Origin of the sequence: Streptomyces sp. YIM 98790, assembly GCF_011421595.1 — a bacterium.
Lineage (GTDB): Bacteria > Actinomycetota > Actinomycetes > Streptomycetales > Streptomycetaceae > Streptomyces.
This window is the reverse complement of the sequence record NZ_WTLH01000007.1, coordinates 1-55,741: the sequence shown is the minus strand read 5'-3', so window position 1 is coordinate 55,741 and position 55,741 is coordinate 1. Positions and strand designations below refer to the sequence as shown.

Here is a 55,741-nt window from a genome sequence, read left to right as displayed (position 1 = left end):
CAGCTCCGGCCGCAGCCAGTCCTGCCCGGCGGTGGCGGAATAGCCCTCGTTGAAGATCAGGTAGATGACCTCGAGCACGGAGGCCAGCCGGGCCGGGCGCTCGGCCGGGCCGGGAGTCTCGAACCCGGCATCCGCATCGGCCAGGGCGCGTTTCGCCCGGACGATCCGCTGCGCCACGGTCGGCTCGGGGACCAGGAAGGCCCGGGCGATCTCCCCGGTGGTCAGTCCGCCCAGCAGGCGCAGGGTGAGCGCGGTCCGGGCGGAGGGCGCGAGCACGGGATGGCAGGCGGTGAAGACCAGACGGAGCAGATCGTCCTCGATCCGCTCGCCGGGCAGTTCCCCGTCCTCCGGACCGGGCTGCTGTGCCTCCAGCAGCGGGCCGAGACCGGCGAGTTTGCGGTCCAGCAGGTCGCGGCGGCGCAGCAGGTCGATGGCCCGGCGCTTCCCGACGGTCATCAGCCAGGCGGCGGGGTTGCGCGGGATGCCGTCCCGCGGCCACTGCTCCAGCGCGGCGACCAGCGCATCCTGGGCGAGTTCCTCGGCCAGGCCGATGTCGCGGACGACGCGCGCCAGCCCGGCGGTCACCCGGGCCGACTCGATGCGCCACACCGCGGCCACCGCGGCCCGTGCCTCTTCGGCGGCCCCCGTTCCGGCCGGTTCCGCGCCCTGCTTCTCCCCGGTGTCCATCCGCGACAGTCCTTCCCTCCGGGCCCCGAGCCCGGTGGCAGCATGCCAGAGCCCGGTTCCGGCCCGTGCTCCGCCCTGCCGCACCGGGGTGCGGCTCCGCCACCGGGCCGTGGCCGCACAGCGGGAGCGGGCCGCGACGGTCCCCTGGGCCCCGACTGCCGTCGTGCCCCGGGGCCGGCACGGGCTGCGGCACGGGCTGCGGACCTACGCCCAGGGAAGGCCCCCGGCCGGTGCCCGGGGCCGATGCGGAACGGCCGGCCGCGGGAGGTAATGGGAGCATGGACGAGACGATGACGACTGCCTACCTGGAGCGGATCGGCGCCGCACGGCCGGCCGTGGCCGGGGCCGGGGCGCTGCGGGACCTCCAGCGGCGCCACCTGCGGACCGTGCCCTTCGAGAACCTCTCCATCCACCTCGGTGAGGAGATCGAGCTCAGCGAGAAGGCACTGGTGGAGAAGGTGGTCACCCGGCACCGCGGCGGCTTCTGCTACGAGTTGAACGGCGCCTTCGCCGCCCTGCTGCGGGCCCTCGGCTTCGGTGTGCGGCTGCTGGCCGCCCGGGTCTTCGACAGCGGTGACGAGACCCGGCCCGGCATCCCCTTCGACCACCTTGCGCTGCGGGTGGAGCCGGTGGACGGCTCGGGACCGTGGCTGGCGGACGTCGGCTTCGGCGCGTTCTCCGACGGGCCGGTGCTGCTGGACAGCCGGGAGGAGCAGCGGGACACCGCCGGGGTGTTCCTGCTGCGCGAGGGCCCGCACGGCGACCTGGACGTGTTCAAGAACGGCACGCCGCAGTACCGGCTGGAGACCCGCCCGCGCGAACTGGCGGACTTCGAGGGCGGCTGCTGGTACAACCGGACCTCGCCGTCGAGCCATTTCACCCAGGGGCTGGTGTGCTCCCGGACCACTGCCGACGGCCGGATCACCCTCAGCGGGCGGACCCTGAAACGCACCGTCGGCGAGAAGCACAGCGAGGAGGAACTGCCCCACGAGGCGGCGGTGCTTCAGGCCTATCGCCGCCACTTCGGCATCGTGCTGGACCGGGAACCGGTGCTCGCCCGGACCGGCGGCACCTGAGAGGCCCGGCCCGCCGCACGGCCGGGGGTACGGGCCCGGCCGAACGGCCGCGGAACGGCGGCGCGGCACGGCGACCGGCAGCAGCGCCGACGTCACCGACGCGGCTGTCGCGGGCGTCGCGGGCGAGCCTGTGATGCCCTGACGCCCGCGACGGACCCGGCACCGGGGGCAACGACCCGTCACGCCCTGGCGACGTGCACCGACATGCCGGCGAGCACGCCTCCCATGAGGTAACGCTGGACACGCAGCCACCGCGGCCGGTTCCGGAGAAAGGAGGCGACGGAACCGGCCGTGACAGCGATGACGCCGTTGACCGTGACGGCGATCGCGATCTGGACGAGGCCGAGCAGCAGGCTCTGCCCGGCCACGGAGCCCCGGTCCGGGTCCACGAACTGCGGCAGGACCGAAATGTAGAGGATGGCGATCTTCGGGTTGAGCAGGTTGGTGATCAGCCCCATGGCGAACAGCCTCCGCGGCGGGTCCGGAGGCAGCGGCTGCGGGTCGAAGGCCGAGCGGCCCCCGGGCCGGAGAGTGGTCCAGGCGAGATACGCGAGGTAGGCGGCGCCGGCCAGTTTCACGGCCGTGTAGAGGGCCGGTACGAGAGCGAAGAGAGCGGCGATACCCGCCACGGCCGCGAGGAGATAGACGAAGAACCCGGCCGCGACGCCCAGCAGGGAGAACAGGCCGGCCCGCCGCCCCTGCACCACCGACCGTGACACCAGGTACATCATGTTGGGTCCCGGGGTGAGCACCAGGCCCAGCGCCACGAGAGAGATACCGACGAGTGCCTGTGCGCTGACCATGCTGTGCGCCCCTCCCGCTGTCAGTGATCCAGTCCGCAGGCGGCCCGTGGCCCGTGGCAGGGGCTGTCGGGCGGCAGGTGCTCCATTCTCACAGCACCGGCATCGGCGAAGCACCGGCTTTTCCGGCTGCCCCTGCGACCCGCGGGAGCGGAGCCGGGCCGGGCAGGCCCCCGGCGGGCAGCAGCCGACCGCGTGATGCCCGGCCGTCCGGGGGCGCGGACGGAGTGCTCCGGCGTGTGTTCGCTGTGACGTGCGCCTGCGGATGGCTTCCGTGCCTTCACCGCGGGCGGCCCCGGGGCCGTACGGGAGTCCGGCGCGGAGCGTTCACAGACGACAGTTGCGGGATCTGCGCCAGTGCGCGTCCCGCGCCGGACACCGCACAGAAACGGAATGCACATGGCACACACGGGCAGGCGCCTCCGCTCGGGGGGCCTTCTGACGACCGTCGCAATCGCGGCCGGTCTCGCCCTGACACCCGCCCCGGCCGCGGCGAGCGCGGCCGCCGCCTGGGACTGCCCGCAGGGCTGGATCTGCCTGTACGACCACGCAGGAGGAGTCGGACGGTTCTATGCCGCGACCGACGGGTGCTGGTTCGACAACATCGGCCTGCAGGGCCTGGGCGACCGGGCCACCTCCGTGTACAACCGCACCAGCCACCGGGTGAACCTGGCCAACTGGAACGGCAGCGCGTGGGAGCATCTGGTGCACGCCGATCCCGGTCAGGCGTTCAACCTCCCGGCGTCGGCGGACAACAGGACGGACGCCGTACACGTCATCTGCTGACGATCCGCCGATGCCACCGGCCGTCCTTCCCGGCCACGAACACCATGGCCGGGAGGGACCGCCACCCGTATCGGCCCCTGCCTCCGCCGGCGGGAGCCGGAGCCGCCCGGGGGAGCGCCCAGCGCCCCCGGCATCACCCTGCATGACGACCCGCATACTCGGAGCCGGCAGTCGCTCTCGCCGGTGCCGCGCCGGCGCCCCGGCCCGTGTCCTCAGCAGGGTGAACGGCGCCAGGTCCGCGCATCCCTCATGGCCCCGCCACGGGCACAGGCCGTGTGCCCGCACCTCTCTCCGGGCGCCCGGCCGGACAGCGGTGTGTGCACCGGGCGCCGCTTGGGCACCCGGGACACACCTCCCGGCAGGCCGCCCGGCGCCGGCCGGCCTGCCTCCGGGGTGCGGCGCGGGCGGGGACACCGGCATCGAGGAAGGGACTGTCGGCGATGACTCAGCAGCCACCGAGGGCGGACTCCCGCCCCGTGGTCGGTTCGTACACCACCTACGAGGACGCGCAGCGTGCGGTCGACCTGCTCTCCGACCGGAAGTTCCCGGTCGAGGAGACCGCGATCATCGGTTCCGACCTGCGCATGGTCGAGACCGTCCTGGGGCGGCTCACCCGTGGCCGGGCCACCCTGGCGGGACTGGCGGCGGGCGCCTGGTTCGGTCTGCTGATCGGTCTGCTGCTGTCGATCTTCGCCGCCGACGCGGACGACGTCGCCGTGATCATGTTCAGCGCGCTCCTGTACGGTGCCGCCTTCGGCGCCGTCTTCGGGTTCGCCGGCCACGTCTTCTCCGGTTCGGGGCGGGACTTCACCTCGCGAAGCCAGATCGTGGCCGCCCGCTATGACGTCGTCGCCGGCGAGCCGTGGGCCGAGGAGGCCAGGAACCTGCTCGCCGGGCAGCCTCCGGAGGAACCCTGACGAGGCCGGCACCCGGACTCTTCCGCCGTGCCGGGCAGCTCGGCGAGGGCCGCCCGAACCGGCGGCCACGCGCACGTCGCCGGCACGGCCTTGCGGTGGCCGCCTGCCGCAACGAGTGCCGTCAGGGCACCCGATTGCTACGATCCCGGCGTTGTGAAGCTTCTCGTGAAGACGTTCCTGGTGCTGGCGCTGGTCGGGATATGGGCCGGTCTCCTGCGCTTCTCCTTCTGGAAGTCCCGTGACCTGCGCCGACTGCAACGGGAAGGTGTCCGGGGGGCGGCCACCTGTATCGGGCACAGCTACCCGCGTTCGGGGGTGTGCGCGGTACTCGAGTACTACGACGGGGCCGGGAACCGCCACGTGCTGACCGGCCCGGTGAGGCCCGGGCCGACTCCCGCAATCGGTGAGAAGACAGAGATTGTCTTCGACCCTCGCACCCCACGGATCGCAGCTCTCTGGCCGGTCACCCCGAGGATGGTGCGCAACCGTCTCGCCGGAGGAGTCGCCTCGTCGCTTCTGTTCGCCGCCTGCCTCTATGCCGCGCTCCAGTTCTGAGGCGGGGCCGCGCGAGGGAACCCGCCCGCCGCGCTGCCGCAGACACACGCCGCCGAGGGGGTGGTAGTTCTGCCGCAGGCAGGGCCCGGCCACGCCTGCCGGTGCCGGTGCCGCCCCGGCACCGAGGCGCCGTTCCGCCGCCCGGCACGCCTGGACGCCTGGACGACTGCGGTTCTCCACGAAGCGGGACCCGGTCACGATCCGCCGGTTCGTGCGCGCAAGGAGAATCCGGGCGGAACTCTCGCCCAACAGAACCGCAACGCCGCTCCTGACGTCTGAGCCGTCGACCATACTGCGGCACGGCCGCGGCATCGTGCTCCGGCCCGCCGTTCCCTCCGGGTCGCTTGCGCGAGCCGGAGGCGGCGGGACCGTTCGGGGCGATGTGCAGCGGTTTCGCCGCAAGGCGGACGTCCCGGTGTACGTGCGGGGGCCGTCTGCGTACCTGTCCAGGAACAGACGAAGGAGTGTGAGCGCCGGCATGGTGTTCAAGCGGCTGCTCGGTGCGCTCGGGGTGGGCGGACCCAAGGTGGACACGGTTCTGACCCCGGGGGCGGTCCACCCGGGCGGCACCATAAGCGGCCAGGTCAACATGGTCGGCGGCTCATCGGGCTTCGACATCGAGCACGTCTCCCTGGAGTTCGCCGGCCGGGTGGAGGTCGAGTTCGAGGTCGAGGGCGAGGAGCACGAGGGCCACCGTCTGGTCGGATTCGACAAGGTCGCGGTGAGCGGCCCTTTCCGGCTCGACGAGGAGGAGGAGCGGTCCATACCGTTCCGGATCGCGGTGCCCTGGGAGACGCCGGTCACCGAGATGTACGGGCGCCGGCTCGGCATCGGGCTGGGACTTTGCACCGAACTCGCCGTGGCGGGCGCGGTGGACGCAGGCGACATGGACCCGGTCTCGGTGCTGCCGCTGCCCTCCCAGGAGGGCGTGCTGGCCGCGCTCTCCCAGCTCGGCTTCGTCTTCAAGTCGGCCGACCTGGAGCCGGGCCGGATCAGCGGCACCGGCCAGCAGCTCCCGTTCTACCAGGAGATCGAGCTCACGGCGGCTCCGCAGTACCAGGGTGTGATGAATGATCTCGAGGTCACCTTCCTGGCCAACCCGGGCGGTCTCGAAGTGGTTCTGGAGGCCGACAAGCGCGGCGGGCTGTTCCAGCCGGGCNGGGCTGGGACTTTGCACCGAACTCGCCGTGGCGGGCGCGGTGGACGCAGGCGACATGGACCCGGTCTCGGTGCTGCCGCTGCCCTCCCAGGAGGGCGTGCTGGCCGCGCTCTCCCAGCTCGGCTTCGTCTTCAAGTCGGCCGACCTGGAGCCGGGCCGGATCAGCGGCACCGGCCAGCAGCTCCCGTTCTACCAGGAGATCGAGCTCACGGCGGCTCCGCAGTACCAGGGTGTGATGAATGATCTCGAGGTCACCTTCCTGGCCAACCCGGGCGGTCTCGAAGTGGTTCTGGAGGCCGACAAGCGCGGCGGGCTGTTCCAGCCGGGCGGTGACGTGATCCACCGCTACACCGTGCCGCACGAGGCCCCGGACCAGCGGGACTACGTGTCCGAGGTGGACTCGTGGATCCGTGCCATGGCCGAGGGCCGGCACGGCTTCTGAGCCTTCGCCGGCGCGGCGGCGCACCCGGCCCGCACCGCATCCCGGCCGGGCCCCGGCGGGGCCCGGCCGGGATGCGGTGCGGGCCGCCTTGTGTCCCCGGAGCCGCGGGCGGGACACCGATCTTTTCCCTGACGCCGCCACCGGGCTGCGGCCGCCCGGCCGCCGCCTGTGCCCAGGCGCTGCGCGCCCTGCTGTCCCGCTGAGCCTGTTCTCCGACCGCCGGCGCGGCGGGTCCGGTGCCGGTCCCGTGCGGGTGGGCGGTGCGGGACGGCAGGCGGCGAGGACCCCGCCCGCGCGTCCTGGCGGGGCCGCGGCACCGGATGCGGGCCCGGGTGCAACAGACCGCCGGCGGGGTACTCGCGCCACTGACCAGTCACCCGGCAACCGCAAGAACGGCGACACCAACCTTGCAACCCTCCCTCCTCCTGTGGCAGGCGGACCGTGGACCCGTCGGACCGGCGGCTGCGGCCGGAACAGGAGTGACGAACATGGCCGCCCTCCCGGCCGTCGACGGCGGGACCCGGCGCACCGGGCCGCCCGCGCCGGGGTCCGCGGGCACGCACACCGGCCCGTCCGCGGACGCGCCGCGCCCTCGCACCCGTCACCGGCACCCGCTCCGTCTCGCCGCGCGGCGGCCGCCCGCCTCCCCGCCCCGCATTCCCAGCGCCCCCGTCCGTGACGAAGGCGATACGGACGGGAGCCGCACCGCGCGCCCCGCGCGGGTGCGGAACTCTCAGGGAAGGAACGACCGATGACCCTCACACGCACAGCACGTACCGCCGTGGCCACCGCAGGGTCGTGCGCGCTGGGGCTTGCCCTGGCGCTCCCGGCCTCCGCGGCGGGGCAGCAGCAGGACGAGCAGGCCGAGGTCTCCGTCTTCCACGGCATCCCCGGCCTGACCGTCGATGTGTACGCGGACGGAGAGGAACTCCTCTCGGACTTCGGGCCCGGGACCGTCGCCGAACCGATGACCCTGGAGCCCGGCAGCTACGACGTGGAGGTCTTCGAGGCCGGCGCCGACCCGGACAGCGCCGACCCGGAGCTGCGGAGGACCGTGGAGGTGCCCGCGGGCGGCAACGCCACCCTGGCCGCGCACCTGTCCGCGGAGGGTGACCCCCGGCTGAGCGCCTTCGTCAACGACACCTCCGAGGTCGCCTCGGGCGACGCCCGGCTCACCGTACGCCACCTGGCGGCGGCCCCCGCGGTCGATGTCCGGGCCGGTGGCGACACGCTCGTCGAGGGCCTGGAGAACCCGAACGAGGCCTCCGTCGAGGTGCCGGCCGACACCGTCCAGGCCGAGGTGGTCCTCGCGGAAACCGATGACGTCGTCATAGGTCCCGCGGATCTGCAGCTGGCCGAGGACACCAACACCATCGTCTACGCCTGGGGCAGTGCCGAGGAGGACAGCCTCGCCCTGGCGGTGCAGACGGTGGACACCGCCCGCGCGGAGTACGGCTGAGCCGCCCCCCGGGCCCGGCCGCCCGCCGCCGCACGCGCACGGCGGGCGGCCGCGACCTTGCCCGGACGGGTCAGGAATCCGGGCGGTGCGGGCCGTCCCGGCCGCGGCGCCGCAGGCCGATCTCGTGGGCGGTGAGGCCGATCAGGGTCGCGGCGACCAGCGGGAACACGAACCAGACCATGACGGTGGTGAAGCCGTCCAGTGCGTCGTGCCGGGCCGCGGCCAGCAGCACGTAGGTGAGGTAGGCGGCGTACAGGCCCAGGAAGAGGCCGCCCTCCCAGCGGGCGATGGCGTAGCCGGTGAAGGCGATCGGCAGCAGTGCCACCGCCGCGGCCAGCATCAGCGGGATGTCCAGCGCGGCCGCCGCGGCCGGCACCGGCAGGCCGTCCCAGGAGATCACCGCGGGCAGGCCCAGGACCTGGCCGATGTTGGCGATGTTGCTGCCGACCACGTTGCCCACCGCCATGTCGCGTTCGCCGCGCCGGACGGCGGTGACGGCGACCGCGAGCTCGGGCAGCGAATTGCCGACGGCGACCACGGTCAGGCCGACCACCAGGCTGCTGATCCCCATGGCCGAGGCCGCGTTGACCGCGCCCTCGACCAGCAGCTCCGCCCCGGCCGCCAGCAGCCCCACCCCGGCGGCCACCAGCAGCAGTGATCTCGGGACCGGCGCGGGCGGACGCTCCCCGGCCGCATGGGGGGCGCCCTCCTTCGCCGCCCTGGCCGCTTCCTCCCGGCGGCTGATCACCACTGCCAGCGCCAGGTATCCGGCCATCGCGGCAAGCAGGACGGCCCCCTCCGCCGCGCCGACCCGGCCGTCCAGCGACATCACCAGGAGCGCCGCGGACAGCACCACCATCAGCGGCAGGTCCAGCCGCGTCAGGCGTCGCCGGACCAGCAGCGGCGTGATCAGGGCAGCAGTGCCCAGGATCAGCAGGACGTTGGCGATGTTGCTGCCGACCACGTTGCCCACCGCCAGGCCGGGCTCGTCGCGCAGCACGGCACCGAGGGCGACGGCCAGTTCGGGTGAGGAGGTGGCCACCGAGACCACGGTGAGCCCGACCACGAGTGAGGTGATGCCGATCCGGCGGGCCAGCGCGGAAGCTCCCCGGACCAGCAGTTCGCCACCGGCGATGAGCAGGGCGAGGCCGGCGACGATGCGCCCGGCATCCAGGAGATCCACCCGCCGGAGTGTAGGCCGGACGGCTCCGGCATTCCGGTCACGACGGCCCCGGTCACCCTGGCGAGCCTGTGACCTCCCCGTGAGAGGTGATCCTTCCGCCGGGCCGGGTGCCACGCGCAGACGCCGGCCGGGGCCCGGGACGACGCTCCAGCACGCGCACAGCGTCTGCCGTCCCTGGCCACCCGGAAGCCGCGGACGGTCCTGCCCGCAGAACCGTCCGGCCGCACGCCGCGGTCGCCACGGCCGCCCGCCGGCCACGGCCGTGTGCCACCGGCACACGCGGCCAGTTTGCTCCCTCTCCATTCTCTGACTAAGGTCAGAGAATGGAGAGGGAGCAGGTGGAGCAGGTACGGCGCTTCAACCGGACGGTCGCTGAGCGTGTGGGAGTGCTCCACGATCACTATCTGGGCGGTGCACGCCCCTACGGGCAGGCCCGGCTGCTCTGGGAGATCGGCGACGGGGGCACGCACGACGTCCGCAGCGTACGAGACCGGCTCGGCCTCGATTCCGGCTACGTGAGCCGCCTGTTGCGGGCGCTTGAGCGCGACGGCCTCGTCGTGGTCGAGTCCCATCCCCGCGACCGGAGGGTGCGCACCATACGGCTGACCGAGGCCGGGCGGCACGAGCGCGCCCTCCTCGACGACCGCAGCGACGCGCTCGCCACATCGCTCCTGGCCCCGCTCGGCGCCCGGCAACGTGACCGGCTGACCTCGGCCATGGCCGAGGTCGAACGACTGCTGACCGCCTCGGTGGTCTCCCTGACAGTGCTCGACCCCGACCATCCGGACGCCGCGCACTGCCTGCGGTCCTACACCGCTGAACTGCAGGAGCTGTTCGAGGGCGGCTTCGACCCCGCAAACAGCCTGCTCCCCGACCCGGGGGACCTGCGTGCACCACGCGGGCTGTTCCTTGTCGCCCGGCTGCACGGCGAGCCGGTGGGCTGCGGTGGGGTCAAGCTGCCGACCGGAGCCCCCGCAGAGATCAAACGGCTGTGGGTCTCCCCCCGCCTCCGAGGGCTCGGCCTGGCCAGGCGCCTCCTGTCCGCACTCGAGGAACGCGCCGCGCAGCACGGCAGCGAGCTGGTGCGGCTCGACACCAACAAGGCCCTGGCAGCAGCCACTCGCCTCTACCGCAGCAGCGGGTACACCGAGGTCCCCGCCTTCAACGTCGAGCCCTACGCGCACCACTGGTTCGAAAAGCCGCTGACCCCGAGAACACCGCAGACAACCGCAGAGACGAGAGGGCTCTCGCCTTCTCGGCGCTCTCGCGGGGAGCTCGGCAGGAGCGGGTGACGGGGAACCCGCGGCTCACCTCTGAGCCTCCCCCTGGCTTCGGATACCCGGTGCCGGGCCGGCCCCTCTGCCGGGTGCACCGCCGCCCGGCCGTCTCGGTGAACATGCCGGCGGTCGAAGGGGGAGCCGGCAGGCCCGCCTGCCGACCACGGCAGAACGGGCCGAAGATCCATCCGCATCACCGACCGGGGAGGGTCTGCCGCTCTCCACGGGTGTCTCCGCCGCCGACACCCACCACGGTGGGTCAGACGAGATCCCGCTGCTCAGAGGCATCCCGCCACTCCCCGGCCCTCAGCCGTCCAGTGCGGAATCCTCAACGCACTCCTGCCCGATGACCAAGAGCGGGGAGGCGAACCCCACCGCGCAGTGAAACCTCTGCACGCTGACCGGGCCCTGGATGATGAAGTCCTCAATCGGCCCCTGCACCGTGCTGTCGCAGTTGAACCCGGCGACGTCGGGCAGGTCGGCCCTCACCAGTTCGCACCTGACGACCTGAGGCTGCCGGGCCGCGCCGGCGTCCGCAGTGACCGGGGGCGCGGCGGTGGTCATCGCGGCGGTGACGGCGCCGAGCACCCCCGCAAGAATCCCGGACTTCCTCAGCGTCCCTCGACTCATGTCCTCCTCCTTCGCTGGGCCGGTGCCTCACCGGGAAGGTGTAGCGATGCCGGGCGGGGTGGCGGCCCACGCCATGCGCCGCCAGGCACGAGACCGCGTCCGCCAGGCCGGTGACGCGCAGACCGGTGACTCGCTGCTCCAGTCCAGCAACCACGCCTCAGGGGCGGAAGGAGAGACCGGCAAAGGTCACCCCATCGAGTGTTGAACGGACGAGGTCCCCGCGCCCGCTGTGCGGGGACCGCGGATCATTGCGCCGATGTCCACGGTCACGATCAGGCCGCTGGACCCGTCAGGCGCGGTCAGCCGGACCGGATGAGGAACAGCTGGCCGGCCGAGCCGGTGCATCGTTCTTCGACCGCTTCGGCTTCCTCGGTGGTGCCGTTTCCGGCGATGCCGATGCACCCGCTGCAGGGCGGTGGGTCGCCCGGTGCGGGCGCCGGTTCACCTGGTGCCGACGAGGGCGAGGACGCCGACCGGTAGCAGGAGAATCCACTGCGGGAGCTGCAGTAGCGGCCGTGGCCAGTCGGCGGCCAGCGTGACGACGAGGAACACCACCGCATAGGCGAGGTACTGGGCGGCGATGAACAGCGCGAGCGCCGTGCTCGGCGCGGCTGCGAAGGCGAGGGCCAGCAGGGCGACGGAGCTGAGCACCAGGTCGGCGGTGACCATGTGCCATACGACGTGCAGGGTGCGCCTGGGCTCGGCGGCCACCTCACTGCCCAGAAGCGGGCGGACGACCGACTTCCCCCCGGCGAGTACGTGGATGACCGTGGTGGCCGCCGCGATGCCGCCCGCGGTGAGCAGCCATCCGTTCACCGGGCCTCGATTCCCTTGGCGGCCATCGCGGCGATGCGCCGGGCCAGATCGGGCCGGGGGCGTTCGCCGATGATCCCCAGGTGGAAGAAGACCGCCCCGGCCAGGGTGTCCAGTACGAGGTCGACCGGCAGGTCCGCGCCGGTCTCCCCGCGCTGTGCAGCCCGGTCGAACACCGCGATCAGCCGCTGCTTGGCCGGCTGGAGGAACCGGGAGCGGATTGTCCCGCGCAGTTCCGGTGTGGCGGCGAAGTCGGCGAGCAGCCCGGGCAGGGCCGCCGCGGCCGCCGGCGTGGAGAACTCCTCGACCAGCGACTGGACCACTGCGGCCAGGTCGCCTTCCAGCGTCCCGGTGTCCGGCAGGTCCGCGGTATCGGCCGTGGTGAAGACCGCCTCGTAGACCAGCTCCGGCTTGCCGGACCAGCGGCGGTAGATGGTGTCCTTGCCGACACCCGCTCGTGCGGCGACGGCGCCGATGGACATTGCCGCGTAGCCGCTCTCCACGACCAGTTCGGCAGCGGCCTCGATGATTGCGGCGCCGGACCGCTGATCCCTGGGGCGCCCGCGTCCAGCAGGGGAACGACTCATGCCACCAGTATTACCATACAGGTCGACCCGTATGGAATGAGGGGGGCCGGAGTGCCAAGAAGGTCGAGTCCCCCGTCGTCGACCGCGGCCAGGACCTGCCGCCACAGCAGCACCGCTCGCTCCCGTTCCGGGGTGCGGGGCGCCGCCCTGGGTCCCGGTCGGCGCCGGTGGAGCCGGACCGGTACTGCTGGGCCGGATCGAGCCGGCCGCTCCGGACGCCGGTGCCGTACCCAACGCCTCCCACCCGCTCTGGACCGGCGCCGGCACCATCTCGCCCCTGGCCCACTGGGCGGTCACCATTGCGGGTCCGCACCGTCCCTGACCGTTCCGTTCCCGGCTCCCGTCCACGGCCCGCGCCCGGTCGAGGACTGTGGGCCGTTCGGGTGCGATGCCGCCGGGCCGCCCTCCGCGGCCGGGCGGAGGGCGGGTCATGCGCTCCATGCCGTGGCCGTCCGGATCGGAGAGGTTCGCGCCCCGGCCCGTACCGGAGGGATGTCCGCCCTGCCCGCCGGCCCCTTGCCGGCCGTTCCGCCGCCTCGGGGAGTCAATCCGGACATGTGATGTCCGTTATGCGTAATGTGCCGGGATATATCCGATGTGTCCAGCCAGGGCTGATGGCACGTACCTGCAGCCCAGGGCCGGTGGCACCCCCTGAATCAGGAGGATGACATGGGGCGAATCGCCCGGCGTGAAGTACTCAAGGCAGCTTCCGCCGCGGCAGGCACGGCGGTGCTCGGCACTGCCGGACATGCCGCCGCGGCACCGGTACCACTGCGGCGCTCCACCGCGGCCGACGATTTCCCGCAGCCGCAGGTGCGGCGGTCACGGGACGGCCTGCTGGCCACCCAGCTCGACGTGCGATTCGCCCACAACGACATTCCCGGCGTCGGACCTGTCTGGACAAGGACCTACGACGGAACGATCCCGGGGCCGACCCTGCGGGTCCGGCCCGGAGAACGGCTTGAGATCGCCCAGGTGAACGGGCTGCCGCCCAACGAACTCCGCCCGCCGGCGGACACCAACACGCCTCATCACCTCAACAGTTTCAACCTGCACACCCATGGGCTGCACGTGGACCCGTCGGGGACCGCCGACAACGTGTTCCGGGAGTTCCCTCCCGCCGCCGCGCCCGGCCTGCCCGCCCCGGTCCACCACAGCCGCATCGACATCCCCGATGACCACCCGGCCGGCACGTTCTGGTACCACCCGCATCACCACGGCTCCACCGCGGTGCAGATCCTCGGGGGAATGGCGGGTGTGATCATCATCGAAGGTGATGTTGACCGGGTACCGGAAATCGCCGCCGCGCGCGACGTGACCGTCTGCGTCAGCGAGCTGAAGCTGGCGCACGGACAGGTGCCGGACGTCACCTCGGAGCACGTGCTCCCCCGCACCCCGTCGACCTTCCTGGTCAACGGAAAACTCAATCCGACGATCACCCTGGAATCGGGAGAGGTGCAGCGCTGGCGCCTGGTCAACGCCGGCGGGGTCACGGTGCTGCGGGTCACGCTGGACGACCACCCGCTCCACCGCATCGCCCAGGACGGGATCACCCTGGAGAAGCCCACGGCGGAATCCACCGTGACGCTGCCGATGGGCGGCCGGGCCGACATCCTCGTCAGGGGCGGGAAGCCGGGAACCTACCGGCTCACCTCCGCCGGCGTCCCCCACCCGCTCATGACCGCGGTGGTGACCGAACCCCGGCACGCGCCCATGGGGCTGCCCCAGACCCTGCCGGGCAGGCGGACGGCGCTGCCCGAGCCGGGCGGCCGGCGGCACCTGGACTTCCGCACCTATGACAACGTCTTCACCGGGGCGTTCACCAGCGCCTTCCGCATCCTGGGCACCGGGGAGACGCCCCACGCGGATCCTTCGGCCGGCGTGGGGGACCGCCGGTGGGGGCGGTTCGACCCTCACTTCGTCAACCACACCGTGCGCCTGGGCGATGTGGAGGAGTGGGTCCTCAAGAACTCCTCCCGGCACGACATCCACCCCTTCCACATGCACACCAACCACTTCCTGGTGATGTCGGTCAACGGGCAGCCGCTCCACCCGCCCGTCTGGCGCGACACGGTCGGCATCCGGCAGGGCGGCGAGGTCGTCATCCGGGTACGGTTCCAGGACTTCACCGGCAGGTCGGTGGTGCACTGCCACAACCTCCGGCACGGAGACCAAGGCATGATGCAGGTCATCGAGTACACCCGCTGATTTCCCGCGGGACCGGCGGACCGGCCGCACGCCAACAGCAAAAGCCGATGGCGACGGGACAGGCCCGGCCGAGGAACGGTTGTTGAAAGCCGGCCACCCCGCCCCCCGACGAACCCGGCCCCGGCACCGAGGGCAGGACAAGGTAGGGGAGCTGGCCCGGGAGGGCGCTGCCGTGGACACCTTGGCTCGGGCCGGGGCGCCCGAGGATTTCGTGGCCGGGGCCAGTCCGGCGTAGGAGGCCAGGTGGGTGGCGGGGGGGGGGAGAGAGAACCGGTGCCGTCGCCGACGGTGACCAGCAAGGTGGCGGCGGTCCTGACGCCGACGCCGGGCATCGACGTCAGGACCGGGTGAAGAGGGCAGGTCTCCGGCAGGGCCTCGATCCGGGCTTCCAGGGCCCGGCGCCGTCCGTGGACGGCGGCGAGCGAACGGGCCAGGGACGGGACCACGACATCGAGCGTCCCGGTGCCCGGGACGACGACGGTCTGCAGTGTTCTGTCCTCGTGCTGTGCAGGTTGCTGTGCTGCGGTGCGTACCGGCCCTGTGGTGGCCCTGTGGTGGCCCTGGCGGCCGTGGCCGGTGCCCTGTCCGGCGGGGGCAGTGCTCAGGCGACCTCCGTCGTCGGGGCCGGGAACGGCGCCTGCGACAACACCTGTACGAACGGCAACAGCACACCCGCCGCCACCACGAATGGCAGCGGCCTGCTCAACAGCCTCGTCCTGGCCGTCTGCCCGGCAGCGGACCGGCCCACCAGTGCGGAACCTCGGCCTCCAGGCCGCCGAGGAGATCGAGGACACGCTCGACAGCCTCCCCACCGACGTGCTGGGTGTACAGGCCGACGACAACAATGTGGCGATCCTGGGACTCGTGCAAGTACGGCCCGGTCTCACAGGTTCACCGACAGCCGCGCCGACCCCGGATCCGCCCGAAACGGGGGTCACGTCAGGTGTAGCAGCCCACTGTCTTCCCGTCGGGGCTCCGGAGCGGCCAGTCCATGGCCCCGGCGGTCTCCGGGCCGTAGATGCCGTCCTGGCTGATCTTGTGCCTGACCTGCACCTTGAGCACAGCTTCCCTGGTCTTGGGGCCGTAGATTGCATCCAGGGTGAGTTTCGCCCCGTAGCAGCGGTTCAGCGTGTCCTGGAGGACGAATACCCCGGGGTTTGCATCCCCTGGCCGAAGTGTGCAATCGGCGTTCTTCGATTGGTGCCAGGTGGAGGGGTAGATGTAGTGATTACCGTTCGCGTAGGTGTGCTGCGACCAGTCCGTGCAGCGAGGCAGGGCAGTTGCCGCGGTCGCCTGCGCCGGGCCGGCCAGAGCAAGACCGAGCGACAGCGGAGTCGCCACTAAGGCCCCAATCGTCGCCTGGCGTATTTTCTTCATCATTCTCCTCTGCAAGGACTCCTTGCGCCGGGAATTACTCTAGGAGGATTTCCGAAGATGGGAACCCCGCCCATGCGAACAGAAAGCAAGGGGATCTCAAGGTTTTCCAGAAGTGAACTTGTGCCCAGGCTGGTCAGGCCAGTCCGGGCGCGCGGTGAGGGGCCAGTGACGGTCCCCAGCGCGACCGGCGTTCCGGTGCGCAGCGGGCCTCACCGGCTTGACATGGCTGCCTGGGAATCATGTGGAGGGAGCAGGTCTCCCCTCCGCGGGTAACACAGCCGCCGGAATCCCCGGGCCGCTTCTTGTCCCTCCGGCCGCCGTCCGGTCACGCCGCGGGCCTTGCTTGTTCTGCACCCCGTGGCGGCCACGGCATCCCGGCTCGGTGGGCGGCTGCGGCCGGTGAAACGGGGACCGGCCAGGGGTACCGGCCGCGTCAACGGCAGGCATCCGGCTGCGGCCTCGACGAGTTTCCGGCGCGGCCGGCAGGCGGCGGTCAGTGCCGCGCGGCGGCTGGTCGCGGGAGGCCGATGCGGACGTGGCCGGCTCCGGGCGTGTAGTGGGCGATCGGCTCGGCGGCCGGCCGGGGCAGGCCGGCCGCCGAGGTAACGGTCTCGGCGAGCTCCTCGACCGACGCCGTGCACAGCGGCCACGGCTCGTGCCACACCGGGGTACGCAGCAGCATTCCGCAGCGCCGCGTGTAGACCCGCCACCGGGTGGTCAACCACACGTCGAAGTCCGAGGGGTCGATCGGGTCACCGGGGCGGATACGCAGCTGGTAGAACGGCTCGCCGCCGCGCCGGCTGCCGGCGCAGGCGAGCACCCCGCCGTGCTCCGTGACGCTCAGATCGCCCAGGTGGTAGGGGGCGCCTGTGCTCGCCCTTGCCATCATGCTCACCACGGCGCCGGACGCGTGGACGGACAGGAACCACAGGCCGTCACGCCCGTCCGGACCACGCACGTAGGTGCGCAGGTTCGTCTCCAGGAGCGTGGCCAGCCGCCGTGCCGCCGGCACAGCCGGCATGCCGGCGGGCCGTATGTCCGTCATCACGAACGGCGTCAGGCCGACCCAGGCCCGCCCGTCGTACTCCTCGACCAGCAGCCCGCTCGGGAGCAGCCGTTGGACCGCGGCCGGCTCGAAGGGCCAGTGCACGAACGCCAGCCGGCACCAGCGCATACGCAGGGGTGACAGGCGCACCGCCTCCTGCGGGATCAGCGATGCCATGGCGACCGGGTACCCACGCCGCAGACGCCTACGCGGGCCGGCGGGCCGGCGGGCGTGGCGCGGCACCCGGGTCTTCTACCGGGCCGAGCCCTCGGTGCCGGCCGCGATGAGCCGCATGCTGGCCACCACCGTGTCCTCAGCCACGAGACCACGCTGCCGTGTCACGCACGCCCGGAAGGGCGAGCCCGTGGCCGTGATGCGCGTGCTGGCCGACGTCCAAGCCCGGAAAACGCCCAGGTCGCTGGTGTCGAACATCGCGCTCCCCATGGCTTCGGTGCGGTGTCGGAGCCCTACGCGGGCAGCTGCGTCATGCAGACCTGCCGCCCGTAACCGGCCGCACATGGCGCCACGCCAGGCGGTGACCGGACCTCCCTGGTGCAGGACTGCGAAAAACATGACGGGGTCACTGCAGCAGCGCCAGGTTGTTGTCATCGACCTGTACACCGAGCACGTTCGTGGACAGGTTGTTGAGGGTCTCGTCGACGTCGACGAGGTCGTTGTCGTTGACGACGGTGGTCTCCTCGGTGGCCTGGAAGCCCAGGTTGCCGCACTGGTTGGCCGGTCCGCTGCCGGGAAGGGTCAGGATCAGGCTGTTGAGCAGGCCGGTGCCGTCCGTGGTGGCGGTGGCGGCGGTCGGCGTGCCGCTGCGGTTCACGCACGTGTTGTCCCAGGCCCCGTTGCCGGCGCCGACGATGGAGGTCGCCTGGGCGCCTCCCGCGGCGGACACGGCAACGGCCACGGCCGTCAGGGCCACCGCCGGGGCGGTACGTACATGCAGCACAGCAACCTCCAGAGCAGGCACGGCAACGATCCGCTGTGCTCAACGGGCCCTCCCGCCCGGGGGACACGGCACGGGAGGCATTTTCGGAAAAACCGGCACCTGTCGGTGACGGCGCAGGAGCTGCCGGCGTCCTCGCAGTCCGGTGAGGCGACCGGGCTGGTGGACGCGCTGTTCACGGCGACGTCGGCGGTGTGTGACCGGGCTGGTGGTGGACACCGGCTCGTACTGGAGCGGCTTCGGCCAGGGTGTGATCCTGGGGCTGATCCAGGTGGGCGGTTTCGGGATCATGACGATGGCCTCACTGCTGGCCCTGCTGATCGCAGGCAAGCTGCGGCTGCGGATGCAGCTGACCGCCCAGGCGGAGACCAAGACCCTCGGACTGGGCGACGTGCGCGGTGTCGTCTCCCGGGTGGCCCTGATCTCCCTGGTCATCGAGAGCGTCACCGCCGTGCTGCTGACCGCCCGCTTCCGCCTGGGCTACGGGCAGCCGTTCGGCGACGCGCTGTACTCGGGGTCTTCCACGCCGTCTCCGCCTTCAACAACGCCGGCTTCGGCCTGTACCCCGACAGCCTGGTCCGCTACGCCACCGACCCCTGGATCACTCTCCCGGTGGCCGCGGCGGTGATTCTGGGCGGTATCGGCTTCCCCGTGATCATCGAGATGCTGCGGCACCGCGCCCGCCACCGGCAGCCGGAACTGGTCGCTGCACATCAAGCTCACCGCCACCACCACCGCCGTCCCGCTGGCGGCCGGGACGGCCGCGACGCTGGGACTGGGATGGACCAACCCCGGGACACTGGGGCCGATGGACGTGCCCGGCAAGATTCTCAATGCCTTCTTCCACTCCGCCATGGCCCGCACCGCCGGCTGCAACGCCATCGACATCGCCGCCCTGGGGCACGCCACGCTGCTGGTCACCTGTGTGCTGATGTTCATCGGCGGAGGCAGCGCCGGCACCGCCGGCGGCATCAAGGTCACCACCTTCGCCGTCCTCGGGGCCGCGATCCTCGCCGAGGTGCGCGGCGAGCCGAACTCCGGTGCCTTCCACCGCCGCCTCGCCCCCCACGTGCTGCGCCAGGCCCTGACCGTGGCCCTGCTCGGGGTAGGGCTGGTGACACTGGCCACCATCGCGTTGCTGGCCATGGTCCAGGACCGCTTCGACGTCGTGCTGTTCGAGGCGGTCTCCGCCTTCGGCACCGTGGGCCTGTCCGCCGGGCTGACCACCGAGCTTCCCCCGGCCGGTGAGGTGATCATCATCGTGCTGATGTTCGTCGGCCGCCTCGGTCCCATCACCCTGGTCTCCGCTCTCGCCCTGCGTGAACGCACCCGCCGCTTCCAGCACCCCGAGGAACGCCCCGTCATCGGCTGACCACGGGGACCGGCCGCCCCGCCCGCCGCGTCCTGTCCGCGCACGCCAGGCGTGCTGCGGGTGACGGCGTACCGGAACGCCGGTCGCGCCGGGGGGAGAGCGACGAAACCACCTGCGATGTCGTTGTCCCACCGTGCACAAGTCCAGGGGCCGGGACCGGACCCCGGCCCAGAGCCGGGTCCTCGCCGGGGTGTGGGTCACCCGCTTGGCCTCACGGCGGGCAACTCCTGGTCAGGGCGTTCGTTGGACGTGCCCGATCTGGGGAAGGGAGCAGCCGGTGCGAGGACGGTACGGGACACCCATGACGATCCGGCGCAGCCGCCGGCAGCCGCCCGATCCCCGCAGGCGAGGCCGGTGCCCGGTGTGCCAGGCCGTGCCGGGAATGTGGTGCTTCCGTGCTCCCCGGCGGCGTGTTCACCGCAGCCGATGGAAGAACAACGGCATCGACCCCACCCGTTTCGGCTTCCGCCCGAAGGGGTCCGGCTCCCCGCGCCCGGCGGGCCGCGACGGCCGATCGACGGGGATGGTTGTCCGCGGCCAGGCAGGCGCGCGCAAGAACACACTGGGAGAAGATGATCATGAATGATCGGATCGGACTGGCCGAACTTCTGGCCGCAGCCGAGGACGCGGCGCCGGTGCGGTCCGTGGACATGGTCGCGCAGAATCTGCGGGACCGGTTCGGTGCGCGGTACGTGACCTTCCTGCTGGTCGACATCGTTGGCCGGCAGATGGTGCGGATCAGTGAAGAGGCCGCCACCCAGCAGGGCCGACGTGCCGACCGGATTCCCCTGACCGGAAGCATCTACGACAAGGTCCTGCGTACCCAGAAGCTGGTGCAGGCCGCCGGCAACGGACACGGGCAGCGGGTCGTCGCCCCGGTCACCAACCGGGGCGACACCATCGGCGTACTGGAGCTGTTCCTGCCCCGTCCCACGCAGGAAGTGCTGGAGCAGGTCCAGCAGGCCGCGCACGCGCTGGCGTACATCATCGTCACCGACCGCCGCTTCACCGACCTCTACCACTGGGGTCAGCGCACCACGCCGCTCACCCTGGCCGCGGAGATCCAGCGCCAGCTCCTGCCCTCGGCGCCCTCCTGCGAGGCCCCCCAGTTCACCCTCGCCTGCGCCCTGGTGCCGTCCGACGCCATCGCCGGGGACACCTACGACTACTGCCTCGACCATGACACCGTGCACCTGTCCATCACCGATGCCATGGGGCATGACGTCGACGCCTCCCTCATGGCCACTCTCCTGGTCAACGCCTCCCGCGGCGCCCGCCGCGCCGAGAAGGACCTGGCCGAACAAGCCCGCCGGACCAATCAGGCCCTGCTCGACCACGGCCGCGACACCCACGCCACCGGCCAGCTCGTGCGCATCGCGCTCGACGGGTCCGGCGCACGGCTCGTCAACGCCGGCCACCCATGGCCCCTGCGCCTGCGCGGAGGCACGGTCGGCCGGGTACGCCTGCACGTCGACCTGCCTTTCGGCATCCACGCACCCGGCCCCTACCGGGTTCAGGACCTCGACCTGCTTCCGGGCGACCGTCTGGTGCTCTACACCGACGGCATGCAAGAACGCCAAGCCGAATCCCTCGACCTGCCCGACGTGATCCGCAACACCGCCGGCGCACACCCCCGCGAGGTGGTCCGCACCCTGGCCCAGGCGGTGACCGAAGCCTGCGGCGGACACCTTCGGGACGATGCCACCGTTGTATGTCTGGACTGGCACGGCCCCCGGCCCGCAGGCCGCCACACCCGGGCCGGAACCGGCAGCTGAGCACTGCCGCGCGCCCTGCCGCGCCCTGGTCCGTGTGCCCGTCACGGACCAGGACCTGCACGCCCGCCTGGCCCGCCAGGCAGGCTCCGACCCCGCCGCGCTGCGCAGGCCACAGCGCCGGCCGGTCAGTCCCTGGGCGACACCCGGCAGGCGAGCAGGGCGACGTCGTCGTCGTTGTCGGCGGGGCGGACACGGTGCAGCAGCAGGTCGCACAGCGGATTGAGAGGATGCTGGGCCAGTGCCGCGGCCTGGCGAAGCAGCCGGTTCATCCCTTCGTCGAGGGAACGGGCGGGGGATTCGATCAGCCCGTCGGTGTAGAGCAGCAGCGTCGAGTCCGGCGGCAGCTCGGCGATGGCGTCGGTGCGGGCGGGAGCGAAGCCGGTGCCCAGCAAGATGTCGTGCCCGCCGTTGAGGAAGCGGGCCCGCCCGTTGTGTTCGACCAGCAGCGGTGGGAGGTGGCCGGCGTTGGTCCAGCGCAGCCGCCACGCGCCGTCCGGTGAGCATGCGACGTGGGCCAGGACAACGGTGGCAAGCGGCACCATCCCGATGCGGGTGACCGCCTGGTCCAGCCGGCCCACCACCGCACTCGGGGCTTCGTGCTGCAGCCAGGCGTAGGCACGCAGCATGTTGCAGACCTGCGCCATGCCCCCGGCGGCGTCGAGGTCGTGGCCGACCACGTCGCCGATCACCAGGGCGGTCACCTCTTCGGACGGGACGAAGGCGTCGTACCAGTCCCCGCCGACCTGCGAGGCCTGCGGCGCCGGCACGTACCGTGCGGTCATCTCCAGCCCCGGCACCCTCGGCAGCGTCGGCAGCAGGTGACGCTGCATGGTCTCGGCGACCCGCCGCTGCTGCTGGAAGAGCCACGCGTTGTCCAGCGCCAGCCCGGCCCGGCGGCCGATGTCCTCGATCAGCGTGAGATCGGCCGCGGTGAAGGACCCGGGCCGCTCGGCCAGTCCCAGGGTCAGCGCCCCGACCGCCTCCCGCTGGCTGCGGACCGGGACGACGGCCGCGGAGTGGATGCCCGCGGCCTGGAACAGATCCCGCTGCGCGAGGGCGATGCCCGAGTCGAGAGCCCCCTGGTAGTGCTCGGGGCCCGTGAGCGTCGCGGAGACCCCCCGAAGCGCCAGCGCCAGAGGCATCGAGGATTCCTCCGGCACCGGCGGCATCGGCCCCTCCAGATCCTCCCGGTGCACCAGCGTGCCCTCCCGGTAGTGCACCACCGCCGTGCGCTGCACCCCGCCTTCCTCGGTCAGCAGATCCACCACCACCCAGTCCGCCAGCAGCGGCACCACCAGCCGCACCAGCTGGCCCAGTGCCTCCTGGACATCCAGCGTGGAGGCGAAGACCGTGGTCGTCTCCGACAGCAGGGCCAGACGGTCGAGCTCCGACATCGACGCCGTGGGACTCGCCGACTCCCGACCGGCAGCCTCCGGCAAGGACACCGGATAGAAGTGCACCAGCACCCCCGGCCCAGGCCCCGGCATACGGCAGGGCGTGACCAGCCAGCCCACCTGCATCACGGAGCCGTCCCCGCGCTCGAACCACGCCTGGTCACCCTGCCCCGTCCGGCCGCCCAGAATCGTCCGCCGCAGCTGACACCGGCTGCGCGGCAGCCGCTCACCACAGCTTCCGCGGTGCAGCAGATCATGGGCATCCCGGCCCAGCATGTCCGTCGCGCTGCGGCGCAGCAGCTCCTCCGCCCGCGGGCTCACCTCGGTCATCAGACCCTGGCCGTCCACCACGATGGTCCCGGCGTCCAGAAGATCCTCAAGACCCCGGGATCGCCCCCCGGCCGCGGTCGACCAGCTCCCGGTATTCCCGTCGACGCCAGGAACCACCATGGCCGCGCCTCCCTCGCATCACCTGCTCCCGAACTTCCCGTACCACAGACTCCCTATCAGTAAAATTCCGGCAATCGCCGGTTATCTGACATTCACCACCACCTTTCCGCCTCCTGGACCAGGCCGGGCCGGCTGGGACGAAGCCGGGGCGGACCCGGGCCTGCGGCAGGTGCTCACAAGCGAGAACGGCCCCCCTGCAGCCGAACGCACCCGGTTGCGTCCTCGGCACCTCCGCCGCGCTCGAGCTGCCGGCGGAGGAGAGCCAACGGCTGACCGGACACCGCATCCGGTGGTCCGGACGGGCGGGGCAGCTCATGTCATGACCAGCCACTGCCGTCCGTCGATCAACTCGCGGCACGCGTCCAGGTGCCCGGCGTGGCAGGCGGTCTCCACGATGACGTGCATGACCACCTCTCGCAGGGTTCGCGGACGCCGGCCGTGGAGCGAGTCCGGCGGCCACCACGCCGGTGCGGCATCCGCGGCCGTGGACGAGATGACGGCGTTCGCCAGGTCGATCTGCCGCTGGTAGGTGCCGAGGACGTGGCGGGCCGGCACCTCCGGGCCGACCTGCCAGGCGTCGTCGGCCGCGGCCAGCTCCTCGATTGCGGCTTGCTGGCCCCCGACCACCGCGCGGAACCAGAACCGTTCGACATCCAGCGCGAGATGGTTGATCAGCGTCAGGCAGGTCCAGCCGGACGGCAGCACCGGGCGGCGGAGATGCTCCTCGGCCAAGCCCTCCACGATGCCCTGGACGTGTCTGCGCTGGCCGTTGAGCGCGTCGAGCGCCTCGAGCAGTTCCAAGAGATCTTCCTTCCTCTACAGCGTGTCGGCACGCTCGAGCAGCGCCCTGCGCTCGGCCTCGTTGCCGGTGCGTGCAGCTGCCTGCCGGAACAGGGCGGCGGCATGCCGGCGGTCACCGGCGCGGGCGGTGAGGTCCGCCTCGGCGGCGACGGCCAGCGGGTAGTCGTCGAGGGCACCGCCTGCGCGGGCCTGCGCGAGCAGCGCGAGTCCGGCTGAGGGCCCGTACGCGTACCCGTGCGCCACGGCCCGGTTCAGTCCGATCACCGGGCTCGGCTGGAGCCGGATGAGCTGGTCGTAGCACGTGGCGATCCTGCGCCAGTCGGTGTCGCCGATGGATTCCGCGGTGGCATGGCAGGCGGCGATCTGTGCTTGCAGCGCATAGGGACCCAGGTGCCGCAGGCCGGACAGGATGCCCACGGCCTCGCCGATCGCGGCGTCATCCCAGCGGGACCGGTCCTGCTTGTCCAGGGGGACCGGGCGGCCTTCGGCGTCCCGGCGGGCATCGTGCCGGGAATGCTGCAGAAGAAAGAGGGCGAGCAGCGCCGACGCCTCGGGCTGGCCGGGCATCAGCCGCGTCAGCAGCCGGGCCAGCCGGATCGCCTCCTCGGCGAACGCCGGCTCCCCGTCGCCGCTGTAGCCGTGGGTGAACAACAGGTAGAGCACCGCCAGAACACCCGGCAGCCGTTCCGCCCGGGCCGCACCGCCGGGCACCCGGTAGGGGATGCGGGCCTGCGCGATCTTCGCCTTGGCCCGGGTCAGCCGCCGGGTCATCGTGGACTCGCTGACCAGGAACGACCGGGCGATGTCCGCGGTCGGGACCGCGCAGATCGTGCGCAGTGTCAGCGCCACCCGAGCCTCCAGGGACAGCGCGGGGTGACAACAGGTGAAGATCAGCCGGAGCCGGTCGTCCACGGCCTCCTCCCGCGCCGGTTCCCCGGTGGCCGCGGTCAGCGCCAGCACGGCCAGCTCGCGCAGCTTGCGCCGCTCGACGGAAGCGCGCCGCAGCACATCGACAGCGCGGTTGCGGGCCACCGACATCAGCCAGCCACCGGGGTTCGACGGCACACCGTCGGCGGGCCATCGTGCAAGCGCCGAGGCCAGGGCCTCCTGGGCGCAGTCCTCGGCCAGGGTCCAGTCGCCCGTCACACGGATCAGCGCCGCGACGATACGCGGGTACGCCTCGGTGGCCGCAGCCGCGGCAGCCCGGTCGGCCGCGGCCCGCGCAGCGTCGGTCACTGCTCGAAGTCGGCCAGCGGGCGTATCTCGATACGTCCGCGACGGGCCATCGGGTGGGTGCGGGCGACCTCGATCGCCTCATCGAGGTCTGCGCATTCGAGCAGGTCGAAGCCCACGATCACCTCCCTGGTCTCCGCGAACGGGCCGTCCGAGATCAGCAGCCGGCCATCGCGCACGCGCACCGTGGTCGCCGCCGACTCCGGCGCCAGCACCATCCCCTGCACGCGCCTGCCGGCGGCATCGTTCTCCGCCACCCACACATCGATGTCGGGTTCGTCGCGGGTGTCCGTATCCGGCTCCGGATCGGTGCAGACAAACATCATGTACTTCATCGCCGTGCTCTCCTTCCTGCGACTGCCGTTGCACCCTAGTGACGAACGACAGCCCTCGATCCGGACAACCCCACGGAAACGAGGTGTCTCGCTTGCCGCCGCGGAACGGGCACCGGCGCTGAAGGGCGTGTGATTGACGGCACGCCCGGTGCCGGATTACTGATCTCGGAACCAGGCGAAGGGCACCACGACAGGGAGGAGAACCCATGAAGCTCCGATCAGTGCTGACCGCGTTAGCCGCCGGCGCCGGCATGCTCCTCGTGGCGCCGGGAGCCCAGGCCGCCCCCCTCAGCACGCAAGCCACCGTGTGCAACGGGAACAGCTACTTCGGGCTGGCTGACACCTTCTACTACAAGCCCACACGGGGCTTCGACACCCAGAACACCAGTTGCACGCTCCGCCGTGGCGACCGCGGCGACGGCGTGATGCACCTTCAGTACACGATGTGGAAGTGCTACGGGCAGGACATCGCCCGGGACGGCATCTTCGGCCCGGACACCGAGAACGCGGTGAAGAACGTACAGCGGTTCCACAACCACTTCGGCGCCGGACTCGCCGTCGACGGCATCTACGGCCCACGGACCGGGTCCACGATGACCTGGGAGAAGTACTGGGACGGTACATGGGAGTCCGCTGGGTGCTGGTGATGGCATCTCCGTGACGTACTGCCCCAAAGCCGCCCCGTGACGGCATGTGAGCGTGCACCAGGCCGTCCGACGCGAGTGTCCGCTCGACACCGAGCTGTTCTGGACGGGGCTTCCGCCCAGGACGGCCTCCGGCGATACCGGCCGGAGGCCGCCGACCGGGACGCCCCTCCTTACCGGACAGCGAAGCCCTTGTGACGACAGGGCGCCCGCGGCTCCCGCGAGCAGGTGCCCACCGGCCTCGTCGGCTACCAGGCGGGCGCGGGGACCTCCTGCGCCTGCGTCAGGTCAGGACCACGGGGGCGCCCCCGTCGGCCTTCTGGCGCAGGGCATCGACAGCTTCGCGGAACTCGGTCTGAGTGGAGAGCCCTCCAAGACCGACCGCTCTGCCCCGGCATACCGGGGCAGAGCGGGCTGCGCCACAGCGACCGCCCGCCGGGCCCGCTACCCGCCCAGGCGCTTCAGGTGCGCGGCGGCCTCCTCGGCGCGGCGGCGGGCCCCGGCCACGGCCTCCTCGGCGGCGGTGGCCTGTTCTTCGGCCTGGCGGTGGTGCTGCCCGGCCTGCTGCGCAGCCTTCTCGGCCCGGCGCAGTTGTTCGGCCATCACCTGGGCCCGGCGGTGCGCGGCGTCAGCGTCCTCCCGGGCGCGCTGGGCGTCGGCCCGGGCCCGTCGGTGCTCGTCCTCGCGGGCGCGCAGTCCGGCTGCGGTGTCCTCGGCCGCTTGCCGGGCCGTTTTCCGCTCGGCCGCGCGCTGCTGTTCCTGCTCCCGCCGCTCGGCATCGGCGCGCCGCCGTTCCTCCGCGCGTTGCGCGTCCCGTGCTGCCGGGGCGGCCTCCGGACCGGCGCCGGGCGCCACCAGACCTGCCGTGGGCGGGGGCAGCGGCCGCTGCAGCCGACCGCTCGCCCACTGCCGGGCAGCTCCTTCATCGGCGAGCGCGGCCCGCAGCGTCTGTTCGATCTCCGACTGCGCTCCGGTGCCGATGCGGTGTCCTTCCTGCGCGGCCAGGTCGGCGGCCCGCCGGGCCAGCGCGGCCACGAGCCGGCGCTGCTGCCGCGTGAGTTCCCGGACCTGGTCGCGGTCCGCGCTCGCGAACGCCTCCCGCAGCTGCGCGCCGAGCCGCAGCAGGCCCGCGGTCTCCGCCGGCCGTCTCCTCACGAAGAGGTTGCTGGCCCATGCCGCGATGGTGGGTTTGCGCAGCCGGGCGATGGCCTGGGCCGGCTGCCGGTCACCGGCCCGGCGCGCCCTGGCGGCGAGCTCGTCCCGCACGGCGGTGAACTCTTTGGGGTCCACGTCTCCGTAGAGGCGATCGGCCGCCGCCTCCAGCCGGCCGCCACTGCCGTCTTGCCGGGCCATCTGTGCTATCCGCCGGCCGTCAGCCGGGGGTGCGGCGCGGGTCGCTGCCGTGGGTGTATTCGGTGCGGACCCTCCCGTCGCGGCCGTGCACGATCACCTGGGAGCGCTCGTGCTCCCTGGCCCGGGCGCGGGCGGCGCTGATCGCCTGCCGCTGCGTGCGGCACGCCTCGCCTTCCCGCCCGCCCTCCTGCCGGACTTTCCACCGCTCGTCCGAGGCCGCGTCGTGGTCGGGCAGGACGTGGTAGCGGGTACGGGACTGCTTGCTGCGCGCCATGACGACCTCCTGCACCAAGGGGTGGGCCTTCCTGGCCAGTCTCGTGCCGCACCCGGCTGCCCGCATCCGGGCACCGCCGCCGGGCGGCCGGGTGGGCGGACCGGCGGCCGTCCAGGTGAAGCAGCGCGAGCAGGAAGAACATCATCGGCTGCTGGGCGGCGGCACGGAGGCCGTCGACCTGGTCTTCGCCTTCACCCCGCCCCGTCCCACAACGCCGAAGGCGCCACCCCGGACGGCACCCTGAGCCTCCTGCCGGCGGCTGCGGCCGGGCCGTCTGGTGGTCACCGGCGCGCCCGGCGCGGGAAGGACCGTCCCGGCACTGCACCTGATGCTCCGGCTCCTGGACGTTCGGTCTGCCGGCGAGCCCTACCGAGGCAGTAAGGGGCATACGACGATGCCTGTCTGTGGCAGCAGGACACGCACCCAGCAGCAGGTTTTCACTCCATGGAGTTAACTAGTCGCTGCATGTAGTGGACATGATCGGGGTGGGACTTCGTACGTCACCCGCCCAAGCAGACAGCACCATGACGCTGCCCAGGAAGCTCCGAGCGGCCGCCACAGCCGCAGTCGCCACTCTCGCGGCCGTGCTGCCGGGATCCGCGCTCGCCGTTCTGGCGCGGCTGGACATCCGTGGTGCGCGAGGCGGTCGGCCGCGGGGTGGTGATGAGGCGGGCTCGGATCGTGTCGGTGCCGGTGACGGACTACATCCGCTACGAACACGCCGGCACGCCGGTGAACCTCGCCGGAGAACTGGTGCGCCGGCTGCCGCGCCGCCAGGCATCCGACATCGCCCTGCCTGGGAACGACTTCTGGCTCTTCGACAAGAGCGTGGTGCTGTTCAACCACTTCACCGGCGACGGCGCATGGGACGAGCCGCGCTGGTCCGCCACCCGCGACCCGGCCGTCATCGAACTGTGCGCGAGGGCCTTCGAAGCCGTCTGGGACCGCGCGATCCCCCCCTGAGCACTTCACCCTCTGACCAACCTGCTCCCTCCCCGCCCACTGATGCCCGAGTCCCCGTCCTCCAGCGCCCAGGCTGCCCGCGAAGCCCTGGCGGTGCGGCCGGCGCACCTGCGCAGGGACGCCGGCCTGAGCGGGCGGGAGCTGTCCGAGCGCTGCGGGTGGCACCCGGCGAAGACCACCCGCATCCAAAAAGGCACCAGCGCCCCCTCCGATGCCGACATCCGCGCCTGGTGCGCGGCCTGCGGCGCCGACGGCCAGGCGGAGGACCTTATCGCCACCGCCCGCGCGGTGGACTCCATGTACATGGAGTGGCGCCGCCGCCAGCGCGGCGGGATGCGACGCACCCAGCAGGACTACAACGCCCTGTACGAACGCACCGGGATCTGCCGGGTCTACGCCTCCAACGTGGTGCCCGGCTTTTTCCAGACCCCCGCCTACGCCACCGCCCTGCTGACCGCCATCACCCGCTTCCAGGGCACCCCCGATGACGTCGCCGACGCCGTCGCCGCCCGCCTGACCCGCTCCCGCTTCCTCTACGAGGGCGGGCACCGCTTCGGCGTGCTGCTGGAGGAGACGGTGCTGCGCTACCGGGTCGGCGACACCGCGACGATGCGCGGGCAGCTGCGTCACCTGCATCAGGTCATGGCCCTGCCCTCGGTCTCCCTGGGCATCATCCCTTTCACCGCCGCGCGCACCGTCTGGCCGCTGGAGGCCTGCTACCTCCATGACCAGCAGCGCGCCACCGTCGAGACCCTCACGGCGGAGATCACCATCACCCAGCCCCGCGAGCTGGGCGACTGCCTCAAGGCGTTCTCCGAACTCTCCGCCATGGCCCTGTTCGGCGACCCGGCCCGTGCGCTGATCTGCTCGCCAGAGCTCAGCAGGCACTGCTGAGGTTGGCACGCACCCAGCCGGACTCAAGCAGCAGCATCTGGCTCTCGACCGGCGCTGCGTTCTCGGTGATGAACCGGACGATCGCTCCCTGCTGGGTGGACAGCTTCCCCTGTGCCACAGCAGTACCCCGTGGGCGTCCCCGGCGAGCAGGTGCGTTGTTCTCCATCCGGGGCACCTCCGTACAAGATCATGAGAGCGCGACCCTGCCCGCACACCCGCCAAGGGGATCAGTTTTTCGCCTCTCGGGGCGGAGCGGGCGCACCGCGACCAATCCCGCCGCCCGCGCGTTCGTCTGGGACGTGTGCAAGCGCAACTACTACGACAAGGGCGTGCGGTTGTTCTGGCTCGACGAGGCCGAGCCGGAGTACGAGACCTACAACTACGGCGCCTAGCGCTACCACGCGGGTTCCGCGTTCCAGATGGGCAACATCTACCCGAAGGCGTTCTCCCGCCGCTTCCACGAGGGCATGGTCGCGGCCGGGCAGGAGAACCCGGTCAACCTGGTGTGCTGCGCCTGGGCCTGCAGCCAGCGCTACGGCGCCCTGGTCTGGTCCGGCGACATCGCCTCCTCCTGGGAGGACTTCCGCCGGCAGACCACCGCGGGCCTGCACATGGGCGCCGTCGGCATACCGTGGTGGACCACGGACATCGGCGGCTTCCACGGCGGCGACCCCGACGACCCCGCGTTCCGCGAACTGCTGGTGCGCTGGTTCCAGTACGGCGTCTTCTGCCCGGTCATGCGGCTGCACGGTGACCGGCGACCGGCGTCGGAGGTGAGCCGGGCCGACGGCACCCCCCGCTGCCCGACCGGCGCCGGCAACGAGGTGTGGAGCTTCGGCGACGAGGTGTACGAGATCCTCGCCGGTCACCTCCGGCTGAGGGAGTCCCTCCGCCCCTACCTGCGCGAACTAATGCGGGAGAGCCATGAACTCGGCTCTCCCGTGCTGCGCGCCATGTTCTACGAATTCCCCGACGACCCGCGCTGCTGGTACCTCGCCGACCAGTACATGTTCGGCCCCGACCTGCTCGTGGCGCCCGTGACCCGGCCCGGCGCCGGGGAGAGGACGGTCCACCTCCCCGCAGGCGCGCGGTGGATCGCCCTCCACGACGGCCGTGTGTACGAGGGCGGCCAGGAGGTCCTCCTCGACGCACCGCTGTCGGTCATCCCGGTCCTCGTCCGTGACGGACGCCGCCCCGAACTGATCGGCGCCGTCTGACGCGCCCGGCCGTCACCGCGGTGTCACCGGTCCCCGCCCAGCAGGGCGTTGCACTCCCGCTGCAGACCGACGTCCCCCCACATCGGGTGCTGCGGGGCGGCGTTGGAGCAGACGACGGCACCGCGCACTCCGGCCCGGGCGGCCCCGGCGACGGCCCGGCGGCAGATGGCGGACCCGACCGGGCCTCCCTCGAAACCGCTGTGCAGCGGTGTGTAGCCGACCCAGCCCTCCCCGAAGACGAGCGGGACACCGGTTTCGGCGGCCCAGTCGGCGGCCGCCGCCGTCCACAGGGCGAGGGTGGCCTCCATGGCCGCCCGGTGCAGGGCGTACCGGTCGTAGAGCCAGGCGTCGAAGCGGTCGGGGTCGCACCAGTCGTGGACGTAGACCTCGCGCCGGCCGACGACCGTGGCCTCCAGGCGCCACCGGTCCTCCTCCGGCGGCAGCCACTCCTCCAGCCGCGGCGCGCCGGGGCGCAGCAGTTCCCGCTCGGCCCGCTCCTGCGGGAACGGCCGGGAGGGGTCGCGCAGCGCGTAGGTGTCGAGGAGTTCGTCGAGCACGCCGTAGACGTACGGGTGGAAAACCGCGACGTCGACGTCGCGGGGGACGCCGCGCAGGGAACCGACGGGGACCTCGGCGTAGTTGACGGTCACGGGACGGTCGGGATGGCGCTCGCGGAACCGGGCCAGCCCGCGCTCCAGACGGGGACGGAGCGCCACGACAGGGTCCTCGTCGGCGGCCAGGCCCTCGGTCAGGCGGCCGGCCTGGACCTCGTTGTGCAGTTCGGTGAAGGCGACCCGGTCGTCCAGCCCGCCGTGGCGGGCGAGGAAGTCGATCAGTTCGGCGAGGGCGTCGGCGAGGGCCTCCGCCCGGCGCTCGGGCTCGATGGCCGTGATCGCGTCGAACCAGGAGCGGTCGCCGGCGAAGGACGGTGACTGCTGGTACTCCCAGCTGGAGAGGATGACGAAGCAGTCGTGCCGGCGGGCCGCCTCGAAAAGGGCGAGCAGATGCGCGCGGGCGTCGATCTCCGTCGTGCCGCGCACGTCGTACCAGCGGACCCGCTGACCGTAGTCGCCGCCCAGCGGGCCGAGGCGCAGCCGGGTGGTGTCGACGCCGGTGCCGAACAGCAGCAGGGGCATGGCGCAGATCCGGACGGTGTTGTACCCGCGCTCCACGGCCTCGGCGAAGGCCCGGTCGAGGTCGGCGAAGGGCTCCCCGGGACCGGTGCGGGTGTACCAGGAGAAGTCCCACAGGGAGATGGCGAGGGCGGAGGGAAGGTGGGCGGGCAGCGGCGTGGGCATGGACGAGGACGCCTTCCGTGGTTCCGTGCGGAGAAGGGTGAGGAAGGGAAGCGAAACGGAGCCGCTCAGCTCTTGACCGCGCCGGCGGTCAGCCCTTCGACGAGATGCTTGCGCAGCAGGAAGAAGACGAGCAGGCTCGGGACGGCCGCGAGGACGGCCCCGGCGAGCACCAGGTCGTACGGGCGGCCGGTCGCCCCGAAGAGGGCCTGGATGCCGAGCGGCAGGGTGTAGTCACCGGGTGAGCTGACCACGATATCCCGTCCACGGTGCAGGGGGGCGAGCTTGAGGAGACCGCCACCGAGCGGGCGGACGGTCTCGGAGAGGTCGACGAAGAGGTTCTCGGCGATGCCGTACCCCATCACCCGGGGGTACTGGTCGATGACGATGCCCGCGAGGTCGGGGGTGTTCCCCTCGGCGATCGCCTGCGCCGTCATCCGGGTGACGATGTCGGCCGGGGCGGCGCTGGTGATCCGCATCCGGTAGTCGAAGCGGGACCCCCCCCGCATCAGCGTCCGGTCGCGGACCGCCTCCTCGTACGTGGTGACGTATCCGGGATCGTGCGTCCACAGGGAGACGTCCACCGGCCCCGACGCGACGGGTGCCGCCGAGGACGTCGCGCACGCCGACAGGACGCCGGGCGGCCATTCGGAGGCCCAGTCCAGCCGCACCGCGCAGCAGGGCCCTGCGGCCGGGGTCAGTCATGGCCGGCTCCGTTCGCGGCGCGCACGGTGGCCCGGTGCACGTGGACCAGGCTCACCCGGTCCACGCAGGCCCTCTCCCGGGCCGCCGCGAGACCGTCGCGCACGGAGGCGTCGACGTACACCTCGCTGTCCTCGGCCAGCGGCAGGACGCGGATCTCGACGCCGTGCTCGGCGGCCTCCTCGGCGAACCGGCGCAGGCCGATCTCCCAGTCCGGGCCGTACCAGAAGTGGTCGGCGACCAGCCGGCCGCCGATGTACGCGCGGGCCACGTCGCCGGTGTACGCCACCCGCAGCAGCACCTCGCCCCGACCGGCGAACGCCTCGTGGGGCACGGAGACGTGGTACACGACCGCCGAGTCGAAGTCCTCGTCGCGCGGGGCCGACGCCCGGTCGTGGGAACCGCCCGTCCGCGCGGGCGGAACGGTGGCTTCGGCGCGCACGCAGGTGACCGTGGGTTCCGCCGCGTCGCCGGGGAGGGCGAGCGGCCACCGGGTGAAGGCGCCGTCGGCGGCCGGAGCGCCCAGACCGGTGCCGGTGAGCGAGTCCGGCGCGGGCAGGAAGGCGAGGGACGTGGTGGACGCGGTGGTATGCAGACGGAGTTCGTCGCCGTCGGCCAGGACGAGAGCCTCGCTGAGGACCAGGCGGTCCTCCCCCTGGACGTGGACCCGGTTGACGGTGAGGGCCTGGTGCTCGTCCACGACGAGTACGCGCACGCGGCCGGCGGGTCCGTGGATCGTGAGCAGGGCGTCCGTGCCCGGCTGCGGCACGGACACCAGGGTGCCGTCCGCGTCCGCCCGCACCTTTGCGGGACCCTCCACCCGCAGGCCCGCGGGCAGGGAGAGCGTCACGGGAACGCCGGCGGTGGCGGCCAGCACCGCCGTGGGGACGCCGTCCACCGGGAGCCGGGTCACGGGCTGGGCGGTGGCCCAGTCCAGGGCGATCCCGTGGCCGAGGTCGTGGCCGATCGGCCAGACGAAGTGGGCGCCCGACGGGACGGTCACCGGCCGGTCGGGCAGGGTGACCGTGCGCCCGTCGTCCAGCCGCACCCGGAAGCGGGCGTCGTCGTGGCGGGGCAGGGGCTCGTGCGGCTGGTGGTTGTTGACGAACAGGAAGCCGCGCCGGCCGTCGGAGCGGACCGTCCAGCGCAGGGTGGTGCGGTCGTCCAGTCCGTCGGGCCCGGCCTCGGGCGGCGCCGGTTCCATCCGGGCCAGGTCGGCCCCGCAGTCCCGTAGGAACAGGTGGTGCAGGCGCAGGGCGTGGAAGGAGGGGCGCACCTGCCCGTACTCGCCGAGGGGGGCCTGGAAGTCGTAGGTGACCACCGGGAGGTCGTTGGGGTAGCCGGTGTCGTGCGACTCCTGGTTGGGCCGCTCGTGGTCCAGGCGCTGGGAGGAACCGTGATACAGGTAGTAGCCCTGCCACACCGAGCCGCTGCCGAGCTTGGCCAGCGCCAGCGAGGTGATGTCGGCGGCCGGCACCAGGGGCCTGCGGTGGTAGGCGATGGCCATGCCGCCGCCCAGCTCGCAGGTGGCGTAGGGGTAGCGGCGGTCGTCCGGCCCCGTGCCGGCGGGGGCGTGGGACCTGAGGTCGGCGCCGATGGCGTGGTCGTCGCGGATGGGCGTGAAGAAGTAGTGGCGGCGCATGTGCCGGGCCCAGCCCTCGTGCGCGTCCTCCCAGAACGCCTCCGGGTAGCCGCCGTACAGCGGCAGCAGGACATCGGCGGGGAGGTCGGCCGCGCCCCAGGCGGTGGCGGTCCACAGCGGCGCCCGCAGGCCCGCCTCCTCGGCCGTGCGCCGCAGCGTCGCCAGGTGGGCGGGCTGGTCGTACAGCTCGTTCTCCACCTGCACGGCGACGATCGGGCCGCCCTCGTCGTGGGAGAGCCCTCGCAGTTCCCGCGCGATGCGGGTGTAGTAGGGGCGGACCAGGTCCAGGTAGGCGGGATCGTCGGTGCGCGGTGTGCAGCCGGTGTCCGCCAGCCAGTCGGGGAATCCGCCGTTGCGGCATTCCCCGTGCGCCCAGGGGCCGATCCGCACCACCACGGCCAGTCCCAGTTCCCCGCAGAGTCCGACGAAGCGGCAGACGTCGAGCCCGCCGTCGAACCGCAGGACGCCGCAGTGCTCCTCGTGCTGGTTCCAGAACAGGTAGGTGGCCACGGTGTCGACACCGCCGGCGCGCATCTTCAGCAGCTCCTCGCGCCACTCGGCGGCCGGGTAGCGGCTGAAGTGGAACTCTCCGGTGACCGGTATCCAGGGATCGCCGTCCCGTTGGACGCATCGGCTGTCCACCGACACGGCCCGTGGCGTCCCGGGCGCGCTTCCCATGGGGAGGTGTCCCGTGAGCGGCGGGGACGGTGTGTGGACGTGGGACAAAAGCATGACAGGCGGCTCCCGTGCCAGTGGCTCCTCGAAGTGGGGTTCATCCTCAGTGCCGTTCACAGGGCTGTCAAGATGTATTCATAATTAATGACCAGCGCTATCATGGGCCCGCGTTCGCGCCTGCGGCGCCCCACCCCGCGCGCCCCGAGGCGTGCCCGATGTCAAGGAGATGGCGGCATGGCGGCCTACAGCACCCGGGGCGTGCACGGACAGGTGGTCCAGTCGCTCGGAGCGCGCATCGTGGGCGGCGCCGTGCCCGAGGGGGCGACACTGGACGTGCGGGCGCTGGGGGAGGAGTTCGACGTCAGCCTGACCGTCATGCGCGAGTCGCTGAAGGTCCTGGCCGGCAAGGGGCTCGTCGACGCGCGGNTAGGCAACCCAATAGTTCCGGCTCAATAGGTTGGGAAGTCATCCGGGATGGCCCATTCCTCGCCAGACTCTTCGTATGCTTCGCATCCGTCATGTTCGAATCTGATCGAAGCATCAAACGGGGATCTCTGATTTGCGCACGCCCCGTAATCCAAGCCAAGTTTTCCTGCCAGTGGAACCCAGTATCTGCAGCCTCCGCACTGCTGAAAGTACCACTCTTCAGGATAATCTGGATCCTCAGTTCGCCGGTTCCTGTGCTCGATCCATCGAGCATGAATCTTGTCACGCTCCTCAGGATTCTTGGCGGCGTGCCCGTTCTTCATCAGCCACCTCGCAATATTCTCAGAACTGTATCCACTGATTTTACCCGATGATCGACGTGTATTCCGAGCTCATAGAATCCACCATCCAGTTGTCGTCCCCGGTCCCGAGTAAGAACCTTAGCGCCCAGCTGAGTCGCCAGCCGCAACAGCGGTTCGTCTTTCAATCCCTTCAGCCCCAACTCGCTGATGCTGCGGGCATCATAGCCAGCCGCACGCAGTCTCTCAGCCCATGCGGGCGGCAGATTCTCATCCACAATGATTCTCTCACCGACCCCCGAGAACCCCGACTTCTGTGCCAGAAGCGGGGCACGTTCGTCAGGGAGCGCAAGTACTGGAACCTGCTCGACGCGGACGTCATCCGCTGGCGTGTCGAGGGGGGTGCCGGTGAGGAACTGATGCGCGACCTCGCCGACGTCCGTTCCATCGTCGAGCCCGCGGCCGCCCACCGTGCCGCCCTGCACCGGACGGAGGCCGACCTCGAGGCCCTGGAGGCGGCGCTCGGCCTCATGGGGCGGGCCCGGGCGGACTCGGCCGTCGCCGCCGAGGCCGACGCGGCCTTCCACCGCGCGCTCCTGGCGGCCACCGGCAACGAGATGCTGGCCCGGATGGACATGCTGCTCGAACCGGGCCTGCGGGAGCGCGGCCGCCTCGTCCACGCCCACGCCTCCGTCGGTGACCCCGTGCCCAGCCACCGTGCCGTCCTCGACGCCGTGCGCGACCGCGACCCGGCCCGGGCCGAACTCGCCATGCTCGACCTGCTGGCGAAGGCGGTCGAGGACCTGGATCACGTCACCGGGCGGACGGCCGACCCCGCGGACCGCGAGTCCCCCCACGGGGCCCGCTGACGCGGCGGCGGGGGCGGGGTGTCGCCGGACGGTCGCCGTGGCCGCGCGGCCTGCCCTTTGTGAGCGGTACCTCAGGCGGGCACCTTGGCCCGACTCGATAATTCATATTTAATATCCTCGTGGGGTGGTCATGCTCGCCGACCGCCCCGGACCCGACCCGTCCGCACCGCAGACCTCGGAGCCGCCCATGCCGTCCACGTATCCGCAGCGCTCCGGAACAGCGCCCCGCTTCGACGGACGCGTCGCCGTGGTCACGGGAGCAGCTGGGGGGATCGGCGCCGCGATCGCCCGACGGCTCGCGGCCGAGGGAGCCCGCGTCCTCGTCGCCGACATCGACACCGCGGAAGGGGAACGCACAGCCCGCGCCATCCGGGACGCCGGCCACGAGGCCCTGTTCCACCCGACCGACGTGAGCGACGAGGAGTCCTGGGCCGCGGCGCTGGAGACCGTGCGCGGCGCCTACGGACCCGTCTCGGCCCTCGTCTCCAACGCCTACGCCGTGCGCGTCGCCCCCGCCCACGACACGACGCTCGACCAGTGGAACCAGCAGCTCGGTGTCACGCTCACCGGTGCCTTCCTCGGCTTCCGGGCCTGCCTGGACGACCTGCGCGCCACCCGCGGCTGCGCCGTCCTCATCTCCTCGGTGCACGCGCTGGTCGGACTGCCGGGCCGCCCCGCCTACGCCTCGGCCAAGGCCGGACTCACCGGTCTGGCACGCCAGTTGGCGGTGGAGTACGGGCCCGGCGTACGGGTCAACGCCCTGCTGCCCGGACCCGTGCTCACCCGAGCCTGGGACGGCATCGGCGCGGAGGACCGGCGGCGCAGCGCGGAGCAGACCGTGGCCGGACGGCTCGGCAGTCCCGAAGAGGTGGCCGGGGCCACCGCCTTCCTGCTGAGCGACGACGCCTCCTTCGTCACCGGCGCCTCGCTGGTCGTCGACGGCGGCTGGAGCGCCTACAAGGCCTCGTCCTGAACCGTGCCCGCCCCGCGGGGGACGCCCGTGCCCGGCACCCCGACCGGCCGGCGGTACCCGGCCGCACCAAGGAGAAGCATGAAGATCACCCGTGTCGAGACCTTCGCCGTGCCGCCTCGCTGGCTGCTGTGCCGCGTCGAGACGGACGACGGCGTCGTCGGCTGGGGGGAGCCGGTGGTCGAGGGCCGCGCCGCCACCGTCCGCACCGCCGTGCGCGAACTGTCCGAACTCCTCGTCGGGCGGGACCCGCTGCGGATCGAGGACCATTGGCAGACCATGACCAAGGGGTCGTTCTACCGTGGCGGCCCGGTCCTCTCCAGCGCGGTCGCCGGACTGGACCAGGCGCTCTGGGACATCGCGGGCAAGGTCTACGGCGCGCCGGTGCACCAAATGCTCGGCGGCCCGGTGCGCGACCGCGTACGGGCCTACACCTGGGTCGGCGGGGACGAGCCCGCCCAGATCGCCGAGGCGGTGCGGGAGCAGGTGGAGGCCGGTTTCACCGCGGTGAAGATGAACGCCTCCGGGCGGATGAACCGGCTGGCGACCACCCGGGACATCGACGAGGTCGTCTCCCGGGCGGCCGCCGCTCGCGAGGCACTCGGTGACGACAAGGACTTCGCCGTCGACTTCCACGGCCGGTTCACGGTCGCCAACGCGGCCAAGGTGCTCCCGCATCTCGCCCCGTACAACCCGCTGTTCGTCGAGGAACCCGTACTCCCCGAGTACACCCACCGGCTGCGCGACCTGGTCGGGGTGTCCCCGGTGCCGCTGGCCACCGGGGAACGCCTCTACTCGCGCACCGACGTGCTGCCCGCCCTCACCGCCGGGGTGGCGGTCATCCAGCCCGACCTCTCCCACGCCGGCGGCATCTCCGAGGTCCGCCGGATCGCCGCGCTCGCCGAGACCTTCGACGTGCTCCTCGCGCCGCACTGCCCGCTGGGCCCCGTCTCGCTCGCCGCCAGCCTGCAAGTCGCCTTCAGCACACCGAACTTCCTCATCCAGGAGCAGAGCATAGGCATCCATTACAACGTGGGCGCCGGCCCGCTGGACTACCTGGTCGACACCACGCCGCTGCGCTTCCACGACGGCCACCTGCTGCGGACCTCGGCCCCGGGCCTCGGCGTCGAGGTGGACGAGAAGGCGGTCCGCGCCGCCGACGACACCGTCGCCGACTGGCATAACCCCGTCTGGCGGCACACCGACGGCTCCTTCGCCGAATGGTGACCCCCGCCCGCCCCCGACCCTCCCGGACGTGAACATGAAACCCCCGCACACCGTGCACGCCGACACCGTCCCCGCCGTGCTCCGGCGCACCCGGCTGGCCGCCATCGTGCGCGGCCCGGACGCCGACGCCGCGCTGCGCACGGTCCTGACCCTGCTGGACGAGGGCGTGGCCCTCGTCGAGGTCTCCCTCAACACCGCCGACGCCCTCGGCGTCATCCGCCGCGCCGTCGCCGAGGCGGGCCCCTCGGCCCTCGTTGGGGCGGGCACCGTGCTCACCGAGGACGACGTCGCCCGCGCCCGGGAGGCGGGCGCGAGCTGGATCGTGACCCCCGCGCTCACCGAGTCCGTGGCGGCCTCCGTCCGCGTCGGACTGCCGGTCCTGGCCGGCGCCCTCACCCCGACCGAGGCCGTCGCCGCCCGCCGGGCCGGGGCCGACGCCGTCAAGCTCTTCCCCGCATCAGTCGGCGGCCCGGCCTACCTGAAGGCGCTGCGCGACCCCTTCCCCGACCTGCCCTTCGTGCCGGTCGGCGGCGTCGACCTCACCGGCGCCGAACAGTACCTTTCACATGGCGCGGTCGCGGTCGGCGTCGGCTCGCCCCTGGTGGGCGACGCCGCGCACGGCGGCGACCTGGACGCCCTGCGCGCCCGCGCCCGCCGCTTCGTCGCGCTCTGCGCCCACGACCCACTGCGGGAGGAGGCGTGACCGCCGCCCCGGGGACCGCGCCCGTCGACGTGCTCACGTTCGGCGAGACCATGCTCGCCGTACAACTGCCCGGCCCGCTGGCCGTCGGTGCCGACGCCCGCACCACCGTCGCCGGCGCCGAGTCCAACGTGGCCATCGGCCTGGCCCGGCTGGGCCACCGGGCCGCCTGGGCGGGCCTGGTCGGCGACGACGAGCCCGGCCGCGTGATCCTGCGCATGCTGCGCGGCGAGGGCGTCGGCACCGCCCGTGCCGGCGTCCGCCCCGAGGCGCCCACCGGCGGCATGCTCCGCGAGCGGCGCGTCGCCGACCTGGTGCGCGTCCACTACTGGCGCAGCCACTCGGCCGCCTCGCTGCTCACCCCCGCCGCCCTCGCGCCCGCCCTCGACGACGGCGCCCGCGTCCTGCACCTGACCGGCATCACCTGCGCCCTCGGCCCCGGCCCGCTGGAGGCGGTGCGCGAGGCCGCCGCCCACGCGCACGCCCACGGCTGGACCGTCGCCCTGGACGTCAACCACCGCCAGCGGCTCTGGACCGCCGAGGACGCGGGCAAGGCCCTGCTCCCGCTGCTGGAGCACGTCACCGTCCTGATCGCCTCGGACGACGAACTGCCTGTGGTGACCCACGCCTTCGCCGAACGGCCCGAGGGGGAGGAACGGACCGTCGCCGCGCTGCTGGACGCCGGAGTGCGCGAGGTGGTCGTCAAACGCGGGGGAGAGGGAGCCGCCCTCCACAACCGGAACGGCTCCCGGCACACGGTCCCGGCTCTACGGGTGCCCGTACGGGACACAGTGGGGGCGGGCGACGCGTTCTGCGCCGGATACCTCTCCGGCCTGCTCGACGGACTCCCGCCGGTCGGACGCCTCACCCGCGCCAACACGCTCGGGGCCTTCGCCGTCGCCTCGGACGGCGACTGGGAGGGGCTGCCCCGCCGCGACGAACTGGAGCTGCTCGCCGCCGCCCCGGGAACCACGATCCGCTGACCGTCCGCCCACGACCCCTCGGAGCGCCTCACCATGACCGACCTGACGCCCCTGACCCTGCCGGACCGCCTGGAACTCGGCGAGGGCGTCCGCTGGACCGACGGCGGACTGACTCGTCTGCGTGGACATCCTCACGGGCCGTCTCCTGACACCGGACGAGGACGGCACCGCCCCGCTGCGGACCCTCGCCCGGCTGGACGTCCCCCTGGTCGCGGTCGTCCCGGTCGCCGACCGGCCCGGCACCTGGATCGCGGCGGCTGGCACCGGCGTCTGCCTGCTGGACCCGGGCACGGACCCCGAGTGGCTGGCTGCCCCCGAGCGGGACGCGCCGACCCCCATGCGGATGAACGACGGATGCGCCGACCCGCACGGCCGCTTCTGGGCCGGCAGCATGGCCTACGACGGGACACCGGACGCGGGCTCCCTGTACCGGACCGGCCTGGACGGCGCGGTCACCCGGGTCCTCGAGAGCGTCACGATCCCGAACGGTCCCCAGGTACCCGCGGAGGCGTCTTCCGTCAGAAGATCACCGACGCCGAGCGCCTCCTGGCCGCCGTCCTCTACGAACGCAAGCTCGGTACCCGGCAAGTCCTGGCCGACGCCTTCGGCGTCAGCCTCGGCACCCTCAACAACGCCCTCGCCGACGCCCAACCCGTCCTCCGCGAGGCCGGAATCACCCTGCCGCCCGCCACGACCCGCTTCACCACCGGCGTCGAACTGCCGGCTTCCGTCAGCAGCGACACGCCGACAAGTTGATTCTTTACGGCTCCGCCTGCTGCGCAACTCCTTCCGTTCCGCGGCCCGGCAGGACCGGGAGAAGATGGCCAAGGCGCTCAAGCCCGTCTACACCGCGCCGACCGAGGACGCCGTACTGGAGCGGTTCACCGAGTTCGCCGACGCCTGGGGAGCGAAGTATCCGGTGGTGGTGCGGCTGTGGGAGAACGCCTGGGAGGTGTTTGGTTTCTTTTCTGGGGTTCGGCGGCTGGGTTCCGCCGGATGGTGTGCGTCATCAGCGTGATTGAGGGCGTGGTGGCCCGGGTCCGCCGGGCGGTCAAGGCGGGGGGCTGTTTCTCCAAGTTCTCCAGCGGGCAGGCTGTCCTGGAGTGCGTCTGCATGGCGGTCATGTCCCTGGATTCCGCAGGCGCCGGCTGTGAGCGTGGGCCAGCTGTTGGGAGACCGTGCTGAACGGCTTCGGCATCGTCTTCGGCGGCTGCCTCACCGCAGGCCGGCAGTAGTCCCTTGGCGATCCCGGTGATACCACTTGTTTGTCAGACCTGAGGGTGGCTCCGGCCGGGCGGGGCACGGTGGTGGTCACCGGTGCGGCGTGCTGCGTGTCACCGGCAGGCCTCGGCGTGGTCCACGTGGCGTGTGCGCTGCCGCAGGCAGCGGGCGTCCGCTTTTGCCGCGCCGATCGTGACGTACCTGGCGCTGCCGGGTGCGGTACCTGTGGTGGGCCCTGACGGCGGTGGCGGTGCTGGTGGGGCGGATCCGCGGGGTGGACCGGCCGGGGGGCGGTGACCGTCACAGGGCTCCGGCGTCCCGGGCCGTCCAGACGCTCGGGTAGATCGGCCGGAAGCCGAGCTCCCGGCGGATCCGCTGGTTGGACATGATCCCGAACCACGGGTCGGGGTCCGTGTGCTCGTGGAGCCCGGCGGGCACCTCGACGCCGTTGAGCTGGTACAGCTCGACCGTCGTGACGGGGGCGTCGTCGGCGATGTTGTAGGTCCGGCCGGTGATGCCCGGCGCGTACAGCAGACGCATCAGGCCCTGGGCGACGTCCGCGTGGTGGGCCATCTGCAGGCGCTGGTGCGGCGCCCAACGGGCGGCCCAGTGCAAGGAGTTGGCGAGGTGCGGGTCGCCCTCGCCGTAGACGAAGGGCAGCCGCCCGATACGTACGTCCAGGCCCTGGAGCGCGAGCAGTTCGCGCTCGGCCTCGGCCTTGGACTCGGGGTAGGCGCCCCACATCTCACCGCCCGGCCGGCTCTCGTCCTCCTCGGTCAGCGGGCGGCCCCGTCCGGCGCCGTACACATTGTTCGTGCTGACCTGCACGAACCGCTCCACGCCCAGGGCCTGCGCGGCGCGGCCCAGGGCCACCGCCGCGTCCCGGTTGACGGCCCACGCCTCCTCGTCGGGCACCCCGCGGAAGGAGGCGGCGACATTCACGACGGCGTCCACGCCGGCGAGCGCCTTACCGAGTGTCTCCTCGTTGCGCATGTCTCCTACGGCGACCTGGGCGCCCAGCGCCGCGAAGCGCTCGCCGCGGGCCGCGTCCCGTACCAGGACTCGCACCTGCTCGCCCGGCTGCCGCTGGGCGAGCAGCCTGGGCACGAAGCGGCGTCCGACCTGTCCGGTCGTACCAGTCACCAATGTCAGCATGATGTGCTCCTCACGCACTGTGTCGCCTGCCGTCGGCGACCAGCCTCGGCGGATGCGGCGACGTCCGGGAGGGACCTCTTCATCAGGGGATCGGGAGTCCCTGGATAAAGTCGGCCGGCGTCCCGCACCCTGGAGAGGTGGACCGTGCCGAACTCGCCGACTTCCTGCGCCGTGCCCGCGCCCGCCTGGACCCCTCCGACGTGGGTCTCACGGCCGGAGGGCGGCGCCGTACGCCGGGGCTGCGCCGCGAGGAGGTGGCCCAGCTGGCCGGCATGTCCGTGGACTACTACACGCGGCTGGAACAGTCCCGGGGCCCGCGCCCGTCCCGCCAGATGCTCACCGCGCTGGCACGCGCCCTGCGCCTGACGGAGGACGAACGCGACCACCTGTTCCACCTCACCGGTGAACAGCCCCCGCGCCGGGAGGCGACCGGCACGCACGTGCGCCCGGGCCTGCTCCTGGTGCTGGACCGGCTGCACGACACCCCGGCGATGGTGGCGACCGACTGCGGCGAGATCCTGGCCCAGAACGCACTGTCGCGGGCACTGAGCGGAGACGTCCTCGCCCGCCCGCCCCGAGGACGCAACATGATCCGCCGCTTCTTCCTGGACCCGGCGGCCCGAGACCTGTTCCCACCCGAGGACCGCCCGGAGCGCGCCCGCGAGCAGGTGGCCGGCCTGCGAGCAGTGGCCTCGGCCCGCCCCACGGACCCCGGACCCGCCGCCCTCGTCGCCGAACTACGCGCCGCGAGCGAGGAGTTCGCCCGCCTCTGGGACGAACACGAGGTCGCCGTACGCCGCGCCGCCACGAAACGCTTCCGGCACCCTGCGACCGGCATCCTCGAACTCGACTGCGAGGTCCTCGTCAACTCCGACCACAACCAGCAGCTCGTCATCCACACGGCCCGCCCGGGCACGGAGTCTTACGAGCGCTTGCAGTTGCTGCGGGTGGTGGGCTTGCAGGACCTGACGCCGACGGGCTCCTGACCGCGTGCGCGATTTCTCGTTCGCTCCCTGCCCGCCGCACATCACCCACGATCCCCAGGACCAGGGCGCGCGGATGGGCCGGGGCGCCGCTGACGCCGGTGACGGCCGCGTCGAGGGTGTCGGCGTGCCGCCGCTTCTTCCACCCGCCCCTGGCCCCGGCCCGGTACGGGGCGCCCACCGGCCTGACCACCAGGCCCTCCGCCCCGGCCGCGCCCATCGTGCCGTACCAGGTGCGCGCCAGCTCCCGGCCGGTGGTCCTCGGCACCGCCTGCAGCGGCGGGCCCAGCGGCTCCAGCAGCGCGACCAGCCGCTCACGCCGCCGGCGGCAGGACAGCGGGCGCAGATCCTCCCCCGCTCCGCGAGAAGGCCGAAGGCGGCGTAGGAGGCGGGCAGTACCTCGGCGAGGGCGGCGGCCCGGCCCGGGGGCGGACAGCGCCCGCCGCTGCACCGCCCCGGAACCACAGCGGCCCTCCCGCCAGACCACCACCTCGCCGTCCAGCACCGTCCCCGCCGGCAGCGCCATCGCCGGCCCGGTCAGGTCCGGGAACAGCCCGCCGGCCAGGCGCCCGGAGCGGGTCTGCAACAGCACCCCGCCCGCCGTGCGGAACACCACCATGCGGTGCCCGTCCGGCTTCGGCTCGAACGCCAGGTCCCCGCGCCGGGCCCCGGGGCATCGCGGTCACCGCGGTGGCCACCGCCACCCCCACCGGCGGCACCAGCCCGCCCGCAGCACCACCGGCCTGCCCCACACCCGCGCAACGACCGCCCCACCCACGCCGCAGCGCCCCCTTCAGGTGACCAGCCCGGAGGAACCTTCCCACCCGCCGTAAAACGAACGTCTGATCTAATACGGGGATGGTGACCACCGGCCTCCCCGCCCCCGGACCCCGCCGACCTGGACCGGCTGCGGGCCACCTGGCGCTCCACCTGCCAGCACCTGGCCACCGCCCCGCCCGCCACCACGGCGCTGCGCCGCCGCCTTGTGCTGCTCTCCGCCCGCATCGCCTGCCACCCCCACTGGGCGCCCGGCCGGGCCGCGCTGGGCCCCTGGCGCCGCCCGCCCCGGCGGGCTGCCGGAGGGCCGCGGTGAGGCCGCCGGGAGAGCGGGCGGAGCAGATCCTGCGTGCGCCGGACATCCCGCTCGGTCGGCTCCACCGCGGCGATGCCGCGACCCCGACCGCAAACCCGGCAACGCCGCCTGCGGGGCCGCTGCCGGCAGGGCCCACGCACACCCGGGGCGTGGCCGTGCGGGCTGGAGCCGCTCGGACCGCCTCACCGGCAGGATGGGTACATGGCTGAGAGCAACGCCGACCCGGAGGCGCAGTGGCTGTCCGAGGCCCAGCAGGGCGACGAGGCGGCATTCGAACGGCTGGTGCAGCGCTACCGTGGCGAGCTCCACGCCCACTGCTACCGGATGCTGGGCTCGGTCCAGGACGCCGAGGACGCACTCCAGGAGACGCTGCTGGGGGCATGGCGAGGGCTGTCCGGCTTCGCGGGGCGCAGTTCGCTGCGGGCCTGGCTCTACCGGGTGGCGACCAACGCCTGTCTGCGGCTGTCCTCCCGCAGGCCACGCCGGATGCTGTCGTTCGAGCACGGTCCGGCCTGCTCCGACCCCCACGACCTGGGTGAGCCGGTGGCCGGTCCGGTCTGGCTGGAGCCCTGGCCCGCCGGCCCGGACGGCGATGAGGACCTCGACCCGGCGGCGGCCTGCCTGCGCCGGGAGAGCGTCGAGCTGGCCTTCGTCGCGGCGCTGCAGCACCTGCCGGGCACCCAGCGCGCGGTGCTCATCCTGCGGGAGGTGCTCGGGTTCACCGCCGCCGAGGCCGCAGGCATCCTTGAAACCACACCGGCGTCGGTGAACAGCGCCCTGCAGCGCGCCCGGGCGGCGGTCGCACGGCGGGCGCCGGAGCGCACCCAGCAGGCGGAGCTGGCCGCGCTGGGCCCCGGCGGCTGCCGCGACCTGGTCGACGCGTTCGTGTCGGCCTGGGAACGGGCCGACGTCCCGGCCCTGCTGGAGCTGCTGACCGAGGACGTCCGCTTCACCATGCCGCCGCTGCCCGCATGGTTCGACGGCCGTGCCCACGTGGGACGCTTCTTGGGCGAACGCGTGTTCGCCACGCCGTGGCGGGTGGTGCCCCTGACCGCGAACGAGCAGCCGGCCCTCGCCTGCTACCAGCACGACGGAGAGCGGTACCGGCCGGGTGCGGTGACCGTGCTGAACCTGAGAGGCGGGCGGATCTGCTGGATCGCCGGGTTCGTCGACCCCGCGCTGCACCGCTCCTTCCCGGTCCCCGCGGAGTTTTCTCTGCCCCACCGATGAATCTGGCCTCGCCGGTGTCTCTCAAAGGGATGACAGCCCGAAAACCGATCCTGTGAGGTACACCGTGCGCAAGCTCGTCGTTTCCATGATGATGTCGCTCGACGGCTGCTGTGAGGGCTCCGGCGGGAACAGCATGGCCCTGCCGATGGACGACTTCTTCAACGCCCACAACCTCGAACGGCTCCGCCACGCCGACACCCTGCTGCTGGGCGCGACGACCTACAAGGCCTTCCAGGGGTACTGGCCCGCGGTGGCGGACAACCCGGAGCTCTCTCCGGCCGTCGCCGCCGACCCCCGCGTCGCAGACGTGCACCGGGAAACCGGCCGGCGCAACAACGAGATCCAGAAGGTCGTCGTCTCGGACTCGCTGACCGCGGACGACACCGCTCCCTGGGAGGACACCACGGTGCTCGTGCGCCGCGGCGAGGTGCAACAGGCCGTGGCAGACCTCAAGGACCGGCCCGGGCAGGACATCCTGACCTTCGGCAGCCGGAAGGTCTGGAACGGCCTGCTCGCCGCGGGGCTGGTCGACGAACTGCACCTGATGGTGGGCGCCGCGGTGCTCGGCGGCGGGACCCCGGCCTTCGCCGCCGGGCAGGTTCCGCCGCTGCGGCTGCTGGACACCCGCCGCGGGGACGGCTCGGACAATGTGCTGCTGCGCTACCAGGTCATCCATCCCGGCACGCGACCCCAGGGTGCCCCGGTAGCCGGCTGAAGGCCGCGGAACGGACCCGGGAGCGCGCTGCGGACGGTACCGCGCCCCGGGGCCGTTCACCCGCCCCGCCCGTGGGAGTCAGGTTGGGCACCATCGGCGCGGCCGGTGCCGAGCCGTACCTGCCGCCACTCCTCCGGCCCGCGCCGGCCTGGCCCTCGGTGGGGGACAACAACGACATCGTGGTGCTGGTCTTCATTCAACATGGTGGCCCGCCATATCGAGTTCAGCATTCTGCTGGGCGGGCTTCCCTGCCTCGGATGGTGGATGCGCGTTCGTCGAGTGCGCGCCGGAGGGCGGCGCGCCAGATGTGGCCGGCGGTGGTGACCTGGGCGGCGAGCCGCTGGTATTCCTCCAAGCACCTGGTCCCCCCGCCCGGCGCGCCGCGCCTTCTTCGGCAGCGCTTCCGGACACTGGTCCCGCCAGTCCCGCAGGGCGGTGACAGCTTCGGCGCTGGTGTGCCGGCAGGCGCACCGCACCCTGTCCACCAGCGGGGCGGGCAGCCGCAGCGGGATCTTCTCGGGCCAGGCCCCGTCCTGGCTGCCGGGCCACCGGCCGGGGAGAAGCGCCTCGGCCGGCAGCGGCGGCCAGTCGCCATCCCACCCCCGGTCCGCGAGTTCGGCCCGTACCGCTACGGCCATCAGGATGTCGAGGTTTTCCCCCAGTCCCCCCGCTCGCGCAGTTGCGCGCAGTGCTGCTGCCAGGCGGCCCGCACGGCGGCGGCCCGGCGTCCGGTGAGTCCGTCGGTGCTCCAGCGTTCCTCGGCGGCGAGGGCCTTGGCCCGCTTAGCGGCCTGAGTTCCCCGTCGATACCCACCTTGGTGCCGAACGGGGCGCGGGCGGTGACGGAGATGGTGCCGACGGCGGTGCTCATGCCCGCCATCATGCCCCGCCCTGGCTCACAAGCCGCCTCGCTCCCACGGGGCGGTGCCGACGTGCAGGGGCAAGCACCCCAGCTGGCTGACCCGCATGCTGCTCTCATGCGGTATCCGGTGCCGGTGGTCTCAGGTGGCTGGGCTGGGGCCGGGTGCTGCTGCTCGGAGTTCGGCTTCCCAGGCGGCGATGTCTTCGTCGGTGAGGTTGTCGAACCGGCGGTGGTCTGCGCTTGCTTCTGGGCCTTGGAGCCAGGGGCGGGCGGCGGCGTCGCGTCGGCGGCGTTCTTCGGCTTCCTCGGCGGCCGCGCAGGGGCAGGCGGGCTGCCGGGGCGGTCCGTGGAGGATGCGTGCCCGGGCGGTGAGGAGGGCGTCGGTGATCTCTGGACTGAGGTGGCAGGCTGCGGCGAATCCAACGAGTAGCCGCTCGCTGGGCAGACGCTGGCCGGTCAGGGCGAGACGGAGTGCGCTGCGGGAGAGCTGCCCTTGGGCTTCGGGTGCGGCGGCCAGTACGCGGTAGGTCGGGTTCCCGGCCTCGGTGCGCAGGCGCTGCATGGCTTTGGCGAGTCCGGCTGGTGTGGTGATCCGGCCCGGCACGTATCTAGTGCGGACCCGCAGCGGACGGCCGGTGTCGGCGGCCGCCTTCCACAGCCGCTCGGCTGTCCGTTCATCGGCGTCGGCGGCACGGGCGAAGGCGAGCACGGTGTGCCGGGTGGGCAGTCGGCCGTCCAGGGCGCGGCGCAGTGTGCAGGCGGAGATGGGCAGCCCGCCCGCCCTGGCCGCCCTGCGGGCGAGGGCGTCGAAGGTCATGCGTCCCTTCGCCGCACGCAGCCAGCCCTTCAGCACGGCCAGTGCACAGGGGCCGGCCAGCAGGCGGGAGGGACGGGGGCCAGAGGGCCGGCCGGGCGGGCAGTACCTCATCAGCGGCCGCCGGTGGCGAGAGTGCTGAGCAGGCGGCCCATGCGGCCGGGGATCAGCAGGAGGCAGGCAGCCACGGCGAGCGCGGCCAGGAGGAGCGGGATCGGGCGTTGCAGGACGGTGAGGACGGTCACCGCAGCGATGGCGGCGATGACGACGGCCGCTTCGGCCGCACCGAGGCGGCCCGACACGGCCGGGAGTGGCGAGGCCGGCTCCAAGGGTGAGGGCCGGAGGCGTGGACATGCAGACCTCCATACGGGATGCCGGGTGACGGGCGGTCGGACCATTCGGCGGAAGCCGGGCGTGGTGAGCCGATGGTGACAGCGGCCGGCCTGCTGGGGCCAGCCGCCCGCCCTCGAGCCCGAACCCGACGTCGATGCTCGGCTGCAGGCATGGGAGCAGCTCAGAGCCAGAAGCGAGCATGTTCTGTCCACGCTTCACCCTCCATCCCGGCACAAGCTGACCCGCCTCGGTACCGCCCGTGCCCGGCGGCGCGAGATTCTGCCGTGCCGGTCCCGCGCATTCCTGTGCGGCACCCTCCGCGGCGCGGCGCCAGGCACGGCTGGGCCTCCTCGGCCTGACGGTCGTGCTCCTCGCCTCTGCTGCTGCCCGCCGGGGTGGGGGCGGGTTCGGCTGATCGCAAGGGTGCCCACCACGGCGACCGCCGTCGCTGAACCGCCGGCCGCCGGTTCGTTCCTCATGGCTGCTCCGGCCGGGCCTAGCTGGGGAACCGGCTTCTGCAGCACGCCCAGAACGGGCCGTGCCGCGGGAGGCGGGCTTATTCAGGCCGGGACGGTGTTCTCCCTACCCAGCGCGGCGAGCGGGGCGCGCCCGCCCTTGGGGGTGTGCCCGTGTCGGCGGTGGGCAGGGCGTCGACCGCCCCGGAGCGGTACAGCGGCGCTTCCAGTTCCGGCATCGGGAGGTGCAGGATCACCTGGCCCGGGCTGCTGCCGCTTCGCCGCCAGGGCCGTCGGCGAGGTGAGCGAAGAGCCGGCGCCCGGTCTGGTCTGGCTGTGCGATCTTCCCCTCCCGGCTTCCGCTTCCCGCTTTCGGATGGCGTCGGGCCTCGGTTCGCCGCGAGTCCCGGACCGCCCGGTCCGGGGCTCCCGAAGACAGCGGCGCCAGGGTTCACTCCCAGCGGATGCCGAGGGTGTTCAGCTGCGCTGTCGGCGAGCGTTCGATGTGATCAGGCAGGGCCTGGGTGACCTGGGCTGATCAGTTCGTGCGGGGTGGTGACGGGGCCGCTCTGCGGTGTGAGAGTGTGGATGCCACCCCCTGGTCAGAGGATCGTGACCTGCGGCTTTGTCAGATACAGGGAGTGTTGATCAGGACCGACCGTGTCTTGTGCGCGCTGGTCAGGTCTGCTGAGCGCTGGTACGCCGCCGCTGTGCCGCTGTTGCCCCCGGCGGGTCTCGGGTGGGTGAAGCGGCTTACCCGCGGCACCGGTTGGGGCCAGGATGAGATGCATGGGGCCGGGGCGTGGGTTCGGGTGGGCGTGGGCGGGCGCCACGGTCGTATTGGCTGCCGCGGCGGTGGGGCTGGGGGTGTGGCTGGTCCCGGCGGCCGGTACCGGCGATATCGACCCCGCCGGCGCGTTGGTGACAGTGGCGGGCACGCTGTGGACAGGCCGGATGGCCTACCTTGCGCTGGTCTGGCAGGAGTCGGACACAGCCGGGTGGGCGTACAAGCTGGCCGAGGCGGTCAGGCAGCGCGAGCAGGCAGAACATCACCGGCTGCTGGGCGGCGGCACCGAGGCCATCGACCTGGCCTTCACCTTCACCCCCGCCCCCGCGCACAGCGCCGCCGGCGCCGCCCCCGCCGGCACCCTGTCCGAGATCGCCGCCTACTACCAACGCCTGAAACCCGGCCGCCTGGTGGTCACCGGAGCGCCCGGTGCGGGCAAGACCGTCCTGGCCCTGCACCTGATACTCCTGCTGCTCCCCAAGGACCCCGCCGCCGGTGCGCCGGTGCCGGTGCGCCTGCCGCTGGCGTCCTTCGACCCCGGCCGCCACACCCTCGACCGGTGGATTGCCGCACGCCTGGTACGCGACTACCGGCTGCCTGCCCGCCCGGCTTCCGCGCTGGTGGCGGCCCGGGCGGTGCTGCCGGTGCTGGACGGCCTGGACGAGATGGACCAGGAAGAGGACCCCCACGCCCCCGCGCCCGGCTCCGGCCCGGGGTATGCCTCCCGCGCCTCGACGGCGCTGCGCGCGATGAACGCCTGGCTCGACGGCGCCGGGCGGGGCCAGCTGGTGCTCACCTGCCGCAGCGCCCCCTACACAGCCCTGGAAAGGGAGGAGGTGTGGGCCAAAGACGCCGCCCGGATCGAGATCCGCCCGGTCGCACCAGAGACCGCATGGGACTTCCTGGCCGCCCGCACCGGCGGTAGCGCCCGCTGGGAACCGGTCATGAACGCGCTCGCCCAGCATCCGGACGGCCCGCTGGCCCGCGCCCTGTCCACGCCCTGGCGGCTGACAGTCACCGCTGCCGTGTACGAGCGGCGCCGCGCGGACGGCGCCGTCGACCGCCACCCCGCCGAACTCCTCGCTCCCGCCCTGGACACCGAGGACAAAATCCGCGACCACCTGCTGGGCCTGTTCACCCCCGCCGCCACCCACCCCACCGCCGCCGGCCGCCCCGCGCCGTACACCCCGGACCGGGTCCGCACCTGGCTGACCGTCCTGGCCGCCTACCTGGACACCAACACCGCCACCGGCCGCCGGGTCGGCGGGCGCCGCCTGCCCGGCACCGACCTCGTCCTCCACGAACTGTGGCCCCTGTCTGGCACCCACCGCCCCCGCGTCCTCCACACAGCCCTGACCGCCGCAACCTGGCTGCTCCCTGCCGCGGCCCTGCTGCCCGCCTCGCTGTCCTCGGAGTCCTTCCCGGCCCGGATCCCCGTCCTCCTCCTTGCGGCGGCGATTGCCGTGTTCACCCTCACCGCGTCATGGAGCCATCACTGGCCCCAGCCAGCCCGGGCAGACCTGCGGCGCCTGCGCAACCCCACCGGCCGTACCACTCTCGTGGCCGACCTCATTGTCGGCCTGGTCGCCGGAGCCGCCGGCGGATTCACCCTGGGCGCAGTAGCCGGTCTCGTGACCAACACCGACTCCACGACCGGTTTTTTGCTGCTGATGCTGCTTGCTGTTGTTGGCGCATTGGTGGCCGCGCTCGCCGTGCTGCTCACGAGCGGGAACCTGCGCCGCACGGTGGAGTCGCAACTGGACATCGACATCGGCACGGAGATCGGCCCCCTGACCGCGAGATGGCTGGAGCAGGTCTCCCGCTTCGGACTCGTCCTGACGGCCGGATTCGTCGCAGGCTTCGTGGGCGGTTTCGCCGCCGCCTTCGCCGCCATCCTGACCCTCGTCCTCGCGTTCACATTCCTGGAGGAAAAACTCGGACCACCGGTCGAGAGACTTGGCGAGCTGATGCTCGATGCGTGGTACCGGGTGGTCCACGGGGTCACCGACAGAGCCCTTGTGGGCCCGCCTGAGCCGGACAGCCCTCCCAGCGACTCAGCGGTGGAGAACATCGTGATCGGCGACCTGCTGGGGGTGCTCTCCCTCCCCCTCGCCCTTGCCCTCATGCTCGGATCGGCCCGGCTGCGGTACCTGGCGTTCCTGCTGTGCACCCGCCGCCGCTCGGGCCGGTGGTTGCCGTGGCGGCTGGGGCGGTTTCTGGACTGGTGCTGTGAGGCGGGTCTGATGCGGACTGCCGGGATCGCTTACCAGTTCCGGCACCGGGAACTGCAGGACTACCTGGCCCGCACCGCCGCCGCTTCGCCGCCAGGGCCGCCGGTCACGGGATGAGCGCAGGCGCGCGGCCGCGTCCGGGCTGCGCACGGTGCTGCCCCCATCTCCCGCTTTCAGAGCGGCACCGGCTCTGCGAATGCCGGGAGCCCCGCCCCGGGCGTCCGGGGCTCCCAAGGTCAGCGGGGGCCAGGGGTCATTCCCACCCAGCGGATGCCGAGTTGATTGAGTTGCGCGGCGCGCTGCGGGGTGAGCGTCCCCCGCCTGGAACGGACGTTCGAGAGCCACACGCCGAGTTTCACGGGCATCAGGTCCTGCTCCTGGCCCCCGCCGCCGGCCGCGCCCCTGGCCTCGGCGGTCGGATCGGCGGGGACGTGCTCGATGTGCCCTCGGGGGACGGTCAGATGCCCCTCGCGGGCGAGGAAGCGCCTGGCGGCTTCCAGGCCGCGCTGCCAGGCCAGTTCCCGGGCGCTGGGCCGCCCGGCCCCGGAACGCCCCGCTGCGGGCCGGGCAGGCGGTGTCACGCCCAGTGCTTGCAGTCGCCGCCGCTGCTCGGCGTTCAGGGCCTGCCACACTTCCGGTTCGGTCTGCCGGGCGAGCCACCGCCCGACGTCTTCGCCGCCGAGGGTGACACCGGGGAGGAGGTCGGCCAGTTCCGCGCCGCCGTCCAGGCACGTCTGCACCTTGACGTACATCCGCTGCCATTCGACGGTCCAGCCCAGGGCGCCTGGGTTCCATTCCGGGTCGATGGCGGCCAGGTCGGCCGCGCGCTGCGCGGCGCGTTCGGGGTCTTTGCCCAGCCCGCCGGGGCGGCGGCAGTTGGTGAGGAACTGGCCCACGGCACGGCCCAGCACCGCGGCGGTCTGCGGGGCGGCCAGGGTGCCGTTCTCCGCGTACCAGGCCCGGCAGGCGGTGAGGTTCTCCTCCCATGCCAGGTCCGGCGCCGACCACACCATCCCGATCTCGTCCAGCCACCCGATCCGCTTGTCATCGAGGCGGCCGGCGGCGTACTCCGCCCGCTGCTCGGCGATCCATCGCCCCAGCGGTGCGCCGGTGCCGGGCTCGCGGTAGGACAGCGGCACCCGAAGATCCGAGTGCTCCTGGTGGTAGCGCACGGCCGCCGCGTACCCGCGCGACCAGCTTGCCCGCTCGGGCTCGATCACCTGCATCCGCACGAACCGGCGGATCGTGACCGGGTCCCGCTTCGTGGAGAACCGCAGCAGCAGCCTGCCCTCGTCTTCCTCGTCATTTTCCGGCGGCGGACCGAGCGGCACCGAGGGCTCCACGGGCCCGGTGCGCTCTTGCGGAATAGCGAGCATCTCCACCATTTTGGAATCGTGAGCCCGCAAAGCGTTCAGCACATTCACCAGAGGCCGATAAGACCCGGATGCGTACATGTCTTCCGGCTTTTCACCGGGAGCGAGGAAGACCGGCACCAGCAAGGTCGCCAGTTTGCCCTCCTTCGGCTTCTGGCGCAAGGCCCGCCCGATGGCCTGGACGATCTCCACCACAGAACTCTTCGGATCCACGATGGCAACACTGTCCACCGCCCGGATATCAACTCCTTCTGAGAGGACTTTGCAATTCGCGAGCACAGCGCGGTGCACCGGGATTCCCCGGTGGTCGATTCCCTCGGCGAACTGGCGGAAGATCTCCCGCCGGTAGTCGGCCTCGTGCTCGCCGCACAGCCACTGCGACCAGATGCGGTCCTTCGCCGGATGCCGGCCGGGGGTCTCGGCGTGGAGCTTGCCCGCCACCCCGGGCAGGCCCGCGGCCCAGGCCTCGGCCTCCATCGTGCGGTGATGGAAGGTGATGAGGGTCTTCAACTTGTGCTCGGCCATGGCCTCCAGCACGGCGGTCTGCACCGCCGCCATCCGCTTGCCCCGCACCTCCTCGCTGTTCTTGTCCTCACCCCGCAACTGCGCCTCGGTCAGTTCATGGTCCCGGATTTCCAGCACCACGATCTGAAAACGCGCAAGGAGTTCACGCCGGATTGCCTCGGCCAGCGGGAGCTCATAGCAGATAGGCCCGAAGATTCTCGGATCCGACATGGACGCGGCCATTTCCTCTTTCAGCGCGGGCCGCATTCCCTCCCGCACTTCCCCGCTCGAGGGCCGCTCCTGCCAGATCCGGGGAGTCGCCGTCAGGTACAGCCGCCGGCGGGACGGGATCGCCTCCTGGTCATGGACCGCCGCCCACGCCTTCCCCCAACTACCAGAGGTTCTGTGCGCCTCATCCACACAGACCAGGTCCCACACGGCCAAACGCTCCAGCCCGTACCCGGGACCCGCGTGCGCCTCCTCCAGCACCCCGAGAGACGAGTAGGTGGCGAACACCGTCAGGCGCTGCTCACCGGCCGCCCACAGCGCCAGCTGCTGCGCGCTGGTGGTGGTGCGCACCTCGGCCGTCCACAGCGCCGGGTCGCCGTCGAGCGAGCACACCGCGAACGCCGTGCCGTGCTGGCCCTCGGCCCGCCACTCCCGCACGGTCTGCGCCAGCAGATCCAGCGTCGGCACCAGGACCAGGACCCTGCCGTACATCGCGAGCCGCGCAGCAGCATGGACGGCCATCAGCGTCTTGCCCGTCCCGCACGCGGAGACCACCGTCGCCCGCAGACCCCTGCGCGGGAACCGCTTCCCCGGCGCAGGCTCCAGCGCCCGCACCGCCGCCTCCACCGCCTCCGTCTGATGCGGCAGCAACGGCCGCGGCCCCGCCCGCAGCACCGCCGGCACCTCCACCATCCCCTTCTCCATCAGCCCACCCATCTCGTCTCGGTGATTTTCCGCCCGCACCCGCTCACCGCGCGAGCCATCATTCCGCCCCGGCGACCCCGTCCAGTCACCTTCAGCCCCGGCCACACACCACCGGATCAGCCCGTCCGGGAGTGGCGCTGTTCCAGTAACAATACATGGAGCTAGCGAATGATGCACACTTCTGCTTCAACTTCACGCCAAACGGCGCGCCCTGATACAGTGACACCTCCAAAGGGTGAGCAAGCAGCCAACCAGCACGAGACAGGCGCCCGTTAGCATGGCGGGTTTCTCTACCCGGTCCCGGTGTCCGGCCGCCACTCCCGCGCCCGATCGGACCACAGGGCCGGCCGTGCCCGCACCCGTCTCGTCAGGGGTGGTGACCGCGTTTCCGTAACTTCACATGGCCCACCAAACGATGCACCATCACCTCTGCAGCCAGCCGCCTTTCGGGCGGAGCGAAGCGGAGCCCAGGGCCGGAAAGCGAAGCGTCCGGCCCACGCTTCCCCGGATTGGAGCGAAGCGGAAATCCGGAGCCCGGCGCAACGCGCCGGGCCGCCCGCGAAGCGGGCGGTTCTTCAGGGCCGCGCAGCGGCCCTGAACCCGC

At 72.4% G+C, this 55,741-nt stretch carries 51 protein-coding genes and 6 pseudogenes (1 of these 57 cut by a window edge); 29 read left to right on the top strand and 28 right to left on the bottom strand.

Annotated elements, in window-relative coordinates; all coding sequences use genetic code 11:
* Window positions 1–687, bottom strand: partial view of an RNA polymerase sigma factor gene (locus GQS09_RS02605; protein WP_165984310.1) — the 5' portion only. Its footprint begins 642 nt before the window's first position; only the first 687 of its 1,329 coding nucleotides appear in the window; it begins with the start codon at window positions 685–687; its stop codon lies beyond the left edge, outside the window.
* Between the two features lie 278 nt (window positions 688–965).
* Here GQS09_RS02605 and GQS09_RS02600 point away from each other — a divergent pair, with 278 nt between their 5' ends.
* Complete coding sequence (locus tag GQS09_RS02600; protein WP_165984309.1) at window positions 966–1,763, top strand: arylamine N-acetyltransferase; 798 nt, start codon at window positions 966–968, stop codon at window positions 1,761–1,763.
* Window positions 1,764–1,942: 179 nt separating this feature from the next.
* Here GQS09_RS02600 and GQS09_RS02595 read toward each other — a convergent pair whose 3' ends face one another.
* Window positions 1,943–2,566 (bottom strand): LysE family translocator, encoded by a 624-nt coding sequence (locus tag GQS09_RS02595; RefSeq protein ID WP_165984308.1) that lies wholly within the window; start codon window positions 2,564–2,566, stop codon window positions 1,943–1,945.
* A 396-nt stretch (window positions 2,567–2,962) separates the two neighbouring features.
* Here GQS09_RS02595 and GQS09_RS02590 point away from each other — a divergent pair, with 396 nt between their 5' ends.
* From GQS09_RS02590 to GQS09_RS02565, 6 genes and pseudogenes are all read left to right on the top strand, one after another.
* Entirely contained in the window at window positions 2,963–3,349 is a 387-nt protein-coding gene (locus GQS09_RS02590; protein ID WP_165984307.1) for a peptidase inhibitor family I36 protein, read from the top strand.
* Between the two features lie 440 nt (window positions 3,350–3,789).
* Window positions 3,790–4,266 (top strand): general stress protein, encoded by a 477-nt coding sequence (locus GQS09_RS02585; protein ID WP_165984306.1) that lies wholly within the window; start codon window positions 3,790–3,792, stop codon window positions 4,264–4,266.
* Window positions 4,267–4,419: 153 nt separating this feature from the next.
* Window positions 4,420–4,821, top strand: coding sequence for a hypothetical protein (locus tag GQS09_RS02580; RefSeq protein WP_165984305.1), 402 nt, complete (start codon window positions 4,420–4,422; stop codon window positions 4,819–4,821).
* Between the two features lie 478 nt (window positions 4,822–5,299).
* Window positions 5,300–5,980 (top strand): annotated as a pseudogene (locus GQS09_RS02575) (sporulation protein); the annotation flags it as partial.
* A complete protein-coding gene (locus GQS09_RS02570) occupies window positions 5,892–6,422 on the top strand; it encodes a sporulation protein (RefSeq protein WP_165984304.1) in 531 nt (176 codons plus the stop codon). The pseudogene GQS09_RS02575 and the gene GQS09_RS02570, both read left to right, overlap by 89 nt.
* Before the next feature lie 751 nt (window positions 6,423–7,173).
* Window positions 7,174–7,881 (top strand): DUF4397 domain-containing protein, encoded by a 708-nt coding sequence (locus tag GQS09_RS02565; RefSeq protein ID WP_165984303.1) that lies wholly within the window; start codon window positions 7,174–7,176, stop codon window positions 7,879–7,881.
* Window positions 7,882–7,951: 70 nt separating this feature from the next.
* Here GQS09_RS02565 and GQS09_RS02560 read toward each other — a convergent pair whose 3' ends face one another.
* A complete protein-coding gene (locus tag GQS09_RS02560) occupies window positions 7,952–9,064 on the bottom strand; it encodes a calcium/sodium antiporter (protein ID WP_165984302.1) in 1,113 nt (370 codons plus the stop codon).
* Window positions 9,065–9,387: 323 nt separating this feature from the next.
* Here GQS09_RS02560 and GQS09_RS02555 point away from each other — a divergent pair, with 323 nt between their 5' ends.
* Window positions 9,388–10,356 (top strand): helix-turn-helix domain-containing GNAT family N-acetyltransferase, encoded by a 969-nt coding sequence (locus GQS09_RS02555; RefSeq protein ID WP_165984301.1) that lies wholly within the window; start codon window positions 9,388–9,390, stop codon window positions 10,354–10,356.
* 291 nt (window positions 10,357–10,647) lie between these two features.
* Here the strand turns inward: GQS09_RS02555 and GQS09_RS02550 are convergent, their stop codons facing one another.
* From GQS09_RS02550 to GQS09_RS02540, 3 genes are all read right to left on the bottom strand, one after another.
* A complete protein-coding gene (locus GQS09_RS02550; protein ID WP_165984300.1) occupies window positions 10,648–10,971 on the bottom strand; it encodes a hypothetical protein in 324 nt (107 codons plus the stop codon).
* A 441-nt stretch (window positions 10,972–11,412) separates the two neighbouring features.
* Window positions 11,413–11,787, bottom strand: coding sequence for a hypothetical protein (locus GQS09_RS02545; RefSeq protein WP_165984299.1), 375 nt, complete (start codon window positions 11,785–11,787; stop codon window positions 11,413–11,415).
* Window positions 11,784–12,371, bottom strand: coding sequence for a TetR/AcrR family transcriptional regulator (locus GQS09_RS02540; RefSeq protein WP_165984298.1), 588 nt, complete (start codon window positions 12,369–12,371; stop codon window positions 11,784–11,786). The genes GQS09_RS02545 and GQS09_RS02540 overlap by 4 nt, the downstream gene beginning before the upstream one ends.
* A 669-nt stretch (window positions 12,372–13,040) precedes the next feature.
* Between GQS09_RS02540 and GQS09_RS02535 the strand changes: the two genes are divergently transcribed.
* A complete protein-coding gene (locus GQS09_RS02535) occupies window positions 13,041–14,579 on the top strand; it encodes a multicopper oxidase family protein (protein WP_165984297.1) in 1,539 nt (512 codons plus the stop codon).
* Between the two features lie 198 nt (window positions 14,580–14,777).
* Here the strand turns inward: GQS09_RS02535 and GQS09_RS02530 are convergent.
* The 5 genes and pseudogenes from GQS09_RS02530 to GQS09_RS02510 all read right to left on the bottom strand — a co-directional run.
* Window positions 14,778–15,064: pseudogene (locus tag GQS09_RS02530) on the bottom strand (transposase); the annotation flags it as partial.
* Between the two features lie 454 nt (window positions 15,065–15,518).
* On the bottom strand, window positions 15,519–15,959 hold the full coding sequence (locus GQS09_RS02525; RefSeq protein ID WP_165984296.1) for a peptidoglycan-binding protein: 441 nt from the start codon (window positions 15,957–15,959) through the stop codon (window positions 15,519–15,521).
* 490 nt (window positions 15,960–16,449) lie between these two features.
* Window positions 16,450–17,178, bottom strand: a complete 729-nt coding sequence (locus GQS09_RS02520) for a YqjF family protein (RefSeq protein WP_165984295.1) — start codon at window positions 17,176–17,178, stop codon at window positions 16,450–16,452.
* 75 nt (window positions 17,179–17,253) lie between these two features.
* The gene (locus GQS09_RS02515; RefSeq protein ID WP_165984294.1) at window positions 17,254–17,433 is read right to left on the bottom strand and encodes a hypothetical protein; all 180 of its coding nucleotides are present in this window, start codon (window positions 17,431–17,433) and stop codon (window positions 17,254–17,256) included.
* A 148-nt stretch (window positions 17,434–17,581) separates the two neighbouring features.
* The gene (locus GQS09_RS02510) at window positions 17,582–17,959 is read right to left on the bottom strand and encodes a hypothetical protein (protein ID WP_165984293.1); all 378 of its coding nucleotides are present in this window, start codon (window positions 17,957–17,959) and stop codon (window positions 17,582–17,584) included.
* Here GQS09_RS02510 and GQS09_RS29000 point away from each other — a divergent pair.
* The 3 genes and pseudogenes from GQS09_RS29000 to GQS09_RS02500 form a co-directional block, all read left to right on the top strand.
* A pseudogene (locus GQS09_RS29000) lies at window positions 17,951–18,586 on the top strand (potassium transporter TrkG); the annotation flags it as partial. The gene GQS09_RS02510 and the pseudogene GQS09_RS29000 sit on opposite strands and share 9 nt — an antisense overlap.
* A gap of 178 nt (window positions 18,587–18,764) precedes the next feature.
* A complete protein-coding gene (locus GQS09_RS28995) occupies window positions 18,765–19,328 on the top strand; it encodes a potassium transporter TrkG (RefSeq protein ID WP_243761057.1) in 564 nt (187 codons plus the stop codon).
* Window positions 19,329–19,906: 578 nt separating this feature from the next.
* Entirely contained in the window at window positions 19,907–21,103 is a 1,197-nt protein-coding gene (locus GQS09_RS02500; protein ID WP_207957383.1) for a GAF domain-containing SpoIIE family protein phosphatase, read from the top strand.
* A 125-nt stretch (window positions 21,104–21,228) separates the two neighbouring features.
* Here the strand turns inward: GQS09_RS02500 and GQS09_RS02495 are convergent, their stop codons facing one another.
* From GQS09_RS02495 to GQS09_RS02480, 4 genes are all read right to left on the bottom strand, one after another.
* The gene (locus GQS09_RS02495; protein ID WP_165984292.1) at window positions 21,229–22,947 is read right to left on the bottom strand and encodes a SpoIIE family protein phosphatase; all 1,719 of its coding nucleotides are present in this window, start codon (window positions 22,945–22,947) and stop codon (window positions 21,229–21,231) included.
* Between the two features lie 312 nt (window positions 22,948–23,259).
* The gene (locus tag GQS09_RS02490; RefSeq protein WP_165984291.1) at window positions 23,260–23,748 is read right to left on the bottom strand and encodes a DUF664 domain-containing protein; all 489 of its coding nucleotides are present in this window, start codon (window positions 23,746–23,748) and stop codon (window positions 23,260–23,262) included.
* Window positions 23,749–23,763: 15 nt separating this feature from the next.
* Window positions 23,764–24,984 carry an RNA polymerase sigma factor gene (locus GQS09_RS02485; protein ID WP_165984290.1) on the bottom strand — a complete coding sequence of 407 codons (1,221 nt, stop codon included), beginning with the start codon at window positions 24,982–24,984 and terminating at the stop codon, window positions 23,764–23,766.
* Window positions 24,981–25,316 (bottom strand): YciI family protein, encoded by a 336-nt coding sequence (locus GQS09_RS02480; protein WP_165984289.1) that lies wholly within the window; start codon window positions 25,314–25,316, stop codon window positions 24,981–24,983. Before GQS09_RS02480 ends, GQS09_RS02485 begins: the two co-directional genes overlap by 4 nt.
* A 206-nt stretch (window positions 25,317–25,522) precedes the next feature.
* On the opposite strand from GQS09_RS02480, the gene GQS09_RS02475 reads away from it, so the two are divergent.
* A complete protein-coding gene (locus GQS09_RS02475) occupies window positions 25,523–25,963 on the top strand; it encodes a peptidoglycan-binding protein (protein WP_165984288.1) in 441 nt (146 codons plus the stop codon).
* A 441-nt stretch (window positions 25,964–26,404) separates the two neighbouring features.
* Here the strand turns inward: GQS09_RS02475 and GQS09_RS02470 are convergent, their stop codons facing one another.
* Window positions 26,405–27,313: a hypothetical protein gene (locus tag GQS09_RS02470; RefSeq protein ID WP_165984287.1), complete on the bottom strand. Its 909-nt coding sequence runs from the start codon at window positions 27,311–27,313 to the stop codon at window positions 26,405–26,407.
* Window positions 27,314–27,332: 19 nt separating this feature from the next.
* Window positions 27,333–27,587, bottom strand: coding sequence for a DUF2188 domain-containing protein (locus tag GQS09_RS02465; protein ID WP_165984286.1), 255 nt, complete (start codon window positions 27,585–27,587; stop codon window positions 27,333–27,335).
* On the opposite strand from GQS09_RS02465, the gene GQS09_RS02460 reads away from it, so the two are divergent.
* The 3 genes and pseudogenes from GQS09_RS02460 (at window position 27,586) to GQS09_RS02450 (ending at window position 29,444) form a co-directional block, all read left to right on the top strand.
* Window positions 27,586–27,831 (top strand): hypothetical protein, encoded by a 246-nt coding sequence (locus GQS09_RS02460; protein ID WP_165984285.1) that lies wholly within the window; start codon window positions 27,586–27,588, stop codon window positions 27,829–27,831. The genes GQS09_RS02465 and GQS09_RS02460 overlap by 2 nt on opposite strands.
* A gap of 350 nt (window positions 27,832–28,181) precedes the next feature.
* A pseudogene (locus GQS09_RS02455) lies at window positions 28,182–28,550 on the top strand (DUF6879 family protein); the annotation flags it as partial.
* A 42-nt stretch (window positions 28,551–28,592) separates the two neighbouring features.
* On the top strand, window positions 28,593–29,444 hold the full coding sequence (locus GQS09_RS02450) for a helix-turn-helix transcriptional regulator (RefSeq protein ID WP_165984284.1): 852 nt from the start codon (window positions 28,593–28,595) through the stop codon (window positions 29,442–29,444).
* Here the strand turns inward: GQS09_RS02450 and GQS09_RS30240 are convergent.
* Window positions 29,428–29,562 (bottom strand): hypothetical protein, encoded by a 135-nt coding sequence (locus GQS09_RS30240; RefSeq protein WP_279577689.1) that lies wholly within the window; start codon window positions 29,560–29,562, stop codon window positions 29,428–29,430. The genes GQS09_RS02450 and GQS09_RS30240 overlap by 17 nt on opposite strands.
* 301 nt (window positions 29,563–29,863) lie before the next feature.
* Here GQS09_RS30240 and GQS09_RS02445 point away from each other — a divergent pair, with 301 nt between their 5' ends.
* Window positions 29,864–30,661, top strand: coding sequence for a glycoside hydrolase family 31 protein (locus GQS09_RS02445; RefSeq protein WP_207957382.1), 798 nt, complete (start codon window positions 29,864–29,866; stop codon window positions 30,659–30,661).
* A gap of 23 nt (window positions 30,662–30,684) precedes the next feature.
* Here GQS09_RS02445 and GQS09_RS02440 read toward each other — a convergent pair whose 3' ends face one another.
* The 3 genes from GQS09_RS02440 to GQS09_RS02425 form a co-directional block, all read right to left on the bottom strand.
* Complete coding sequence (locus tag GQS09_RS02440; protein WP_165984283.1) at window positions 30,685–31,959, bottom strand: cellulase-like family protein; 1,275 nt, start codon at window positions 31,957–31,959, stop codon at window positions 30,685–30,687.
* Between the two features lie 65 nt (window positions 31,960–32,024).
* Complete coding sequence (locus tag GQS09_RS28990) at window positions 32,025–32,540, bottom strand: hypothetical protein (RefSeq protein WP_243761056.1); 516 nt, start codon at window positions 32,538–32,540, stop codon at window positions 32,025–32,027.
* 113 nt (window positions 32,541–32,653) lie between these two features.
* A complete protein-coding gene (locus tag GQS09_RS02425) occupies window positions 32,654–34,978 on the bottom strand; it encodes a beta-galactosidase (RefSeq protein WP_243761055.1) in 2,325 nt (774 codons plus the stop codon).
* A gap of 231 nt (window positions 34,979–35,209) precedes the next feature.
* Here GQS09_RS02425 and GQS09_RS02420 point away from each other — a divergent pair, with 231 nt between their 5' ends.
* Window positions 35,210–35,431, top strand: a complete 222-nt coding sequence (locus tag GQS09_RS02420; RefSeq protein WP_279577688.1) for a GntR family transcriptional regulator — start codon at window positions 35,210–35,212, stop codon at window positions 35,429–35,431.
* On the opposite strand, the gene GQS09_RS02415 is transcribed toward GQS09_RS02420, so the two are convergent.
* Both GQS09_RS02415 and GQS09_RS30895 read right to left on the bottom strand, forming a co-directional pair.
* Window positions 35,425–35,724 (bottom strand): DUF3027 domain-containing protein, encoded by a 300-nt coding sequence (locus GQS09_RS02415; protein ID WP_165984281.1) that lies wholly within the window; start codon window positions 35,722–35,724, stop codon window positions 35,425–35,427. The two genes, GQS09_RS02420 and GQS09_RS02415, sit on opposite strands and share 7 nt — an antisense overlap.
* A complete protein-coding gene (locus tag GQS09_RS30895) occupies window positions 35,724–35,978 on the bottom strand; it encodes a DUF5615 family PIN-like protein (protein WP_165984280.1) in 255 nt (84 codons plus the stop codon). Before GQS09_RS30895 ends, GQS09_RS02415 begins: the two co-directional genes overlap by 1 nt.
* 42 nt (window positions 35,979–36,020) lie before the next feature.
* Between GQS09_RS30895 and GQS09_RS02405 the strand changes: the two are divergent.
* From GQS09_RS02405 to GQS09_RS02375, 7 genes and pseudogenes are all read left to right on the top strand, one after another.
* Window positions 36,021–36,569 (top strand): annotated as a pseudogene (locus GQS09_RS02405) (FadR/GntR family transcriptional regulator); the annotation flags it as partial.
* 187 nt (window positions 36,570–36,756) lie between these two features.
* The gene (locus GQS09_RS02400; RefSeq protein WP_165984327.1) at window positions 36,757–37,542 is read left to right on the top strand and encodes an SDR family NAD(P)-dependent oxidoreductase; all 786 of its coding nucleotides are present in this window, start codon (window positions 36,757–36,759) and stop codon (window positions 37,540–37,542) included.
* A gap of 78 nt (window positions 37,543–37,620) precedes the next feature.
* Entirely contained in the window at window positions 37,621–38,766 is a 1,146-nt protein-coding gene (gene dgoD, locus GQS09_RS02395) for a galactonate dehydratase (protein WP_165984278.1), read from the top strand.
* A 34-nt stretch (window positions 38,767–38,800) separates the two neighbouring features.
* Window positions 38,801–39,469, top strand: a complete 669-nt coding sequence (locus GQS09_RS02390; RefSeq protein WP_165984326.1) for a bifunctional 4-hydroxy-2-oxoglutarate aldolase/2-dehydro-3-deoxy-phosphogluconate aldolase — start codon at window positions 38,801–38,803, stop codon at window positions 39,467–39,469.
* The gene (locus tag GQS09_RS02385) at window positions 39,466–40,449 is read left to right on the top strand and encodes a sugar kinase (protein ID WP_165984277.1); all 984 of its coding nucleotides are present in this window, start codon (window positions 39,466–39,468) and stop codon (window positions 40,447–40,449) included. Before GQS09_RS02390 ends, GQS09_RS02385 begins: the two co-directional genes overlap by 4 nt.
* A 33-nt stretch (window positions 40,450–40,482) precedes the next feature.
* Window positions 40,483–40,969, top strand: a pseudogene (locus GQS09_RS02380) (SMP-30/gluconolactonase/LRE family protein); the annotation flags it as partial.
* Between the two features lie 252 nt (window positions 40,970–41,221).
* The gene (locus GQS09_RS02375) at window positions 41,222–41,467 is read left to right on the top strand and encodes a transposase (RefSeq protein WP_165984325.1); all 246 of its coding nucleotides are present in this window, start codon (window positions 41,222–41,224) and stop codon (window positions 41,465–41,467) included.
* A 503-nt stretch (window positions 41,468–41,970) separates the two neighbouring features.
* Here the strand turns inward: GQS09_RS02375 and GQS09_RS02370 are convergent.
* On the bottom strand, window positions 41,971–42,825 hold the full coding sequence (locus tag GQS09_RS02370; protein ID WP_165984276.1) for an NAD(P)-dependent oxidoreductase: 855 nt from the start codon (window positions 42,823–42,825) through the stop codon (window positions 41,971–41,973).
* A gap of 137 nt (window positions 42,826–42,962) precedes the next feature.
* Between GQS09_RS02370 and GQS09_RS02365 the strand changes: the two genes are divergently transcribed.
* The gene (locus GQS09_RS02365) at window positions 42,963–43,811 is read left to right on the top strand and encodes a helix-turn-helix domain-containing protein (protein WP_165984275.1); all 849 of its coding nucleotides are present in this window, start codon (window positions 42,963–42,965) and stop codon (window positions 43,809–43,811) included.
* Here GQS09_RS02365 and GQS09_RS02360 read toward each other — a convergent pair.
* Entirely contained in the window at window positions 43,717–44,427 is a 711-nt protein-coding gene (locus tag GQS09_RS02360) for an ATP-dependent DNA ligase (RefSeq protein WP_207957381.1), read from the bottom strand. The genes GQS09_RS02365 and GQS09_RS02360 overlap by 95 nt on opposite strands.
* 675 nt (window positions 44,428–45,102) lie before the next feature.
* Between GQS09_RS02360 and GQS09_RS02355 the strand changes: the two genes are divergently transcribed.
* Window positions 45,103–46,131 (top strand): RNA polymerase subunit sigma-70, encoded by a 1,029-nt coding sequence (locus GQS09_RS02355; protein WP_165984274.1) that lies wholly within the window; start codon window positions 45,103–45,105, stop codon window positions 46,129–46,131.
* Between the two features lie 52 nt (window positions 46,132–46,183).
* Window positions 46,184–46,846 carry a dihydrofolate reductase family protein gene (locus tag GQS09_RS02350; protein WP_207957380.1) on the top strand — a complete coding sequence of 221 codons (663 nt, stop codon included), beginning with the start codon at window positions 46,184–46,186 and terminating at the stop codon, window positions 46,844–46,846.
* A gap of 1,000 nt (window positions 46,847–47,846) precedes the next feature.
* Here the strand turns inward: GQS09_RS02350 and GQS09_RS02345 are convergent.
* Together GQS09_RS02345 and GQS09_RS02340 are read right to left on the bottom strand one after the other, a co-directional pair.
* The gene (locus GQS09_RS02345; protein WP_165984273.1) at window positions 47,847–48,524 is read right to left on the bottom strand and encodes a hypothetical protein; all 678 of its coding nucleotides are present in this window, start codon (window positions 48,522–48,524) and stop codon (window positions 47,847–47,849) included.
* A 110-nt stretch (window positions 48,525–48,634) separates the two neighbouring features.
* The gene (locus GQS09_RS02340) at window positions 48,635–48,823 is read right to left on the bottom strand and encodes a hypothetical protein (RefSeq protein ID WP_165984272.1); all 189 of its coding nucleotides are present in this window, start codon (window positions 48,821–48,823) and stop codon (window positions 48,635–48,637) included.
* A gap of 1,440 nt (window positions 48,824–50,263) precedes the next feature.
* On the opposite strand from GQS09_RS02340, the gene GQS09_RS02335 reads away from it, so the two are divergent.
* A complete protein-coding gene (locus tag GQS09_RS02335) occupies window positions 50,264–52,444 on the top strand; it encodes an NACHT domain-containing protein (RefSeq protein WP_165984271.1) in 2,181 nt (726 codons plus the stop codon).
* 119 nt (window positions 52,445–52,563) lie between these two features.
* On the opposite strand, the gene GQS09_RS02330 is transcribed toward GQS09_RS02335, so the two are convergent.
* Window positions 52,564–55,149, bottom strand: a complete 2,586-nt coding sequence (locus tag GQS09_RS02330) for a DEAD/DEAH box helicase (protein ID WP_243761054.1) — start codon at window positions 55,147–55,149, stop codon at window positions 52,564–52,566.
* Window positions 55,150–55,741 lie beyond the last annotated feature (592 nt).

Bases quoted from the DNA above. Each gene is read 5' to 3' on its own strand.
- GQS09_RS02425 (WP_243761055.1), bottom strand. From the start codon at position 34,978: ATGGGAAGCGCGCCCGGGACGCCACGGGCCGTGTCGGTGGACAGCCGA.
- GQS09_RS02565 (WP_165984303.1), top strand. From the start codon at position 7,174: ATGACCCTCACACGCACAGCACGTACCGCCGTGGCCACCGCAGGGTCG.
- GQS09_RS02495 (WP_165984292.1), bottom strand. From the start codon at position 22,947: ATGGTGGTTCCTGGCGTCGACGGGAATACCGGGAGCTGGTCGACCGCG.
- GQS09_RS28995 (WP_243761057.1), top strand. From the start codon at position 18,765: ATGGACGTGCCCGGCAAGATTCTCAATGCCTTCTTCCACTCCGCCATG.
- GQS09_RS02360 (WP_207957381.1), bottom strand. From the start codon at position 44,427: ATGGTGGTGTTCCGCACGGCGGGCGGGGTGCTGTTGCAGACCCGCTCC.
- GQS09_RS02345 (WP_165984273.1), bottom strand. From the start codon at position 48,524: ATGACCTTCGACGCCCTCGCCCGCAGGGCGGCCAGGGCGGGCGGGCTG.
- GQS09_RS02600 (WP_165984309.1), top strand. From the start codon at position 966: ATGGACGAGACGATGACGACTGCCTACCTGGAGCGGATCGGCGCCGCA.
- GQS09_RS02595 (WP_165984308.1), bottom strand. From the start codon at position 2,566: ATGGTCAGCGCACAGGCACTCGTCGGTATCTCTCTCGTGGCGCTGGGC.
- GQS09_RS02535 (WP_165984297.1), top strand. From the start codon at position 13,041: ATGGGGCGAATCGCCCGGCGTGAAGTACTCAAGGCAGCTTCCGCCGCG.
- GQS09_RS02585 (WP_165984306.1), top strand. From the start codon at position 3,790: ATGACTCAGCAGCCACCGAGGGCGGACTCCCGCCCCGTGGTCGGTTCG.
- GQS09_RS02470 (WP_165984287.1), bottom strand. From the start codon at position 27,313: ATGGCCCGGCAAGACGGCAGTGGCGGCCGGCTGGAGGCGGCGGCCGAT.
- GQS09_RS02550 (WP_165984300.1), bottom strand. From the start codon at position 10,971: ATGAGTCGAGGGACGCTGAGGAAGTCCGGGATTCTTGCGGGGGTGCTC.
- GQS09_RS02390 (WP_165984326.1), top strand. From the start codon at position 38,801: ATGAAACCCCCGCACACCGTGCACGCCGACACCGTCCCCGCCGTGCTC.
- GQS09_RS02590 (WP_165984307.1), top strand. From the start codon at position 2,963: ATGGCACACACGGGCAGGCGCCTCCGCTCGGGGGGCCTTCTGACGACC.
- GQS09_RS02330 (WP_243761054.1), bottom strand. From the start codon at position 55,149: ATGGGTGGGCTGATGGAGAAGGGGATGGTGGAGGTGCCGGCGGTGCTG.
- GQS09_RS02480 (WP_165984289.1), bottom strand. From the start codon at position 25,316: ATGAAGTACATGATGTTTGTCTGCACCGATCCGGAGCCGGATACGGAC.
- GQS09_RS02440 (WP_165984283.1), bottom strand. From the start codon at position 31,959: ATGCCCACGCCGCTGCCCGCCCACCTTCCCTCCGCCCTCGCCATCTCC.
- dgoD (WP_165984278.1), top strand. From the start codon at position 37,621: ATGAAGATCACCCGTGTCGAGACCTTCGCCGTGCCGCCTCGCTGGCTG.
- GQS09_RS02370 (WP_165984276.1), bottom strand. From the start codon at position 42,825: ATGCTGACATTGGTGACTGGTACGACCGGACAGGTCGGACGCCGCTTC.
- GQS09_RS02555 (WP_165984301.1), top strand. From the start codon at position 9,388: ATGGAGAGGGAGCAGGTGGAGCAGGTACGGCGCTTCAACCGGACGGTC.
- GQS09_RS02355 (WP_165984274.1), top strand. From the start codon at position 45,103: ATGGCTGAGAGCAACGCCGACCCGGAGGCGCAGTGGCTGTCCGAGGCC.
- GQS09_RS02415 (WP_165984281.1), bottom strand. From the start codon at position 35,724: ATGAAGAACGGGCACGCCGCCAAGAATCCTGAGGAGCGTGACAAGATT.
- GQS09_RS02520 (WP_165984295.1), bottom strand. From the start codon at position 17,178: ATGGCATCGCTGATCCCGCAGGAGGCGGTGCGCCTGTCACCCCTGCGT.
- GQS09_RS02500 (WP_207957383.1), top strand. From the start codon at position 19,907: ATGAATGATCGGATCGGACTGGCCGAACTTCTGGCCGCAGCCGAGGAC.
- GQS09_RS02460 (WP_165984285.1), top strand. From the start codon at position 27,586: ATGACGACCTCCTGCACCAAGGGGTGGGCCTTCCTGGCCAGTCTCGTG.
- GQS09_RS02465 (WP_165984286.1), bottom strand. From the start codon at position 27,587: ATGGCGCGCAGCAAGCAGTCCCGTACCCGCTACCACGTCCTGCCCGAC.
- GQS09_RS02445 (WP_207957382.1), top strand. From the start codon at position 29,864: ATGGGCAACATCTACCCGAAGGCGTTCTCCCGCCGCTTCCACGAGGGC.
- GQS09_RS02335 (WP_165984271.1), top strand. From the start codon at position 50,264: ATGGCCTACCTTGCGCTGGTCTGGCAGGAGTCGGACACAGCCGGGTGG.
- GQS09_RS02475 (WP_165984288.1), top strand. From the start codon at position 25,523: ATGAAGCTCCGATCAGTGCTGACCGCGTTAGCCGCCGGCGCCGGCATG.
- GQS09_RS02540 (WP_165984298.1), bottom strand. From the start codon at position 12,371: ATGAGTCGTTCCCCTGCTGGACGCGGGCGCCCCAGGGATCAGCGGTCC.
- GQS09_RS02450 (WP_165984284.1), top strand. From the start codon at position 28,593: ATGCCCGAGTCCCCGTCCTCCAGCGCCCAGGCTGCCCGCGAAGCCCTG.
- GQS09_RS02525 (WP_165984296.1), bottom strand. From the start codon at position 15,959: ATGATGAAGAAAATACGCCAGGCGACGATTGGGGCCTTAGTGGCGACT.
- GQS09_RS02400 (WP_165984327.1), top strand. From the start codon at position 36,757: ATGCCGTCCACGTATCCGCAGCGCTCCGGAACAGCGCCCCGCTTCGAC.
- GQS09_RS02515 (WP_165984294.1), bottom strand. From the start codon at position 17,433: ATGTTCGACACCAGCGACCTGGGCGTTTTCCGGGCTTGGACGTCGGCC.